This is a genomic window from Streptomyces sp. AA1529 (genome assembly GCF_000280905.1).
GTDB lineage: Bacteria > Actinomycetota > Actinomycetes > Streptomycetales > Streptomycetaceae > Streptomyces.
Genome location: NZ_ALAP01000030.1, coordinates 173,014 through 229,924 on the forward strand (window position 1 = coordinate 173,014; position 56,911 = coordinate 229,924).

Below are 56,911 nucleotides of genomic sequence, written 5' to 3' on the forward strand. Positions count from 1 at the left end.
GCGGGCCACCGAGCTGGCCGTGCACCGCTCGGCTCCGCTCGGCGCACTGGTCGAGCGGATGCTCACCCACAGCGACAACGACCTCGCCGAGGCCCTCGCGCGCCAGACGGCCCTCGCCGCGGGCGAGCCCGCCGGCTTCCGCGGCGCGGGCCGCGCCGTACGGCACACCCTCGACCGGCTCGGCCTGCCCCTGAAGGGCGCCCGCTTCGCGGACGGCAGCGGCCTCGACCGCGCGGACCGGGTCTCCCCGGAGCTGCTCACCCGGCTGCTCACCCTGGCGGCCGACCCGGACCGGCCCGAGCTGCGCACCGTGCTCACCGGACTGCCCGTCGCCCGGTTCACCGGCACCCTCGGCAGCCGGTACGGCGGCGAGCGCGGCGAGCCCGGCGCGGGGCTGGTGCGGGCCAAGACCGGCACCCTGACCGGAGTGAACACGCTGGCCGGCACGGTCGTCGACGCGGACGGCCGGATGCTGGCCTTCGCGTTCCTGACGACGGGGGCGACCGCGCGGGACGCGGCCCAGCAGTCCCTGGACCGGCTCGCCTCGGCCCTGGCCAACTGCGGCTGCCGGGATTCGCCCTCCGCGGGCTGATCCCGGGCGGGCGGCCCGGTACTCGCGCTCTCCTCCCGCCCCGCGCGCACTGCACGTACGGTGAAAGAATGACGAGCCTCGGTGGTGTGCAGATGGTCGACTGGAATCTCGCGGTCACGACCGCGACCCGGCTCGGACGGCCGGGGCCGGAAGTCAGCAGGGAGGAGGCCCGCGGCATCGTCGCCGAGCTGCGGCGGCACGCGAAGGTCTCCGAGGAGCATGTACGCGCCTTCACCCGGCTGGCCCCCGCCGACGCCGAGGCGGGGGACACGCCCGTCCTGGTGGTGGACCGGCCCGGCTGGGTGCGGGCCAACGTCGCCGGATTCCGGGAGCTGCTCTCCCCGCTGCTGGGCAAGGTGGCCGAGCGCCGTGCCGGGGTCCCCGGCGGGGCCGTGCTCGGCGCGGTCGGCGGCAAGGTCACCGGGGTCGAGGTCGGCATGCTGCTGTCCTTCCTCTCCTCGCGGGTGCTGGGCCAGTACGAGACGTTCGCGCCGGCCGGCCGCGACCTGCCGGGAGGTGCCGACGGCGGCGGCCGGCTGCTGCTGGTGGCGCCGAACATCGTGCACGTGGAGCGCGAGCTGGAGGTCGATCCGCACGACTTCCGGCTGTGGGTGTGCCTGCACGAGGAGACGCACCGCACCCAGTTCACGGCGGTGCCCTGGCTGCGCGACCACCTGCGGATGGAGATCCAGTCCTTCCTGGAGCAGACCGACATCGACCCCTCGACGCTGGTGGAGCGGCTGCGGGAGGCCGTCCAGTCGCTGGCCGGCGGCAGGTCGGGCGAGAGCGGCGCGGCGGACGAGGCGGAGGAGCGGCCCGGTCTGGTGGAACTGGTGCAGACCCCGGCGCAGCGCGAGGTGCTGGGCCGGCTGACCGCCGTCATGTCGCTGCTGGAGGGGCACGCCGACTACGTGATGGACGGGGTGGGCCCGCAGGTCGTCCCGACCGTCACCGAGATCCGGGAGAAGTTCCAGAAGCGCCGGGCCGCCGGTGCCGGACGGCTCGACCTGGCGCTGCGCAAGCTGCTGGGCCTGGACGCGAAGCTGCGGCAGTACCGGGACGGGGAGCGGTTCGTGCGCACCGTGGTGGACGAGGTGGGCATGGAGGGTTTCAACCGTGTGTGGACGTCACCGAACACCCTTCCGACGAAGGCGGAGATCGCCGACCCCGCCGAGTGGATCGCGAGGGTGCACCGCAAGGCCGATTGAGGCGAGCGGAAGCCTCCCCAATCACCCTTCCGAGGGACCGTGCGGGCGGGGTACGCGTGCGATGCTCGGGGAACACAGTCCGTCTCTGTCACCATCGACCCACACAGCGTGACAGCAGTTGCCGACTTCGACACCCCCACCCGGATCCGCGGAAGCCTCCTTCCGCGGTCCGCGCAGCTCCTGACGAGGAAGTGAATCGGACATGGGTCCCCACCCCGCGGTCGCCGCAATACGCCTGGCGGTCCGCCGCACACTCCACGACGTGCTCAGCGCGCACGACCTCAGCGCCCACGACGCGACCGCGCGCGGCGCGCGCGGCGCACAGCTCGCGGCGACCCCCCAGCCCGCCGGCCCCCTCCCCGCCGATCTCCCCGCCGACCTCACCACCGACCTCCCCGCCGATCTCCCCACCGAGCCGCCGCCAACGCTCGTCCTCGTCGCCTGCTCCGGCGGCGCCGACTCGATGGCCCTCGCCTCCGCGCTCGCGTTCGAGGCCCCCCGCCTCGGCCTGCGCGCCGGCGGCGTCACGGTCGACCACGGCCTGCAACCCGGCTCCGCCGAGCGGGCCCAGGACGTGGCCGACCGGCTCGCCGGACTCGGCCTGACGCCGGTCGAGTCGGTCGCCATCCAGGTGGGACGGACCAGCACCGGCCCCGAAGCCGCCGCGCGCGAGGGCCGGTACGCCGCGCTGGACGCGATCGCGGAGCGGTACGGCGCGGCCGCCGTGCTGCTCGGCCACACCCGCGACGACCAGGCGGAGACGGTGCTGCTCGGGCTGGCCCGCGGCTCCGGCACCCGCTCGCTGTCCGGCATGGCGGCGGTCTCCGGCCCCGGCGGCCGCTACCGCCGCCCGTTCCTGGCCGTCGACCGGCAGACCACCCGCAAGGCGTGCATGGTCCAGTCGCTCCCCGTCTGGGACGACCCGCACAACGCCGACCCCGCCTACACCCGCTCCCGGGTCCGCCACGAGGCGCTGCCCGCGCTGGAGAAGGCGCTCGGCAAGGGCGTCATCGAGGCACTCGCCCGTACGGCGCAGCTCTCCCGGGACGACGCGGACGCGCTCGACGCGTGGACCGACGACGCCGAGCGCGCCGTCGTGCGCACCCCCGGCAGCGGCCCGGAGGACGCCGGGGTGCCGGACCAGGCGGACGGCTCGGCACCCTCCGACCGGGCCGTCGCCCGGACGGAGGGCGTGCCCGGCGCCGACGGAGCGGTGGAGCTCGATGTGGTCCGGCTGTACGCGCTGCCGCCCGCCGTGCGGCGCCGGGTGCTGCGCCGGGCGGCGATCGAGGCCGGCTCCCCGGCCGGGTCGCTGTTCGCCCGGCACGTCGAGGAGATGGACCGCCTCATCACCGCGTGGCGCGGCCAGCGGGCCCTCAACCTGCCCGGGCGTGTGGAGGTCGCGCGCCAGGGTGGCAGACTGGTCATCCGGCACGGCTCACCGAGCTGACCGGCGTCCCGGCACTCACCGGGTCGTCCGGAGGCTGCGGCGGGCCGGGGCGACCGGACCGCGACGAGCGAGAGCAGCACGGGTGGACGAGAAAGACATGGGCACCGACCTGCAGTCGGTGCTGGTCGGCAAGGAAGAGATCGACGCGAAGCTGGCCGAGCTGGCGGAGCGGATCGACGCGGAGTACGCGGGCGAGGAGCTGCTGCTGGTCGGGGTGCTCAAGGGAGCCGTCATGGTGATGGCGGACCTGGCGCGCGCCCTGTCCACCCCGGCGACGATGGACTGGATGGCGGTGTCCTCCTACGGCGCCGGGACCCAGTCCTCGGGCGTGGTCCGGATCCTCAAGGACCTGGACACCGACATCAAGGGGAAGCACGTCCTGATCGTCGAGGACATCATCGACTCGGGGCTGACGCTCTCCTGGCTGCTGTCCAACCTGGGGTCCCGCGAGCCCGCCTCCCTCAACGTGTGCACCCTGCTGCGCAAGCCGGACGCCGCCAAGGTGGCGATCGACGTGAAGTGGGTGGGATTCGACATCCCGAACGAGTTCGTCGTCGGCTACGGGCTCGACTACGCCGAGCGGTACCGCAATCTGCCGTTCGTCGGCACGCTTGCCCCGCACGTGTACGGCGGCTGACATCCGTCGCGCACGCACGTGCGGGCCGGGAACACAGGGCCGGTGTCCCTCGTTGCACCGTCGGAGGGCGGTGCGGTTGACCGTCCTCGGCGGCGCCGGGTGACAATGCTGGGGTACCGTCCGAAGGTCAGGCTTTTCAACTCACTGTGGCAGGAGGGACGGGGCCCACGCGCTCCGTATGGATGGACGTGAAGCGATACTTCCGCGGGCCGGTCATGTGGATCGTGCTGGCCGTCCTTGCCGTGGTCGTGTTGATGCAGGTCGTCGGCTCGTCCGGCGGCTTCAAGACGGTGGACACCGGCCAGGTCGTACAGGCGATCCGACAGGACAAGGTGAAGTCCGCAGAGCTCACCACGGGCGACGAGCAGATCGTCAAGCTCGAGCTCAAGGACGGCGCCAAGGTCGAGGACAGCGACAAGATCAAGGCGAGCTACATCGACTCCCAGGGTGTCGACATCGCCAAGGAACTCCAGAGCAAGTACGACCAGAAGGAGATCCCGAAGGGATACACGGTCGCGCCGCAGAAGCAGAACCCGTTCGTCGGGATGCTGATCTCGCTGCTGCCGTTCGTGCTGATCATCGTCATCTTCCTGTTCCTGATGAACCAGATGCAGGGCGGCGGCTCCCGGGTCATGAACTTCGGGAAGTCCAAGGCCAAGCTCATCACCAAGGACACCCCGAAGACGACCTTCACCGATGTGGCCGGCTCCGACGAGGCCGTCGAGGAGCTCCACGAGATCAAGGACTTTCTGCAGGAACCCGCCAAGTTCCAGGCCGTCGGTGCCAAGATCCCGAAGGGCGTGCTGCTCTACGGCCCGCCCGGCACCGGTAAGACGCTGCTCGCCCGTGCGGTCGCGGGTGAGGCGGGCGTGCCGTTCTACTCGATCTCCGGTTCGGACTTCGTGGAGATGTTCGTCGGTGTCGGCGCCTCCCGGGTGCGCGACCTGTTCGAGCAGGCCAAGGCGAACGCCCCGGCCATCGTCTTCGTCGACGAGATCGACGCGGTCGGCCGGCACCGCGGCGCCGGTATGGGCGGCGGCCACGACGAGCGGGAGCAGACACTCAACCAGCTCCTGGTCGAGATGGACGGCTTCGACGTCAAGGGCGGCGTCATCCTGATCGCCGCCACCAACCGGCCGGACATCCTGGACCCGGCGCTGCTGCGTCCGGGCCGGTTCGACCGGCAGATCGCCGTCGACCGCCCCGACATGCAGGGCCGCCTGGAGATCCTCCAGGTCCACCAGAAGGGCAAGCCGATGGCGCCCGACGTGGACCTGAGTGCGGTCGCCCGGCGCACCCCGGGCTTCACCGGTGCCGACCTGAGCAACGTGCTGAACGAGGCCGCGCTGCTCACCGCGCGCAGCGACCAGAAGCTGATCGACAACAAGTATCTGGACGAGGCGATCGACCGCGTCGTGGCCGGACCGCAGAAGCGGACCCGGATCATGAGCGACAAGGAGAAGAAGATCACCGCGTACCACGAGGGCGGACACGCCCTGGTCGCGGCGGCCTCACCGAACTCCGATCCGGTCCACAAGATCACCATCCTCTCCAGAGGCCGCGCGCTCGGGTACACCATGGTCCTCCCCGACGAGGACAAGTACTCGACCACGCGGAACGAGATGCTCGACCAGCTCGCCTACATGATGGGCGGCCGGGCGGCCGAGGAACTGGTCTTCCACGACCCGACCACGGGCGCGGCCAACGACATCGAGAAGGCGACGGCGACCGCGCGTGCGATGGTCACCCAGTACGGCATGACCGAGCGGCTGGGCGCCATCAAGTTCGGCTCCGACCAGTCCGAGCCCTTCCTGGGCAAGGAGATGTCCCACCAGCGGGACTACTCCGAGGAGGTCGCCGGACTGGTGGACGAGGAGGTCAAGAAGCTGATCGAGACGGCGCACAACGAAGCCTGGGAAATCCTGGTGGAGAACCGCGACGTGCTCGACAACCTCGTCCTGGCCCTGCTGGAGAAGGAGACGCTGAACAAGGAGGAGATCGCCGAGGTCTTCAACCCTGTCGTCAAGCGTCCGGCCCGTCCCGCCTGGACGGGTTCCTCGCGGCGCACCCCCTCCACCCGGCCCCCGGTGTCGGCTCCGCCCGCGGCGCTGACCAACGGGAACTCCGGCCCGAATCTGGGCAAGGAGATCGGCCCCCGGGACTCGGACGCCATCGTCGAGCCCGTGGATCCGGACAACGGATAACCGCAGGTGGGCGGGGTGAGAACCGCGCCACGGAATGTCAGCCGCGCCCCTCGGGTTAGTGTCGAGGGGCGCGGCTTTTCGCTGTGCACGCGACAGCCCAGACCGGTCACGCACGGTGGCGGTTCGCAGGTTGTGGAAGTCGAGGAACGAGGGACCAGATGACCGACCCGGTGACCCTGGACGGGGAGAGCTCGAACAGCGCGTTCGACGAGAAGCGTGCCGAGAACGCGATACGCGAACTCCTGATCGCCGTGGGCGAGGACCCCGACCGGGAGGGACTCCTGGAGACCCCGGCGCGGGTGGCCCGCGCCTACCGGGAGATGTTCGCGGGCCTGAACCAGCGCCCCGAGGACGTGCTGACGACGACGTTCGACCTGGGCCACGACGAGATGGTCCTGGTCAAGGACATCGAGGTGGTCAGCCAGTGCGAGCACCACCTGCTGCCGTTCCACGGCATGGCGCACGTCGGCTACATCCCGTCCGCCAGCGGCAAGATCACCGGGCTGTCCAAGCTGGCCCGGCTGGTCGACGTCTTCGCCCGCCGGCCCCAGGTCCAGGAGCGGCTGACGACCCAGATCGCCGACTCGCTGATGCGGATCCTGGAGCCCCGCGGAGTCATCGTGGTCATCGAGTGCGAGCACATGTGCATGTCGGTGCGGGGCGTCCGGAAGCCCGGCGCCAAGACGACGACCTCAGCGGTCCGCGGACAGCTCCGCGACGCGACCACCCGGGCCGAGGCGATGAGCCTGATACTGGCCCGCTGAGCCTGAGCCTGAGCCTGAGCCTGAGCCTGAGCCTGAGCCTGAGCCTGAGCCTGAGCCTGAGCCTGAGCCTGAGCCTGAGCCTGAGCCCGAGCGCCCGGGCCACGCGTCCCGTCGCCGCCGATCCGGGCCGGTCCGCCGACCCGCCGGGCCTGGGCCGCGGCGGACCCAGGTCCCGCCGGGCTCAGGCCGCGGCGGTCGGGGGGTTGTTCTCGTCCTCGTCCTCGGGCAGTCGGCAGATGCGCTCCAGCAGCACGGCCGCCGCTATCACCGCGATGCCCGCCACCACGGAGAGGCCCGCATAGAGCGCCTGCTGGGCGCGGGCCGGAACCTCGGCGCGCTCGGTGATCAGGAACAGCCCGGTGCCGCCGTACACCCCCGAGACCAGCCCGGCCACCAGGGCGCTCGCCTGACCGAAGAGGACGGCACGGGCCGCCATCATCGGATCCACACCCTTGGCACCCGGCTCCCGCTCCCGCTGGGCCTTCAGCCGGGAGCGCAGCGAGAGCGCCGTGGCCAGCAGCACGGCCGCGATGGCGCCGAGCACGATGGGCGCCGCGAACGGCACTCCCGGCAGCGTGCCCAGCGCGTCCCACAGCCGCGCTCCGCCCCACGAGAGCACTCCCGCGACGACGAAGAGCGCCGCGAGGGTGCGGATACGGAGTTGGTTCATCGAGCTTCCACCTCGCGGGTGCGGTCCGGACGGTGCGGGCGTCGGCCGGGGGACGCCGGGCAGGAACGGCAACGGGTTGCGGCAGGAACGGGGAACGGGGTACGCGCGGCCAACGCTCAGGCGTGCACGATGAGTTCCAGGTCCGGACGGGCGGTGACGCCCTCCGTGCCGAGTGTCCGCAGCAGCTCCTCGACGCTGCCGCGGCCCGGGACCTCGGCCGCGGGGTCCACGTCGTGCCACGGCACGAGGACGAAGGCCCGCTCGTGCGCCCTGGGGTGGGGGAGGGTGAGCTGCGGGTCGTCGGAGACGACGCCCTGGTAGGCCACGATGTCCACGTCGATCGGACGCGGCTCCCAGCGCTCCTCGCGCACCCGCTCCAGCGCCTCCTCGATGGCGTGGCCGCGCTCCAGGAGCGAGCCGGGCGGCAGGGTGGTGCGGACCACGACGACCGCGTTGAAGTAGGCGGGCTGGCTGCCCGGCTCGACGCCCCACGGCTCGGTCTCGTAGACCGGCGAGACGGCCGTCACCTTCATCCCCGGGGTGTCCGCGAGCGCGTCGACGGCGCTCTGCAGCGACTCCAGCCGGTTGCCCAGGTTGCTGCCGATCGACAGCACGGCGGTCTGCGGGTTGTGCAACGTCGTGTCGGCGGCGTCCACCTGCTGCACCACGGAGGCGGGCACCGGCTGTACGGTCGGGTCACTGTTCGGCGTCATGCGCGGCTCCGCTTGATAGTGATGGTCACGTCCTCGAACGGCACGGCGATCGGGGCGTCGGGCTTGTGCACGACCACCTCCACCTCGCGTACGGCCTCGTGCCGCAGGCAGGTGTCGGCGATCCGCTGGGCGAGCGTCTCGATCAGGTCGACCGGTTCCCCCTCGACGACCGCGACGACCTCTTCGGCGACGACTCCGTAATGGACCGTACGGGACAGGTCGTCGCTCTCGGCGGCCGACCGCGTGTCGAGTCCCATGTCGAGGTCCACGACGAAGGTCTGCCCCTGCTCGCGTTCCCTCTCGAACACGCCGTGATGCCCACGCGCCGCGAGGCCGCGCAGTGCGACGCGATCCACTTCACCACTCCCGTCGGTCGTGCGAACGTATACCGGCCCCGGGGCAGCGAACGGCCCCTCGCGGCACCGGATCGAATCTACCCGTGAGCGTGACGGCTCGCGCCGCCCCCTACCCCACAGCGTCCGCGCCCACGCGCGCATTCCCGGTCGGGTGCCGGATCGGGTGGTCCGCGCGCAACCGGTTGCCGGCAGGCGCCCGGTGCGGCCGGACGGGGCGGGTCCGGACAGGAACCCGCCGACGCCCCGGCCGGGGCGCCGGCGCGCTCGCGGGGGCTGTGCCCACCGCGCCTAGAGCTCGATGTCGCCCTGGCCCAGGTCCCCTTCTCCCTCGCCGTCCTCGTCCTCGTCGTCCTGCTCGACCAGCACCGGCGATCCGTGGTGCGACCACAGCCTCCACTCGCCCTGCTCGGTGCGGCGGAAGACGTTGGTGGCCACCACGAGCCCGCCGACCAGCGGTCCCGCGGAGCCGTCCGCCTCGGCCGGGCCGCCGCTGAGGATGTTCTCGGTGCAGCTGACCAGCGCGGTGTCGCCCAGCACCGAGATCTCCACATCGGTGAGGAAGAACTGGACGTACTCGGTGTTGGCCATGATCAGTGCGTAGGAGCGCAGCACCTCGCCGCGCCCGGTCAGCACCGGCCAGCCGGGGTGGACGACCCGGACCCCGTGCTCGCCCTCACCGCCCTCGGGGTCGTCCGGATCGACCGCCTCCTCACCCAGCCACATCCGGGAGAGGGCCTCGATGTCGCCCCGCTCGACCGCCTCGTACAGGGCGGTGTTGGCGGCCTCGACCGCCTCGCTGTCGGTTCGTGCGTCGCTCATGTCGCCGCCTCCGGGTTCGTCGTCCCGGGGGTGACCGGAACCCGGGGTGCGTCGGGAAGAGCCGCGGCGGCCGCGTCCACGGCCCGGACGACGCGGACGGCGTCCGCGCTGGCCCGCACCTCGTGGACCCGTACCGCCCAGGCGCCCTCGCGGGCCGCCAGCGCGGTGACGGCGGCCGTCGCCGCGTCGCGTTCGCGGGCGGGCGGCGGGGCCGCGCCCTGTTCGTCCGTCAGCACCCGGCCCAGGAACCGCTTCCGGGAGGCGGCCACCAGCATCGGGTGGGGCAGCCCGGCCCGCAGTCCGGCGAGCGCCGCGACGAGGGCGAGATCGTGTTCGGCGCGCTTGGCGAAGCCCAGCCCGGGGTCGACCACGATCCGGGCGGGGTCGATCCCGCCCGCCACGGCCTGCTCCACCGCCGTGCGCAGCTCGTCGAGCACCTCGCCGACGACATCGGTGTAGACGGCGCGGTTGTTCATGTCGATGCTCTGGCCGCGCCAGTGCATCACCACGAACGGCACGCCGGCGTCGGCGACGGCGGGCACCATCTCCGGATCGGCGCGGCCGCCGCTGACGTCGTTGACCAGGACCGCACCGGCAGCCACCGCCTGCGCCGCCACGGAGGCCCGCATGGTGTCGACGCTGACCACCAGGCCCTCGCCGGTCAGCCCGCGCACCACCGGCAGCACCCGGCGCAGCTCCTCGTCCTCGCCGACCCGGGCGGCGCCGGGCCGGGTCGACTCGCCGCCGACGTCCACCAGGTCGGCGCCCTGCGCCACCAGGTCGAGCCCGTGCTTGATCGCTGCTTCGGTGTCGAACCACCGCCCCCCGTCCGAGAACGAGTCGGGGGTCACGTTGACCACACCCATTACTGCGCAGCGGTCCCATTCGGGGAGGCCGTCCACGCGGCCACGCGTTCTCGCACCCATGTGCCCAGGGTAGGCGCCCGCCTTCCCCGGGGCGGGACCGCCACCGTGCGGCCGCGGGACGGCCCGCGCCGCCGCTCCGGCCGGGCCGCGCCCGGGTGCCTCAGTCGGCGGCGGCCTGCGGCGCCGTCAGCCAGCGCTCCGGGAGCGCGGAGCGGCGTCCGGTGCGCGAACGGTCGGCCTGGGCGCGCAGCAGGGCCAGGGCCTCGTCCTGGTCCCGCAGCCGTGCCCGTGCGGTGCCCCCGGCGCCGAGGTCGACGCACACATCGGCCAGCCGGTGGCGGCGCTCCCACGGCCCCTGGGCGAACCGCACGCTCTGCACCTTCGCGTGCGGCACCAGGGTGGTGCGGCGAGTCAGCAGCCCCTGGCGGGCGACGAAGACGCCGGGGGTGACCCCGTGCCCGTAGCCGCGGCGGACCACCGGTGCGCACCAGCGGGCCCGGCGGGGCACGGGCCCCGCCGCGGCCAGGGCGGCGTCCGGGTCCACGCCGGGCAGCACCCGCGCGAGCACGGCTGCGGCCTGCCGCCAGTCGGCCACCGGTACGAGCACTCCGTCCCCGGTACCGCTGCCGGTGCCCGCGACCTCCATCTCGACCCGCACCCAGTCCCGCCGCCGCCACAGCAGCGGCTGCGTGATCCGGACGGCCTGCACTCTTCCGGGCGGCACCGTGGCGTGCTGCCGGTCCAGCAGGCCCGCGTCCAGGCGCAGCCCGTCGGGGGATTCCGCCACGGTCCAGTCGAACTCCCGGACGACCCGCCCGCCGCTCGCCGCCCAGCTGCCGCCCGCGAGCGGCAGCGCCGTCGCCAGGACCGTCCACACGCTCCCCGTCGCCAGCCACAGCAGGGTCGGTACGAGGAGCAGCGCGGCCAGCGTCCCCCAGACCGAGCCCCGCAGCAGCACGCTGACCACCAGGGTGCGCGGCGGCACCCGGAGCAGCTCCCTGGCGGGCGCCTCGCCCGCCTCGGGGGCGGCGTCCGGGGCGATGCCGGCGGCGCGGGCGAGCAGTTCGGCGCGGAGCGCGACGGCCTGCCGCTCGCCCAGGTACGCCAGCTCGTCCTTGTCCTCGGTGCCGACGACGTCCAGCTTCAGTTTGGCCACCCCGGCGATCCGGGCCGGCAGCGGCCGGGAGATGTCGACGGCCTGGACGCGGTCCAGCCGGATGTGGGCGGTGCGGCGGAAGAACAGACCGGTACGGATGCGCAGCTCGGTGTCGGTGACCAGGTAGCTGGTGCACCACCAGGACAGGAATCCGTATCCGGCGGCCACCGGCAGCAGCACCGCCAGTCCCAGCGCCGTCCAGGCCGCGGTGAGCTGCTCGGACCACTCGCGGGCCCGGTCGAGGTCGTGCGCGGCGAATGCCAGCAGCCCGGCGAGCGGCGCCCAGGCCCGCCGCCACGGGGTGACCGGATGCAGCCGGTTGCCCTCGGGGCGGCGCGGCAGGAAGCGCGGACCGCGGGCGGCGGGGGCGGTGCTCTCCGCGGGGGCTGCCGGGGTGTCGGTGCCGGTTGTCGCGGTGCCGGTGCCGGTGTTGTCGGCGCGGGGTCCGGGCGCCGGAGTGTCGGTGCGGGTCGCCGAGGTGCCGGTTTCCGGGGTGCCGGTGCCGGTCCGGTCCGGCCCGTCGGCTTCGGGGTCGCCGGTCACGGGCCCGCCGGTCACAGGCCCGCCGATCGGGCTTCGCCCAGCTCGGTGAGCCGGTCGCGCAGCCGTTCGGCCTCCGCGGGGGTCAGTCCCGGGATGCTCGCGTCGGTGGTCGCGGCGGCCGTGTGCAGCTGCAGCGAGGCCAGTCCGAAGCGCCGCTCCAGCGGCCCCGAGGTCACCTCCACGAGCTGCATCCGCCCGTAGGGCACCACCGTCGTCTCGCGCCACAGCACACCGCGCGAGACGAGCAGGTCGTCGGCCCGCTCCCGGTAGCGCCACGAGCGCCAGTTGCGTGCCAGTGCTCCCCAGCCCCACCCGGCCGCCGCGAGCGGCGGCAGCGCGCACAGCGCCCACACCGGTCCCGCTGCCAGCGCCGGCACCACCCCCGCCGCCGCGGCCGGCGGCAGCAGCCAGCCGAGCAGCACGCACCGGCGCAGCGGCAGCAGCCCCCGCTCCACACCGCGCCACGCGGGGTCGGTCTCCGTCCGCTCCGGGCCGGCGCCGGGCTCCTGGGGTCCGGTCCGCTCGGGACCGGCTCCGGGCTCGGCCGGGCCGGTTCCGTCCGGGCTGTCGCCGGGCTGTCCGGAGCCCGGTGGGGCGGGCGGTGCCGGGGTGGGGTCGGTCATCCGTTCAGCGTACGTGCGGGCGACCGGAGCCCGTGTCCGTCCGCAGGAGGAAGCTGACAGGATGAGCGTCATGACTCAGACGGAGACGACCGTCGGTATCGGCGGTGCCGCGGAGAGCACCGACATGGTGCTCAACATCGGCCCGCAGCACCCCTCCACGCACGGAGTGCTGCGGCTGCGGCTGGTCCTGGACGGCGAGCGGATCGAGCGGGCCGAGCCGGTGGTCGGCTATATGCACCGGGGCGCCGAAAAGCTCTTCGAGGCCCGCGACTACCGCCAGATCATCGTGCTGGCCAACCGCCACGACTGGCTGTCGGCGTTCTCCAACGAGCTGGGCGTGGTGCTCGGCGTCGAGCGGATGCTCGGCATGGAGGTCCCGGCGCGCGCGGTGTGGACCCGCACCCTGCTGGCCGAGCTGAACCGGGTGCTCAACCACCTGATGTTCCTGGGCTCCTACCCGCTGGAGCTGGGCGGGATCACGCCGGTCTTCCACTCCTTCCGGGAGCGCGAGGTGCTCCAGAACGTGATGGAGGAGCTCTCGGGCGGCCGGATGCACTACATGTTCAACCGGGTCGGCGGGCTCAAGGACGACCTCCCGGCGGGCTGGCGGGACCGGGCGCGGCAGGCGGTGGCCGCCGTACGCGGCCGGATGGACACCTTCGACAAGCTGGTGCTCGGCAACGAGATCTTCCGGGGCCGCACCCGGGGCGTCGGCGTGCTCAGCCCGGAGCTGGTGCACGCCTACGGGGTCAGCGGTCCGATCGCCCGCGCCTCCGGGGTCGACTTCGACCTGCGCCGCGACGAGCCGTACCTGGCCTACGGCGAGCTGGCCGACGTGCTGCGGGTGGCCACCCGTTCGGAGGGCGACTGCCTGGCCCGCTTCGAGCTGCTGCTCGACCAGACGCACAACTCCCTGGACCTGGCCGACGCCTGCCTGGACCGGCTCGCCGAGCTGCCCGCGGGCCCGGTCAACCAGCGGCTGCCCAAGGTGCTCAAGGCCCCGGAGGGCGCCACCTACACCTGGACCGAGAACCCGCTGGGTCTGAACGGCTACTACCTGGTCTCCAAGGGCGAGAAGACCCCGCACCGGCTCAAGCTCCGCTCCGCTTCGTTCAACAACATCCAGGCGCTCACCGAGCTGCTGCCCGGGACGCTGGTGGCGGACATGGTCGCGATCCTGGGGTCGTTCTTCTTCGTGGTGGGCGACATCGACAAGTGACGCCGCACCGCGCCATGTGACGCCGCGCAGCGCCATGTGGCTTCCGGGGGCGTGCTCCCGGGCTCGCCGCGCCCCCGGGATCGGCAGTCCGGCCCCGGTGCCGCGCGTCAGGAAGACGGCGAGTGCGTCCGGCGCCTGCTTCGCCCGAAGAAGTCGAAGCCGCCCGTGCCGCCGTCGCGGCCGTCCGGCTCGGGCGCCGCGTCCTCGGTCTTCCCGGCCGCCCCGGCCGGACCCGAACCGGTCTCCGGACCTTCCGCGTCCTCCGGCTCCCGGGACCCGCCCGGTCCGGTTGCCGACCCGTCCCGCGCCGCGGGCCCGGACGTGCGCCGCGCGGCGGTACGCGGGCCCACCGGCCGGGAGCGCGGCGGGGCCTGCGGGGGCACCACGGTGGCCGCCCGGCTGTTCGACAGCCGGGCGGCGGCCCGTTGCCGGACCGCGTTGCGGGCGAGCGCGTCCAGCGCTTCGGCCGCCTGCCGGTAGGTCAGCGGGGTGGGCGCCCCGGAGCTGTGCCGGTGGTCGGTCGCCGAGGTGGTGAGGGCCTTGGCGGACGCCGTCGTGCCCGCCTCCAGCTCCAGCACCCTGCGCCCCTCCAGCGCACTCGCCCGCTCCGTCTGGGCGTTGGCGTAGCGGCGCAGCAGGGCGGCGTGCTCGGAGCGGAGTCCGGTCAGCTCGGCGCGCTTCTCGCGCAGCCTGCCGTCCAGCTTGGTGCGGAGCTCGCGCAGCTCCTCGACCTCGCCCTCCAGGTCCGCCTGCTTCTCCTCGGCCCGCCAGGCCGAGCTGGCGAGCTGTGCCTTGAGGTCGCCGACCTGCTTGCCCGCCGCGCGGTCCCAGCCGCGCAGCAGCACGGCTCCGGTGACGGCGGCGGCCGCCGCTGCCGCGGTGAGCGCGCGCAGCGCCACCGTCTCCAGGTCGGCGACGCCCGGCTCACCGATCAGCCAGGCCCCGCCGGCGCAGGCCAGTGCGGCCACCGCCACGGACACCGGGGGCAGCCGTCGGTGCAGCGGCGGGGAATGGCGATGACGTCCACGTGGCATGCCTGGGAATTTACCGTGTTCCGCCGGGGGGACGACACCGGACGAACCGTCTCACGCCAGTCCCTTGCTCTTCAGGTACTCGTCGGCGACGTCCGCGGGCTTCTCCCGGTCCTGGTCGACCTTGCGGTTGAGCTCGGTCAGGTCCTTGGTGGTGAGGGTGCTGGTGAGCTTGCCGAGCGCGTCCGCCACCTTCTTGTCACCGGCGTCCTTGGCGTTGACGACCGGCACGATGTTGTCCGCGTTCTGCAGCTTCTTGTCGTCCTCCAGCAGCACCAGGCCGAACTGGTCGAGGGTGGCGTCGGTGGTGGTGGTCAGCACGAGCTGGTCCTTGCCGTCCTTGACGGCCTGCTTGGACTGGCTGGTGCCGACGCCCTTGGGGTCTATGCCCTTGACGTCGATCCCGTAGGTCTTCTCCAGGCCGGGGCGGCAGAACGGCCGGGTCTCGCACTCGTCGCCCGCCGCGATGGTGACGCGCTCATCGGAGCGGCCCAGATCGCTGAGGGTCTCGAGGTCGTGCTTCTTCGCGTAGTCCGCGGAGACGGCGAACGCGTTCTGGTCCACCGCGTCGCCCGCCTCCAGCACCTTCAGACCGCGCGGCTCGGCCAGGTCGCGGAGCGCCTCGACGGTCTTGTCCGCGTCGTTGGAGGCGACCGGCTCGGCCTTGGCGCCGTTCTTCTTGGCGTTGAGGAACTCGGCCATCGTCGCCGCGTACTCCGGTACGACGTCGATGCGGCCCTTCTCCAGCTCGGGCGCGTACAGCTCGCGGTTCTTGACCTTCTTGACGGTGGTCTTCCAACCGGCCTCGGACAGCACTCCGGAGTAGAGCTCGGAGAGGATCTCCGACTCGGTGAAGCCTGCCGAGCCGATGACGAGACTTCCCTTGCCGCCGCCCGAGCCGGAGTCCTTCTCCTCCAGGTCGCTGCCGCCGCAGGCGGCCAGTGTCAGGGCCAGCGCGGAGGCCGTGCCGACGGCGGCGAGACCGCGCCGGGCCGCCGTTCTGCGCCGGGGTGCGGTGGGGCCGGGGGTGGTGCGGGAGCGAGCCATCATGCGTCCATTCGTCCGGTGTCGTTCTTGGTGGGGCCGTCAGACGGGCGTCGTGCGGCGGGCCGGCTGCCGCCGCATCGGGTCCAGGAGCCGCTCGGTGAGGGTGAGGACGCGCTCGACCAGCAGCGCCAGCGCGGCCACGAGCAGGGCGCCCGCGACCACCTGCGGTGTGTCGTAGTTGCCGAATCCGGCGGTGATCAGCCGGCCGAGGCCGCCGCCGCCCGGCAGTGCGGCGAGCGTCGCCGTGGCGACGAGCTGCACGGCGGCGGTCTGCACCCCGGTCATGATCAGGGGGAGGGCGAGTGGCAGTTCGACCTGGCGCAGCAGTTGCCCGCCCGTCATGCCCATGCCGCGGGCGGCCTCGACGACCTCCCGGTCCGCCTCGCGCACGCCGGTGTACGCGTTGGTCAGCAGCGGCGGCAGCGCGAACAGCACCAGCGCCACGATCGTCGCCCAGTCGCCGTACCGGCCCAGCGGGCCCATCGACAGCAGCACCAGCACGGCGAAGGTGGGCACGGCCCGGCCCGCGTTGGAGAGGTTGACCGCCAGCGCGCCGCCCCGCCCCACATGGCCGAGCCACAGCGCGAGCGGCAGCGCCAGCGCGCAGGAGAGCAGCAGGCAGACGCCCGTCAGATAGATGTGCTCCCCGAGCCGCTGGAGCACACCGCCGGTCCCGGTCCAGTGGGAGCCGGTCGTCAGCCAGGTCCATACGTCGGTGAGGATGCCCATGTGCTCAGTCCGCCTTCCCCACGAGGTCCTGCGCCGGGGCCGCGGCGGGTGCGGCCGGCGCGCGCACGGCCCGCTTGCGGGCGCCCGCCCGGGTCCAGGGGGTCAGCACCCGCTGGAGCCACAGCAGCAGCAGGTCCGCGACGACCGCCAGGACGACGCAGATGGCCGAGGCGGTCAGCACCTGCGCCTTGAAGTAGCTCTCCATGCCGTCGTAGATGAGGTTGCCCAGCCCGCCGTAGCCGACGATGGCGCCGACCGTGGTGAGCGAGACCGCGGTGACGGTGGCGATGCGCACCCCCGCCAGCAGCGCGGGCAGCGCCAGCGGCAGCTCCACCTCCAGCAGCAGCCTGCCCGGCCCGTACCCCATCCCCTCGGCGGCCTGCCGGGCCTCGCCCGGCACCGCGTCCAGCCCCGCCAGGATGTTGCGCACCAGGACCGTGAGGGAGTACAGCACCAGGCCCGTCACCACCACGGCGGCCGACAGCCCGAAGACGGGCAGCAGCAGCGCGAACATCGCCAGCGACGGGATCGTGTAGAGGAGCGTCGTCACGCCGAGCGCCGGGGCGCGCGCCGCGCGCCAGCGCCGGGCCGCCACCGCCAGCGGCAGGGCGACGGCCAGGGCGATCGCGACGGAGAGCGCGGTGATCCAGACGTGCTCCACCGTCGCGTCGAGCAGTTCGCTCTGCCGGGTGCGCACATACGTCCAGCACAGCCAGTCGTTCTGCGCGAGGCAGCCCTGCGGGCCGCCTGCTGCGACGCTGCTCATCTGTCACCTCCCCGCGCTGTGCGGTGCTCGGACTGGTTGTTCGGACGACGTGGTCCGGACGGCGGGTGCCCGGACGACGGTGTCCGGACGGTTGCCGTTCGGACCATGCCGTTCGGACGACGTTGTGAAGTGTCATGCCACGATGACGGCCGACCCTATCCCGGCGGACTGACAATCAGTCCGGAGTGCCGTACCCCGGAACCGTTCGGTTCATCCGCTGTCCGCGGGATCAGCACGGCTGCCGGGAGGATTGTCGGTGGGCTGTGTTTCGCTGTCCGCATACGACCGCAGCGGCCGGGGCAACAGCCGGGAACGGGCCGGAGACGAGGATGGGCAGATGATTCGCTTCGAGAACGTGGCCAAGCGCTACCCCGACGGGACCGTCGCGGTCGAGGGGCTCTCCTTCGAGGTGGCCGACGGGGAACTGGTCACCCTCGTCGGGCCCTCGGGCTGCGGCAAGACCACCACCATGAAGATGGTCAACCGGCTGATCGAACCGACCGAGGGGCGCATCCTGGTCGACGGCGCCGACATCGCCCGCGTCGAACCGGTCGAGCTGCGCCGCCGGATGGGCTACGTCATCCAGCAGACCGGGCTCTTCCCGCACCGCACGGTGCTGGACAACACCGCCACCGTTCCGCACCTGCTGGGCTGGTCCAAGGCGCGCAGGCGGGAGCGCGCCCGCGAACTGCTGGACCTGGTGGGCCTGGACCCGCACGTGTTCGGCGACCGCTACCCCGAGCAGCTCAGCGGAGGCCAGCGGCAGCGGGTCGGGGTGGCCCGGGCGCTGGCCGCCGATCCGCCGGTGCTGCTGATGGACGAGCCCTTCGGCGCCGTGGACCCGGTGGTGCGCGAGCATCTGCAGAACGAGTTCCTGCGGCTCCAGTCGCGCCTGCACAAGACGGTGCTGTTCGTCACGCACGACATCGAGGAGGCCGTCCGCCTCGGCGACCGGATCGCCGTCTACGGGGAGGGCCGGATCGAGCAGTTCGACACCCCCGCCACCGTGCTGGGCGCGCCCGCCTCCGGGTACGTGGCCGACTTCGTCGGCGCCGACCGCGGCCTCAAGCGGCTGTCCGTCACCCCGATAGAGCCCGGCGACCTGGAGCAGCCGCCGACCCTCCACCTGAGCGACGGGCTCGCCGAGGCCGCCGCCCGGATGGCGACCGACGGCGCCCGCTGGGCCGTGGTCCTGGACGGCGCCGAGGAACTGCACGGCTGGGTCTCGGCCGCCGCCCTGGTCGAGGCGTCGGTCCGGGGCGGGGACGGCTCGGGGACGGTCGGCGACCACGCGCAGCGGATGGAGGCGTGGCTGCCGCTGGGCTCCACCCTCAAGCAGGCGTTCAGCACCATGCTCCAGCACGACGCCGGATGGATCGCCGTGCTGGACGCCGCGGACCGGTTCGTCGGCGTGCTCACCCCGGCCAGGCTGCACGAGGCGCTGCGCCGCTCGGTCGACGCCGACGCCCGCGCCGTGGCCCGCCAGGAGGTCGAACTGGAGACGATCGAGAGCTCCTGAGCGGGCGGGCCCCGCCACACGGCCGTCACCCGTGCCGACGGACGGCCCGCGGGGCGGTCAGTCAGCGGTGAGGTCGCCGAGCGCTTCCAGGACGCTGCGGTGGAAGGTGGGGAAGGCGAACATCATGTCGCGCAGCGTCGCCGTGGGCACGGCCGCGCGGACGGCCACGGCGAGTCCGTAGAGCACCTCACCGCCCATCGGCCCGGCGGCCGTCGCGCCCACCAGGACGCCCCGCTCGGCGTCCTCCACCAGTTTGACCAGACCGTCGTTGCCCGCCTTGTGGATCCAGCCGCGGATCCCGTCCGGCACCCGGGCCGTCCCGGTGCGGACCGTCAGTCCCCGTTCGCGCGCCGCGGCCTCGGTCAGCCCCACGGAACCGATCTCCGGGTCGGTGAAGGTGACATGGGGCACCGCGCGGTAGTCGGCGCCGGGGCCCGCTTCGCCCCGGCCCGCCGCGGCCAGCACGGCGCGTACCGCCACGTCCGCCTGGTACATCGCCACGTGGGTGAAGGCGCCCTCGCCGACCAGGTCCCCCAGGGCCCAGACGCCGGGTGCCGCGCGCAGGTGCGCGTCCACCTCCACCCGGCGGGCCTCCGCGTCCAGGCCCAGCGCCGCGCGGTCCAGCGCGTCCAGCCGCGGTCGCCGTCCCGTCGCCACCAGCAGCTTCTCCGCGGACACCTCCTCGCCGCCGTCCAGGGTGAGGACGAAGGCGCCGTCCGCGTACCGTGCCGCCCGGGCGCGCGCCCCGGTCAGCACCGTCAGCCCCTCCCGCCGCAGGACCTCCAGCAGCAGGTCGCCGGCTTCCGGTTCCTCCGCGGAGACCACCCGCTCGGACGCCTCGACCAGGGTCACCCGGGTGCCGAAGCGGGCGTAGGACTGGGCCAGTTCCACTCCCACCGCGCCGCCGCCGAGCACCAGCAGCGACTCCGGGGCCTCCAGCGCGGACACCGCCTCCCGGTTCGTCCAGTACGGCACCTGGTCGAGGCCGGGCACCGGCGGCGCCGCGGGGGCGCTGCCGGTCGCCAGGACGACGCCGACCCGCGCGGCGAACGTCTCCGCTCCGCCGGCGGCATCGACCTCGACCCGGCCCTGTCCGGTGAACCTGCCGCGGCCGCGCACGAAGCGGCCGCCCTTGGCGGTGAACCGCTCGACGGCCGCCGCGTCGTCCCAGTCGGCCGTCGCCTCGTCCCGGATCCGGGCATGGACGGGGGTGAAGTCCGGCTCCACCCGCGCCGTGCCCGCCATCCCGGGCACCCGCCGCGCCTCGGCGAGCAGATCGCCGGCCCGCACCATCATCTTGCTGGGCACACACGCCCAGTACGGGCACTCGCCGCCCAGCAGCTCCGCCTCCACGCCCACCACGTCGAGACCGGCCTCGGCCAGCCGCCCCGCGACCTCCTCGCCGCCCGGTCCCATCCCCAGCACGACGACATCGCATTCCCGCGCCATACCCCGGACTCCTCCGCTCGTCGGCCCGGCCGGGCGCCGCTGCCCGCCGCCCGGCCGGTGCCGGGCCTCCGGCGAGCATAAGAGCCCAGGCGCCGGCGGGCACCCCGGGCGCGGTCCCGCACCGGAGGCCGGCCCGCCTTCGGACGCGCCCACTCCCGGGCCTCGCCTCCCGCGCGGTCCGTGCCTCCCGCGCGGTCCAGGTCTCCCGCGTGGTCCGGTCCACTCCGGGGGTGCGGTTCACTCCCAGGGGCCGGCGGAGCACTCCACCTCGCACACCAGCCAGCCGAATCCGCCCAGACCACCGGGATCCAGCAGCTCCGCGGCCGCACCGGCCGCACCCAGCTCCCGCACATAGGCCGCGGGGTCGCCGGAGGCCAGGGACAGCGGCGGGCGCCGCCCGGTCACTCCCAGCGCCCGCAGCGCCGCCCGCTGGGTCAGCAGCGTGCTGCTGCCCGGCGCGGCGGCCGCCACCGCGTCCAGGGCCACGTGGGAGGTCAGATCGCAGGACCCGTCCGGCACCGGCCGGCAGTCGTGGCCGGCGCGGAAGCCGGTCAGCGTGCCGAAGGGCGGCCGGTCGGCGCGCCGGTGCGCGTAGTCGACGGCGACGGCGGCACCCCGGCGCAGTGCGCTCGCCGCGCGCGCCCACGCGGTGTCCCGCGGATGCCCGATCTCGGCCCGCGCGCCGTCCGCACCGTCCTCCGCGGGCGGCCACCAGCGGGCCAGCCAGTCCGCGTCCGCGCCGGACACCGGGGGACCGGGCCGCTCGGTACCGTCCGGCTCCACCAGCACCAGCCGCGCGGTGCCCGCCGCGTCGTACTCGGCGACGTCCACGGGGACGTTGTCCAGCCACTCGTTGGCGAACAGCAGCCCCGTGCACGTCCCCGGCTCCGGGAGCTCCTGCTGCCAGCCGATCGCCGGGTCCAGTCGCGTGGGCCGGGCCCGCCGCTCGACGGCGACCGGGCGCAGCCGGGCCGCCACCTCCCCGCCGGCCGCCTCCCGGGTCCGCAGCGCCGCCAGCACCCCGGTCAGCAGTTCGCCCTCGCCCGCCCCGACGTCCACCAGATCCAGCGGCTCGGGGTGCCCCAGCGCCTCGTCCACCCGCAGCAGGAGGCGAGCCACGGCGTCCGCGAACAGCGGCGAGGCGTGCACCGAGGTGCGGAAGTGCGCCGCCGGGACCTGGCGGGTGTAGAAGCCGTCCGGCCCGTAGAGCGCGTGTTCGGTGGCCGTGCGCCACCCGGGCGGCTCGTTGTGCACGGCCTCACCCTAGGGCCGCAGCGGAGGTCGTGCCGCCGCGTGGCTCCGGGTACCGGCACGCACCGGACCCCGGCGGCGGCCGATGACCGGCAGCCGGTGACCGGGGGCGCGGACGACGGACCCGGGCCGGTCTCACCGCTGGTGCGGACCCCGGCCCTCCACCTTGCGGAGTAGGCGGGCTGCCAGGGATCGGCCGTCCGGTTGACCTCCGCACGTGCCTGCCCTGCATACGCTTAGTTATGTGAATCGGCTCTACGACTTCATCCGCAGGCACCCCACCTGGGTGGACAGCCTCTGGGCTGTGTTCCTGCTGATGCTGTCGTCGCTGTGGATCGTCGCGAGCGTGTCCACACCCCCGGGCCCGGACGCCGCCGACCCGCTGCCCCGGGGGACCGGACAGCTGATCGCCATCGTCCCGATCTCGCTCGCGCTGAGCCTGGTGGTGGCGCTGCGGCGGCGCGCGCCGGAGAAGATGCTGCTGCTGGCGACCGGCGCCGGAGTCGCGCAGGTGATCGCCGACGTGGGCCCGTTCCCCGGCAACTTCGCCTTCCTCGTCATCCTCTTCACCGTCGCCTCCCGGCACACCCGCTGGGCCTCCCGCTGGGCACTGGCCGGGGCGCTGCTGGCCCCCACCATCGACACGCTGCGCTGGCCCAGCTCGCCGCACAATCCGACCGCCGACGTCTTCGGCACCCTCTTCATGACCCTGGCGTTCGTGCTGGCCTGGGTGCTCGGCGACTCGCTGCGCACCCGCCGCGCCTACTACCTGGAGCTGGAGCAGCGCGCCAAGCGGCTGGAGAAGGAGCGCGAGGCTCAGGCCAAGGTGGCCGTCGCGGCGGAGCGCGCCCGGATAGCCCGCGAACTGCACGACGTGGTGGCGCACAACGTCTCGGTGATGGTGGTCCAGGCCGACGGCGCCTCCTATGTGCTGGACGCCTCGCCCGATCAGACGCGGATGGCGCTGGAGACCATCTCCGGGACCGGCCGTCAGGCCCTCGCCGAGATGCGCCGGCTGCTGGGCGTGCTGCGCAGCGGCGACACCGCGAAGCGGGACGGGGACGCGTATGTGCCGCAGCCCGGGGTCGAGCAGATCGCCGACCTCGTCGAGCAGGTGCGCGGCGCCGGTCTGACGGTCGACTTCAGGGTGGAGGGCGACCCGCATCCGCTGCCCAGCAGCGTCGAGCTGACCGCGTACCGCATCGTGCAGGAGGCGCTGACCAACACCCGCAAGCACGGCGGTCCGCACGTGGGCGCTACCGTGCAGCTCTGCTACCGGGACGACGAGCTGTCCGTGCTCGCCGAGGACGACGGCCGCGGCGCCCAGCGTGAGCTGTACCAGGACGGCGGCACCGACGGTCTCGGACACGGGCTGATCGGGATGCGCGAACGTGTCGGCATGGTGGGCGGCGCGCTGGAGGCCGGGCCGCGTTCCGGGGGCGGGTTCCGCATCCGCGCCGCCCTTCCCCTCAAGGGCGCGGACTGAGGCCGCCCCGACGCCCCGCCGTTCCCCGCCGTCCCCGCAGCCCCGCCGAATCCGCCGTCCCCGTCCTCCTTGCCGAACCCGCCGTCCCCGCCGAACCCACCAGCCGCTGCCCGAGCCGAGAAGAACCCGAGGACCTGCCATGACCATCCGCGTGATGCTCGTCGACGACCAGGCGCTGCTGCGCACCGGATTCCGCATGGTGCTGACCGCGCAGCAGGACATGGAGGTCGTGGCGGAGGCGAGCGACGGCGCCGAGGCGCTGGCCGTGCTGCGGGACCAGCCGGTGGACGTGGTGCTGATGGACGTGCGGATGCCCGGCGTCGACGGCGTGGAGGCCACCCGCCGGATCTGCGAGGGCGGCGAGGGCGGGCCGGGCGACCCCAAGGTGCTGATACTCACCACCTTCGACTTGGACGAGTACGCCTTCTCCGCGCTCAAGGCCGGGGCGAGCGGCTTCATGCTCAAGGACGTGCCGCCCGGCGACCTGCTGGCCGCGATCCGGGCCGTGCGCAGCGGGGACGCGGTCGTCGCCCCCAGCACCACCCGGCGGCTGATCGACCGCTTCTCCTCCGTGCTGCCGGCCTCGTCCTCGGAGCCGGTCGCCAAGGAGCTGCGCCGCATCACCGACCGCGAGCGCGAGGTCCTGACCCTGATCGCGCAGGGCCTGTCCAACGGCGAGATCGCCGCCCGGCTGGTGCTGTCCGAGGCCACGGTCAAGACGCACGTGGGCCGCATCCTGGCCAAGCTGGAGCTGCGGGACCGGGTGCAGGCGGTGGTGCTGGCGTACGAGACGGGCCTGGTGCGCGCCGGGAGCCAGTGAGGCGCCCGGCGGGGTGCCGCGGACGGCTGCCGGGCGGTGCGCCGGCACCGCAGCGGGTCAGCGCAGCACCGTCTCCAGGAAGTCGCTGCCCAGCCGTCCCACCACTTTCAGGTCCAGTTGGTACTGGACGTACCGCCCGCGCCGCTGCGCGGTGATCAGGCCGGCCTTCTTCAGCACGGTCAGGTGCCGGGAGATCTCCGGGGAGCTGACCGAGTGGTGGTCGGCCAGCTCGCCGGTGGTGTAGGGGCCGCGCGCCAGGCTCCGGCACAGCTGCATCCGCATGGGGTGCGCCAGCGCTTCCATCCGCAGTTTGAACTGCTCGACCGACAGCGGCCCGGACAGCTCCCGCGACGCCAGCGGATAGTGCACGACGGGCCGCCAGCCGTGCCGGTACAGCACCATCAGATGCGGCCACTGGTGGACGGACGGGACGAAGGTCACCCCGGGGCCCACCGCCGGGTCGACGGCCGTGGTGCGCCCGCTGACGAGCTTGTCCACGGCGATGACCGAACCCCGCTCGTCGGTCGACAGCGCCGCGGAGACGGCCTCCAGGGTCGCCGCCAGCCCCCGGCGGCGCAGCAGCTCCGTCTTCTGCCGCGCGTCGGCCGCGAGCTGGCCGCGCACCCGGTTCCAGGTGTCGGCGAAGAACGCCCGCTCGCAGTCCTCGAACAGGCGCCGCACCCAGGCCCGCACGGCGGGCGGGTCCTCCAGCAGCCGCTCGGTGAACCGGCGCTGCTGCGGCCCCCGTGCGGCGGCCAGCTCCACCGCCCGGGTGCGCAGTGCCGTGTCCGACAGCGGCGAGAGCCCGGCGGCGGCCGCGTACTCGGTGCCGCAGGTGAACTCCAGGGCGGTGGTGACGAACTGCTCGTCGTCCAGCTTGTCCACCACGTCCAGGTCCTCGGCGAGCGTCGCGCCGGGCCGGACCGCGGCGTCGCCCAGCCCGGCGAAGCTCATCAGCAGGTCGGAGAACGTCGTACGCCACAGGAAGTCCGCCTCGCACAGCCGGTCGGCGAGCTCCGGCGGGAGGGCGGCGTTCACGGCGGTCGCCCAGTTGTGCGCCCGGGGATGGTGCCCGGGCTCGGCGAGGGTGTGCAGCGCGGCGCCCAGCTCCGCCAGCGGGGAGGGTGCGAAGACGATGCGCTCCAGCGGCAGCCCGGCGATGTCGATGGTGACGCTCATGTCCCCCATGGTGCCTTCCCGGCCGGACACCGCCCCCTGCCGGAACCCGGCTTTCCGCTGCGGCTTCTTCCCCGATTGACCAGGGTCGTCAATCCACGCCGGGTCGATTGACGGCCCCCGTCAACCCGCGTGCTCCGGTACCGGAAGCGCCGCACCGTGGGGCGCATGGCACTCATGGATCAGTACGCGTTGGACATCTGGCGGCTCGGCTCGCACGGTCAGGCACCGCCCCCGGCACCCGGCAGCCACGAGGCGAGGCTCCTGCGGGCCTGGTGGGTGGCCCGCCGGGAGGCCAGGCAGGAGTTCGGGTCCGGCGGCGGCGCCGCGGACCGGCCCGCGGCGCCCTCCGCGGGCCCGCGCGCGGTCCGGGACGGGGCCTCCCGGACCGCACCCCGGCCGCTCCGGCGCCGGACGCGGAGGGCTTAGCATGGCGTGGTCTCGTCCGGTACCGGCCACTGAGCGGACCGGAACGCATACGGAAGGCCGCTTTCGTGAACGCACACCACTCCCCGCCCCCGGACGGCACCGGGGACGCCTCCCGGCCCGGCGCCGGGGGCAGGCCCGAGCCCGCCGCCCCGGCCCGCGCCGAGGACCGCCCGGCGCGGCTGTCCGTGGGCGTCGTCGGCGCCGGACGGGTCGGCCCGGCACTGGCCGCGGCGCTCCGGCTGGCCGGGCACCGCCCGGTCGCGGCCTCCGGGGTCTCGGACGCGTCCCGCGGCCGGGCGGCCGAGCTGCTGCCCGGCGTGCCGCTGGTGGACCCGGCCGAGGTGCTGGCCCGCTCCGAGCTGGTCCTGCTGACCGTGCCCGACGACGCGCTGCCGGACCTGGTGTCCGGCCTGGCGCGGACCGGCGCCGTGCGCCCCGGCCAACTGGTGGCGCACACCTCCGGCCGGTTCGGCATCTCGGTGCTGGAGCCCGCGCTGCGGGCCGGGGCGCTGCCCCTCGCGCTGCACCCGGTGATGACGTTCACCGGCACGGCCGTGGACGTGCAGCGGCTGGCCGGGTGCGCGTTCGGGGTGACCGCACCGCAGGAACTGCGGCTGGCGGCCGAGGCCCTCGTCATCGAGATGGGCGGCGAGCCGGAGTGGATCGCCGAAGCGGCCCGTCCGCTGTACCACGCGGCCCTCGCCATCGGCGCCAACCACCTGGTCACGCTGGTCAACCAGTCGATGGACCTGCTGCGCGCCACCGGGGTGCAGGCCCCCGACAGGATGCTGGGCCCGCTGCTGGGAGCGGCCCTGGACAACGCGCTGCGCTCCGGTGACGCCGCGCTGACCGGCCCGGTGGCCCGCGGTGACGCGGGCACCGTCGCGGCGCACGTCGAGGAGCTGCGTCGCAGCGCACCGGGGACGGTGGCCGGATATCTGGCGATGGCCCGCGCGACCGCCGACCGGGCCCTGGCGCACGGTCTGCTGCGGCCCGGGCCCGCCGAGGCGCTGCTGGACGTGCTGGCGGCGGCGGGCGCGCCCGGCAACCCCCCGGACGACGGCTCGTCCGGCGGTGCGGGACCGGCCGGCGGCACCCCGCGGACGCCGGGCGACGACCCGGACGACGGCCGGGGCGACCGGGGCGACGACGGGGGAGCGGACCGCGGAGACGGCCGGGACGGGGAGGCGGGCGCATGACGCCGCGCGTCATCGGTACGGCTGCCGAACTGCGCGCCCTGGCGCGCGCGGGCGACCGGGCCGTCGTCATGACCATGGGTGCACTGCACGAGGGCCACGCCGCGCTGGTGCGCGCGGCCCGGGACCGGGTGGGTCCGCTGGGCCAGGTCGTCGTGACGGTCTTCGTCAACCCGCTCCAGTTCGGCGCCGGTGAGGACCTGGAGCGCTACCCGCGCACCCTGGAGGCCGATCTGGAGGTCGCCGGGAAGGAAGGCGCGGACGTGGTCTTCGCCCCGTCCGCGGCCGAGGTCTACCCGGGCGGCGAGCCACAGGTGCGGATCTCCGCGGGGCCGATGGGCGACGTGCTGGAGGGCGCCTTCCGGCCCGGGCACTTCGACGGGATGCTCACCGTCGTCGCCAAGCTGCTCCACCTGACGGCACCCGATGCGGCCTTCTTCGGGCAGAAGGACGCGCAGCAGCTCGCCCTCGTCCGCCGGATGGTGCGGGATCTGAACTTCCCGGTGGAGATCGTCGCGGTCCCCACGGTCCGCGAGCACGACGGTCTCGCCCTCTCCAGCCGCAACCGGTTCCTGAACGACGCGGAGCGCGCCAGCGGCCTCGCCCTCTCCCGCGCCCTGCGCGCCGGTGCGCAGGCCGCGCCGCAGGGCCCGGCAGCTGCGCTGCGCGCCGCCCGGCAGGTGCTGGAGCCGGCCGCCGAGCAGGGCCTGGACGTGGACTACGTCGCGCTGATCGACCCCGAGGGATTCGCCGAGATCACCGACGAGGCGCGGCAGGGCGACGCCGTGCTCGCGGTCGCCGCCCGCGTGGGCACCACCCGGCTGATCGACAACGCCCCCCTGCACTTCGGCCAGTCGAACCCAGGCCGCTCGAACCCAGGCCGCTCGAACCTCGGCCGCTCGAACCTCGGAGAAGCCCGATGACCGTCCACAGCCGGCACCCCGAAGCCGTCGGACCCGGCATAGCCGGCACCGCGCTGCCCGCGCCCGCCCCGGGCTGGACCCTCGACGCCGATGTGGTCGTCGTCGGTTCCGGGGTCGCCGGGCTGACGGCCGCGCTGCGCTGCGCGGCGGGCGGCGCCCGTACCGTCATCGTCACCAAGGCCCGGCTGAACGCCGGATCGACCCGCTGGGCCCAGGGCGGCGTCGCCGCCGCGCTGGGCGAGGGCGACAGCCCGGAGCAGCACCTGGACGACACCCTGGAGGCAGGTGCCGGACTGTGCGACGAGAACGCGGTGCGCACCCTGGTCACCGAGGGTCCCGCGGCCGTGCGGCGGCTCATCGCGGCGGGCGCCGATTTCGACCTCTCCTCCGACACCGGTGAGATCGCGCTGACCCGCGAGGGCGGCCACCACCGCAACCGCATCGCGCACGCGGGCGGCGACGCGACGGGGGCCGAGATCTCCCGCGCGCTGGTCGAGGCCGTACGCGAACAGGGCATCCGCACCGTCGAGAACGCCCTCGTCCTCGACCTGCTCAAAGACGCAGACGGGCACACCGCGGGCGTCACCCTGCACGTGATGGGCGAGGGGCAGCACGACGGCGTCGGCGCCGTGCGCGCTCCCGCCGTCGTACTGGCCACCGGCGGCATGGGCCAGGTCTTCGCCGCGACCACCAACCCGGCCGTCTCCACCGGCGACGGCGTCGCCCTCGCACTGCGCGCCGACGCGGAGGTCTCCGACCTGGAGTTCGTGCAGTTCCACCCGACGGTGCTCTACCTCGGTCCGGACGCCGAGGGGCAGCAGCCGCTCATCTCCGAGGCCGTGCGCGGCGAGGGCGCCCGCCTGGTGGACGCCGACGGGCTCCGCTTCATGCAGGGCGCCCATCCCCTCGCCGAGCTGGCGCCGCGCGACATCGTCGCCAAGGGCATCATGCGGCACGCCGCGCGGCAGGGCACCGACCACATGTATCTGGACGCCCGGCACTTCGGCGCCGCCATGTGGGAGACCCGCTTCCCCACCATCCTGGCCGCCTGCCGGGCGCACGGCATCGACCCGGTGACGCAGCCCGTGCCGGTCGCTCCCGCGGCCCACTACGCCAGCGGCGGCATCCGCACCGACCTGCACGGCCGTACCACCGTGCCGGGCCTCTACGCCTGCGGCGAGGCGGCCTGCACCGGGGTGCACGGCGCCAACCGGCTGGCCTCCAACAGCCTGCTGGAGGGCCTGGTGTTCGCGGAGCGGATCGCCGAGGCCGTGCTCGACCCGGCCGCGGCTCCGGACGCCGGTTCCGCGGCGCCCGCGGCGCCCGCGGACGGCGCCGGTTCGGCGCGGGCGGCGTTGCTTCCCGCCTCCGCGCGGACCCGCGTCCAGCGCGTCATGAGCGAGGGCGCCGGAGTGCTCCGGTCCGCCGCCTCCCTGGCGCGGGCCGCGGAGCAGCTCGCGGCCCTCTCCGGTGCGGCCGCCGGGAAGCATCCCGAGCCGGGCGTGGACACCTGGGAGACGGCCAACCTCCACCTGGTCGCACAGGTCCTGGTGGCAGCGGCCCTCCGCCGCGAGGAGACCCGGGGCTGCCACTGGCGCGAGGACTTCCCGGACCGCGACGACGAGACGTGGTCCCGCCACCTCGTCGTGCGCCTCGGCACCGGCCCCGGAGGCGCGGCTCAGCCCGACAGTCCCGGAGGCGCGGCCCGGCCCGACGCCCGCTTCACTCTCCGTACCACCCGGACGACCGCCTTCCCGCCGGTTGTCGCCCTGCCCAAGGAGCAACAGTGACCGACGACCTCCCCCTCCTCCAGATCGGCCGGGGCCCCTCGGCGCCGTCCGAAGGCGGTGGCTGCGGCGACGGCTGCGGCTGCTCGGCCGAGCCGGACCCGGACGGTCTCGACCCGCTGGAGTGCGGCCTGGACCCCGATCTGGCGCAGCTGCTGAGCGACTCCGGTCTGGATCCCGTGCAGGTCGAGGACATCGCTCACCTGGCGGTCGAGGAGGACCTCGACCGCGGTGTGGACGTCACCAGCGTCGCCACCGTCCCGGAGGAGGCCGTCGCCACGGGCGACTTCACGGCCCGGGAGGCGGGCACCGTCGCCGGGCTCCGGGTCGCCGAGGCGGTCCTCTCGGTGGTGTGCACCGACGAGTTCGAGGTGGAGCGGCACGCGCTGGACGGGGACCGGGTGGTGGCCGGGCAGCGGCTGCTGACGGTCCGCACCCGTACCCGCGACCTGCTCACCGCGGAGCGCAGCGCCCTCAATCTGCTGTGCCGGCTCTCCGGGATCGCGACCGCGACCCGCGCGTGGGCGGACGCGTTGGAGGGCACCGGGGCGCGGGTGCGCGACACCCGCAAGACCACGCCGGGGCTGCGCGCCCTGGAGAAGTTCGCGGTGCGCTGCGGCGGCGGGGTCAACCACCGGATGTCGCTGTCCGACGCGGCGCTGATCAAGGACAACCATGTGATCGCCGCGGGCGGGGTGGCCGAGGCGTTCGCGCGGGTGCGTGCGGAGTTCCCGGACATCCCCGTCGAGGTGGAGGTCGACAGCCTCGACCAGATCCCGTCGGTGCTCGACCAGGGGGCCGATCTGCTGCTGCTGGACAACTTCACCCCGGGGACGACCGCCGAGGCGGTCACCCTGGTGGCGGGCCGGGCGCGGCTGGAGTCCTCCGGGGGGCTGACGCTCGCCAACGCCGCCGAGTACGCGGCCACCGGCGTCGACTACCTCGCGGTGGGGGCGCTCACCCACTCCGCGCCGGTGCTCGACATCGGCCTGGACCTGCGGGAGGAACAGCGCTGATGCTGCTCACCATCGACGTGGGCAACACCCACACCGTGCTGGGCCTGTTCGACGGCGAGGAGATCGTCGAGCACTGGCGGATCTCGACGGAGGCGCGCCGCACGGCGGACGAGCTGGCCGTGCTGCTGAACGGGCTGATGGGGATGCACCCGCTGCTCGGCGAGGAGCTGGGCGACAACATCGAGGGCATCGCCATCTGCTCGACCGTGCCCTCCGTGCTGCACGAACTGCGCGAGGTGACCCGGCGCTACTACGGGGACATCCCGGCGGTGCTGGTGGAGCCCGGGGTGAAGACCGGCGTGCCGATCCTGATGGACAACCCGAAGGAGGTCGGGGCCGACCGGATCATCAACGCGCTGGGGGCGGTCGAGCTGTACGGCGGTCCGTGCGTGGTGGTCGACTTCGGCACGGCCACCACGTTCGACGCGGTCTCGGCGCGGGGCGAGTACGTCGGCGGGGTCATCGCACCCGGTATCGAGATCTCGGTGGACGCGCTGGGCATGCGGGGCGCGCAGCTCCGCAAGATCGAGATCGCCCGGCCGCGCAGCGTGATCGGCAAGAACACCGTGGAGGCGATGCAGGCGGGCATCGTCTACGGCTTCGCGGGCCAGGTGGACGGGGTCGTCAACCGGATGGCGGCGGAGCTGGCGGACGATCCGCAGGACGTCACCGTCATCGCGACCGGCGGGCTCGCCCCGATGGTGCTGGGCGAGTCGACGGTGATCGACGAGCACGAGCCCTGGCTGACGCTGATCGGCCTCCGGCTGGTGTACGAGCGGAACGTCGAACGGGGCTGAACGCGGGGCCGTGCGTCGGGCGGACGGCGCCCGCGGGGTCCGCACGGGGGTGGGCTCGCAGCCCGCGGGGGCCGCGTGGCGGGCGGCCCGGGGCGCCACGCCGTAAATCAGGCAATACGTACATTTGGCCCGCATGCCTTCTATCGTCGCCGCATGCCCACGCCATACGGTTCCCGAGGCGGCGTGGCGTTCGGCCCGCACGAGCTGCGTGTGCTCGGCGGCGCTCTCGCCATCGCCCTCCAGTCCGACCCCGCGCCCGAGCGGGTCCAGGAGTATCTGCGGCTCGTCCGGGCCGTGGACGAGGCGATCGGTGAGGGTGCCCGGCTGCGCTCCTTCGTGCGTGCCGACCTCGCCCGCCACCGCGCGGCGCTGCCGGGCGCCGCGGCCGGCTATCTGGAGCAGTTCGAGGACGCCCTCGCCGCCGGGTACCTCCCCGCTCCCGCCGACCTCGCCGCGCTCCGCGAGCTGTGCGCCGAGCCCGTCGGCCCGCGCGAGGCCATCCGCCGCACGGGCCTGCTGCGGCGCGCCGAGGAGGCCCGGGTGCCCCGGCTGCCCCGGCCCCAGGGCGGCCGTCAGGCACCCCGTGTGCCCGCTGTGCGGGCCGGCGAGCAGGAGGACGGCGACGGGCCGGAACCGGCGCCGCGGCGCCCCGGGAAGCCCTCGCCCGGCCCGGCCGAGCCCGCTCCCGCCGAGCGTCCCGCCACCCCCTCGCGGCCCGTGCCCACCCCCGCCGAGGTCTTTCCGCCCCGGCGCCGCCGGACCCCGCCCGAGCCCCCGGAGGAGCAGCCCGCGGAGCCGGACGCGGAGCCGGGCACCGAGCAGCGGGCCGCCGGGGGCCGCCCGTCCCCGGCCCTTCTGCCGCCGCGTGCCGTCCCCGTGTGACGCGGCACGCGCTTCGGCACTCACCCGCCGCCGGGGTGTGTGACCGCGTCCGGGCCCCGCGCCCGTGCCGGTCCGCCGGTCCGCCCCGCCGGTCCGCCCTGCCGGTCCGGCCGCGGGGGGCGGCGTTACCCTGGGGGCTCCGTTCACCGAGGAGGCCCTGGCATGGACTACGTCGCCGCACTGACCCCGCCGCTCGTGATGGCGGTGGCCTTCACGGCGCTCATCGTGACGATCGTCAGGACCCAGGGCGGTGCGAACAAGGCCAAGGAGGACGGCATCGTGGACGCCGCCGCCGCGCGCGCCGACGGCGCCGGTCAGCAGCGCCGGAGCTGAGCCCGGGGCAGCCCTCGCGCCGGACTCCGCACTCCGGTGCACCCCGCCCAGTGTCCGGGTAATTCCCTCGATTCGGACATTTTCCACTATTGTTCTTCTGTGCCGAGGCCATTGGGAGAGCTGGAAGACGCCGTGATGACCCGGGTGTGGCGCTGGAACCGCCCGGTCACCGTGCGGGAAGTCCTCGAAGATCTCCAGAAGGAACGCACCGTCGCGTACACGACGGTGATGACCGTAATGGACAACCTGCGCCAGAAGGGCTGGCTGCGCAGGGATCAAGAAGGCCGCGCCTATCGTTATGCAGCCGTCTCCACCCGGGCCGCATACTCGGCCGCTCTCATGCATGAGGCGTGGTCGGCGAGTGACAACCCCGCCGCCGCTCTCGTCGACTTCTTCGGCATGATGTCCCCGGAACAGGCCGAGGTGTTGCGGACCGCCTTGCGAGTCGCACATCTGAACGGTGTCCATCTCGATCCCCCCGCTGCGGGCGGCGAGACCGCGGGTCGATAGCGTCCGTTCATGACAGAACGCGCACCGCTATCCGAGATCACCATCCGCAGGGCCCGCACGGCCGATGTCCCGGCGGTGCGCCAGCTGCTCGACGCCTACTCGCGCGACCGCATCCTGCTCGACAAAGCCACCGTGACCCTTTACGAGGACATCCAGGAGTTCTGGGTTGCGGAACGGGACGCGGACGCGGAAGTCGTGGGCTGCGGCGCGCTGCACGTCATGTGGGAAGACCTCGCGGAGGTCCGGACCCTGGCCGTGGACCGTTCCCGGCGCGGAACCGGCGTCGGGCATCTGCTGCTGGAGAAGCTCCTGCGCACCGCCCGCTGGATCGGGGTGCGCCGCATTTTCTGCCTCACCTTCGAAGTCGAGTTCTTCGCCAAGCACGGCTTCACGGAGATCGGCGAGACCCCGGTGGACGGGGATGTCTACAGCGAGCTGCTGCGTTCCCCCGACGAGGGAGTGGCCGAGTTCCTCGGTCTCGAACGGGTGAAGCCCAACACCCTTGGCAACAGCCGGATGCTGCTGCATCTGTGATCCGGGGGCGAAGGCCCGGCACTATGTCCGAAAGATCCCGCCAATCCCAGCGGAGCCGGCGGTCAAACTCGGCACAGGGTTTGTGTTTCCCAGAGAAAAGCGGTTTGCTTTCCACGTCGGTATCTGTAATCCGTTATCCAGGACGAATGGGAGTAGCAGGTGGCACAGAAGGTTCAGGTTCTTCTTGTCGACGACCTCGAGGGCGGCGAGGCGGACGAGACGGTGACGTTCGCGCTGGACGGTAAGTCCTACGAGATCGACCTCACGACCGCTAATGCGGACAAGCTCCGATCCGCTCTGGAGCCCTATCTGAAGGGCGGCCGGCGTACCGGTGGCCGTTCCTCGCGCGGAAAGGGGAGCCGCTCGGGATCGGGTTCCAGCAGCAGCCAGGACACCGCGAAGATCCGCGCGTGGGCCAAGGAGCAGGGTTACGAGGTCAATGACCGCGGGCGGGTTCCGGCCAGCATTCGCGAGGCGTACGAGAAGGCCAACGGCTGAGGCGTTCCGGCTCACGGGCCGACCCTGACCCCGATGGCCGTCCCGGTTCGGGAGGCCCCCTCGCGGCGGCCTCCCCAGGGGCCGGCCGGCCCCCGGCCGGCGGGTTCCGCCGCGCACCGGTCCCGTCACGCGCTGCTGTGCCGCGTCACCCGGTGTGCCCGCTCCTGCGGTGTCCACGGAAAGGGCACCCGTCTGTTCGCCCTCAGCGGATGCGGGGTGCCGTATCCCGCGGAAGCCGCATGGATTGTCACACCGAGCGGGTAAGAAGGCTCTGACAGTCAGGAAGCCCCAGGTGGCGGCGGCGGATCGGGGGTGCTGAGTGACAGGTGCCACCGCACGGTCAGGGGGCCGGTGCGGAGGTGTTCGCCTTCGGCGTAGTGGATCCAGGTGAATACGCCTGGCCTGCGGGAACATCGTCTCGCACCATCGGGTTGGAACTGGTGTCGGCTGTCCGGGCAGGAGGCGCATGATCGACCGGGTCGACCGGGCCGCAGTCGGCAGTTGGAATGAGCGGTCCCCCGTTGCGGGACTAAGCTGCGGAAGGACAGCGAGGGGAGCGTCCCCTCACTGCCTGACCGCTCTGAGGAGCGATTAACGATGTTCGAGAGGTTCACCGACCGCGCGCGGCGGGTTGTCGTCCTGGCTCAGGAAGAAGCCCGGATGCTCAACCACAACTACATCGGCACCGAGCACATCCTTCTGGGCCTGATCCACGAGGGTGAGGGTGTCGCCGCTAAGGCACTGGAGAGCCTCGGGATCTCGCTTGAGGCTGTCCGCCAGCAGGTGGAGGAGATCATCGGGCAGGGACAGCAGGCGCCGTCCGGCCACATCCCCTTCACCCCTCGTGCCAAGAAGGTGCTGGAGCTGTCGCTCCGCGAAGCCCTTCAGCTCGGCCACAACTACATCGGTACCGAGCACATCCTGCTGGGGCTGATCCGCGAGGGCGAGGGCGTCGCCGCCCAGGTCCTCGTCAAGCTGGGCGCCGACCTGAACAGGGTGCGCCAGCAGGTGATCCAGCTCCTGTCCGGTTACTCCGGTGGCAAGGAAGCCGCCACGGCCGGCGGACCCGCCGAGGGCACGCCGTCCACCTCGCTGGTGCTGGACCAGTTCGGCCGCAATCTCACGCAGGCCGCCCGCGAGTCCAAGCTCGACCCGGTCATCGGGCGCGAGACGGAGATCGAGCGGGTCATGCAGGTCCTGTCCCGCCGTACGAAGAACAACCCCGTGCTCATCGGTGAGCCCGGCGTCGGCAAGACCGCCGTCGTCGAGGGGCTGGCGCAGGCCATCGTCAAGGGTGAGGTGCCCGAGACCCTCAAGGACAAGCACCTCTACACCCTCGACCTGGGCGCGCTGGTCGCCGGCTCCCGCTACCGGGGCGACTTCGAGGAGCGCCTGAAGAAGGTGCTCAAGGAGATCCGTACGCGCGGCGACATCATCCTGTTCATCGACGAGCTGCACACCCTGGTCGGCGCGGGCGCCGCCGAGGGCGCCATCGACGCGGCGAGCATCCTCAAGCCGATGCTGGCCCGCGGCGAGCTGCAGACCATCGGTGCCACCACGCTGGACGAGTACCGCAAGTATCTGGAGAAGGACGCGGCCCTGGAGCGCCGCTTCCAGCCCATCCAGGTCGCGGAGCCGTCGCTGCCGCACACCATCGAGATCCTCAAGGGCCTGCGCGACCGGTACGAGGCGCACCACCGCGTCTCGATCACCGACGCAGCCCTGGTCGGCGCGGCCACCCTCGCCGACCGGTACATCTCGGACCGCTACCTGCCGGACAAGGCGATCGACCTGATCGACGAGGCGGGCTCCCGGATGCGCATCCGCCGGATGACCGCTCCGCCGGACCTGCGCGAGTTCGACGAGAAGATCGCGAATGTGCGCCGGGACAAGGAGTCCGCGATCGACTCGCAGGACTTCGAGAAGGCCGCCTCCCTCCGCGACACGGAGAAGCAGCTGCTGGCCGAGAAGGCCAAGCGGGAGAAGGAATGGAAGGCCGGCGACATGGACGTCGTCGCCGAGGTGGACGAGGAGCTGATCGCCGAGGTCCTGGCCACGGCCACCGGCATCCCGGTCTTCAAGCTCACCGAGGAGGAGTCCAGCCGGCTCCTGCGCATGGAGGACGAGCTGCACAAGCGCGTCATCGGCCAGGAGGACGCCATCAAGGCGCTCTCCCAGGCGATCCGGCGCACCCGTGCGGGTCTGAAGGACCCCAAGCGCCCCGGTGGCTCGTTCATCTTCGCCGGCCCCTCCGGTGTGGGTAAGACGGAGCTGTCCAAGACGCTGGCCGAGTTCCTGTTCGGGGACGAGGAGGCGCTGATCTCCCTCGACATGTCGGAGTTCGGCGAGAAGCACACCGTCTCGCGGCTCTTCGGCTCCCCGCCCGGCTACGTCGGCTACGAGGAGGGCGGCCAGCTCACCGAGAAGGTGCGCCGCAAGCCGTTCTCCGTGGTCCTCTTCGACGAGGTCGAGAAGGCCCACCCGGACATCTTCAACTCGCTGCTGCAGATCCTGGAGGACGGTCGGCTGACCGACTCCCAGGGCCGGGTCGTGGACTTCAAGAACACGGTCATCATCATGACGACCAACCTCGGCACCCGGGACATCTCCAAGGGCTTCAACCTCGGCTTCACCGCCCAGGGCGACGTCCGCGCGGGATACGAGCGGATGAAGGCGAAGGTCAACGACGAGCTCAAGCAGCACTTCCGGCCGGAGTTCCTCAACCGTGTCGACGACACGGTCGTCTTCCACCAGCTCACGCAGGACGACATCATCCGCATCGTCGACCTGATGATCTCGCAGGTGGACGAGCGGCTGAAGGACCGCGACATGGGCATCGAGCTGAGCACCGAGGCCAAGGAGCTGCTCGCCGAGAAGGGCTACGACCCGGTGATGGGCGCCCGGCCGCTGCGCCGGACGATCCAGCGCCAGATCGAGGACGTGCTGTCGGAGAAGATCCTCTTCGGCGAGCTGCGGCCCGGTCACATCGTGGTCGTGGACACCGAGGGCGAGGGCGAGGGCAAGACCTTCACCTTCCGTGGCGAGGAGAAGTCCGCACTGCCGGACGCTCCGCCGGTGGAGTCCGCCGCGGGCGGCGGACCCAACCTCAGCAAGGAGGCGTGACGGCCGCAGGGCTCGTACGCCGGATCATCCGAGTGGGGACCGACCCGTCCAGGGTCGGTCCCCACCGGTGTTTCCGGCCCGGCCCGGGCCGGTAAGTCCGGGCCGTCCGCCGACGGGGCGCTCGGGACCGCTGAGGTCCGCCAAGGCCCCGGGACTCCCAGGACCCAGGACCCCAGGGCGCTCAGGACAGGATGCGGATCCCGTCGGGCACCCCGCTGACCCGGGGCAGCCGCGGATTGACGCGGAGGGTCATCAGGTGCGGGAAGGCCGCGAGCCACCCCATCGGCACGCCCAGGTCGTAGGCGAGCCACAGATGGGTGAGCTGCTCGTGGGCGAGCCCCTCCAGCAGCTCGTCGGGGGTGAACGGCCCGACGATCTGCACCCGCGCCCGCCCGCCCAGCTTCCGCAGCGCCGCCAGCTCGAAGCGGTCGGAGACCGGGAAGTACAACCCCTCCGGGTCGAGGTGCGCGATGATCTCCTCGGCGTACCGGTCGGTGTCGAAGTTCCGCCAGCCGCGTGCCAGCTCGGCGCGCAGCTCCAGCGAAGCGCGGTTCCGCAGCTGGGCGAGATAGTGGATGGCCGCGTCGTCGTTGATCCGGGTGGTGGTCACGGCGAGCCGGTGCGCCTCCCGGTCGGGAACCGTGCCGGGGTCCGGCAGCATCTCCAGCACGATGGGCCCCACCCACCCCAGGCTGCGGGCGCCCTCCAGGGTGGTGGGCCGCACCATGTTGCGGGTCTCGCGGCGGATACGGGCATGGGTCTCCGGGTCCAGCTCCGTCACATGCTCCAGGCAGGCGGCCGCCAGCAGCCGCCGCCGGTTGCGCTGCATGCCCTTGCGGCCGGGCGCCAGCAGCCCGCCCAGCAGCCGTGCGCACTCGGCGGGGCGGGAGTGCGCGACGGCCATCCGGATGACCTCCTCCCACTCGGTCTCGTGGGCGTGGTCGAGCAGCATGTCGAAGGCGCCCTGCTCGACGGACTCCTTGGCGGCGAGATAGTCCTGCACGGTGCGGTGCACGAACTCGACCGAGTGGTCGGACTGTTCGCGCAGCAGCCCGGTGCGCAGCAGCAGATGGTTGAAGATGTCCTCGGGCTGCCCCTGGCCGGAGGTGGAGGGGATGGCGGGGAGCTGCCGGGCGATCTCCTCCAGCGCCTCCGCCATGGTCAGTTCGGCCCGCCGGGCGACCAGCATCCGGTAGGCGAGCTTGCGCAGCAGCCGCTCGCGGGCGCCGCGCCGGAGCTTCACGGCGTCGGCGTACAGGACGCGGCGCTCGGGGTCGCGGCGTTGCAGGAGCATCTCCATCGCGGCCTCGTACAGCTCCTTGCGCCCCTGCGGCAGTGAGCCGGAGCGGTCCCGGTTGAGGGCGCAGATCAGCCCGCACATCAGCGGGTTGGTCGCCAGGCCGCGCAGTTCGCGGTAGAGCGGGATGGAGGAGAGGAGCTGGTCGCGGTAGTCGGCCAGCCGCTGGTGGTCCTTGCCCTCGTCGTCGGCGGCCGCCGTGTGCCAGGCGGTGATGAAGGCGGCCACCTGGTCGCGGCTCATGGGCGCCAGTGCCAGCTCGTCGAAGCCCTCGTCGGCCAGCCAGTTCGCCTCCACGGCCGAGGGGCGGGCGGTGACCAGGCAGAAGTTTCCCGAGTAGATCCGCATCAGGCGGCGCAGCTGATGCCGCAGCGCTGCCCGCTCGGACTCGGGCACCTCGTCGATGCCGTCGACCAGCAGCAGCCCCCGCTCCTCGGTGAGGACCCGGGCCACCCAGCCGTCGGGCGCCTCGTCGGCCAGCGGATGACGCACGGCCCGCAGGAAGTCCTCCGGGGAGGGGAATCCCTCGCGGGCGAACCGGCGCACCGGCAGCACCAGCGGGATCCGGCCGCGCAGCGAGGCCAGTTCGGGCGGCAGCACATCGCGGGCCGCGGAGACGGCCAGCCACTGCACGAGCGTCGTCTTGCCCGATCCGGCCACACCGCGCAGCAGCACCCGCTCGTGGCCGCCCAGCGCCCGGTCGGCGGGGAGCACCGGCTCGCCGCTGCCCCCGTCCTCCTCGCTCCGGTCCGGGTTGTCGAACTCGGCGCTGAGGCTGAGGTAGGTGGCGTCCAGCGACCAGTTGTCCGGGGTGTTGGGGTTGGGCAGATCGATGCCGTAGATGGTCACCCGGTTGTACTGCTCGGCAATGGAACGGGCGTAGCGGGTCTCGAACTCGGCGTCCACGGCGGAGGGCTCCGGTCGGCCCCGTACGGCCTCCACATCGTTCAGGTCGATCAACTGGCGGATGCGGTGGGCGCGTTCCGGCATGCGGTCGGAGAGGACGGGGGAGCGGCGGATGAGGTGGTGCAGCAGATGCAGGCAGACGGTGACCAGGAGCCGGTCGTGGAACCAGGCCGCGTCCGTGGACAGTTCGCGGTCGGCGCCCGGGAGCGCGGAGCGCAGTTTGCGGGCGAAGTCCTGCGGCCCCAGCCGTACCGCCTGCTCGTCGGTGGTGTCGAGCTCCCCGATGATCCACAGGGTGCGGGCGAGTATCGCGGCGACGGGTCCCTCGTCCAGGTGCGGCAGCCGATGGGCGGGTGCGGCGAGGCCCACCAGTTCCCGGGCGAGCGAGAGCAGCGATTCGTAGGACAGCGGCGGGTTCTCGCCGCGGAAGGAGACGAGCCGCGCCAGCAGCTCCCCCTCGGACTGGGCCTGGTCGGGTGTGGCCTCCACGGGGAGCAGGAGCTGGCTGACATGCGGATCGGCGACGGTCGAGGCGAGTCGGACGGCGGGGTCCATACGTCGGGGACTCCCTGTCGAGGGCGACGACGGTGGGCTGCGGGTGGTCGGCGGTGAGATCGGTGTGCGAGGTCGGTGGTCGGAGGGCGGCCGGCGGTTCGTCGGCTGGTCGGTGACCAGCGTAGGCCGTCCGTGTGGCTCCGGTCACCCTGCGTCCCGGTCAGCCTCGGCGAGGAAGCGGCAGGATGCTGACCTCGATGTGTGAGGGGAGGCGGTGGGCGATCGCCGGGCTCTCGGGGCGGACCAGCGTCACCTCTTCGAGCTGGGAGAGCTCTGCCAGCGGTGCGAGGTCGAGGGACGCACGCGCCTGTGTCAGCTGGAGCGTGCGGAGGCTGGGGAAACACTCGGGAAGTACGCCCAGTTCGAACGGGACGTTGCCGAGCACCTGCATCTGTGTCACGTGCGGCAGCGGAGTCCGGCCCCAACTGATGTTGTCCAGGTGGTGCGGCTCGCAGGTGAGCTCCTCGAATTCCGGCAGTTCGGCGAGTTCGGACCAGTCCTCGGGCGGCAGTGGATGCGCGGTCATGACAACGTTCAGCGACTTGAGACCGCGGAGGCGGGATATCCCGGTGAAGGTCTCCGCGTCCTCCGGGAGGAGCAGCGTGGTCAGCTCGGAGAGATGAGCGATGTGGGAGACGCCCGGCCAAGGGGTGCTCTCCCGCAGACACAGCCGGCGGAGGCCGGTGAGTGCCCCGATCCCCTCCAGCCGCGCAAGCGACTGCACGTCCCACAGGTACAGGAATTCCAGGGGCAGCGCGGCCAGCGGAGCGAGGTCCGTCACCGGGCATTCACGGAGGTCGAGCGTGCGCAGGTGCGGGAAGGACCGGACGAACTCCAGTCGGCTCAGTGCGGGGTTGCGTGCGAGGCTGAGCTCGACCAGTTCCGTGCCCGAGCCATGGGCCCGGATGATGTCGTCGGCGGAGAACTCGCCACGGATCCGTGAGGTCGTCCGCTCGCCCAGCCTGCGCAGCCACGCCAGATGCTGTGGTGTGCTCGCCGTGACCTGTACCTGGGGTCGGTTGGGGAGGTGGGCGATGATCTGCCGCGCGTAGGTGTCCGTGTCGAAACGGTCCCAGTGGCCGGCCAGTTGGTGCAGCACGGCGGGGGACGGGTGGTCACGGAACCGGGTCAGGAGTGCGAGCGCGGCGTCGGTGCCGAGTTGGGCCGCGGTGTGGGCCACGGCCAGGGCTTCGTGCGCCTCCAGACTCTCCGGTCCCGGCAGCAACTCGACCACCACCGGGCCGACCTCGGCGAGCTTCTTCGCCTCGTCGACGCTCTGCGGCGGAATCAGCTCCCTGGCGCGCTCTTCCACCTCGCCCCGCACGGCCGGATCCAGCTTCGTGGCGTGCTCCAAGCACGCCGTCGCCAGCAGGTGCAACCGGGTTCGCCACTGCGGTTCCGTGTCTCCCCGCTCCACCAGACCACGCAACAGGCGGGCCCGCTCGTCGGGCCGGGCGTGGGCGACGGCCATCCGCAGCACGTCCTCCCACTGGTCCAGGTGCGCATTCTGCACCAGGACGCCGAAGTCGCGCTCCTCCACGGCGGCCTTGGCCCCCAGGTAGTCCTGGAAGGTGCGGTGGACGAAGTCCACGGCCCCGGGCCCCGGCTCGCGCAGCAGGCCGGAGCGCACCAGCAGAAAGCGGAAGATCGCCGTCGCCGAGCCTTGGTCGGCGACGTACGGCATGGCCGGCAGCATCCGCTCAACCAGGCCGACCGCGTCGCTCTGCGCCATCTCGGAGCGGCCGTTGCGAATCAGCCAGTAGGCGAGCTTCTGCAGAATCTCCACCTGGGACGCCTCGTCCAGTTCGACGCCGGCCGGATGTGCGGCGTAGACGGCGCGCTCCCGGTCCCGCCGCTCCAGCAGCATTGCCAGCGCGGCGTCGTAGAGGGCCTTGCGGCCCCGGGGCAGGAAGCCGTGCCGTTCCCGGTGGAGGGCACAGATCAGACCGCACATCAGGGGGTTGGTGGCCAGCAGGGACAGGTCGGAGCGGGTGCGTACGACCGCACGCAACGAGGCCGCCAGTTCCTCCTCCGCCTCCGCCGCCGCGTGCCAGCGGCCGATGAACAGGTCGACGTCGGCGGGGCGCATGGGGGACAGGGAGAGCTCGGTGAAATCCTCCCGGCTCAGCCAGTCCTCCCGTACGGCGGACGGGCGCGAGGTCACCAGGACGAGGTTGTCCGGGTAGGCGGCCGTCAGATCGCACAGCCAGGCGTGGGCGCGGGCACGCTCCTGTTCCGGAACCTCGTCGATGCCGTCGATCAGCAACACCCCGCGCCCGGCCGCGAGTACGCGGTCCGCCCAGCCGGCGGGCTGGGCTCCGGAGAGCGGGCAGCTGACCGCGGACAGGAAGTCGGCCGGCACCGGCAGCGTGCCGCTCGCGCGGGTGAGGGTGCGCAGCGGCAGCACGAAGGGCACCCGGCCGATCAGGTGCGCGAGCCGCCCGGTCAACTCGGACTGGCGTGCCGTCGTCACGGCCAGCCACTGCACCAGTGTGGTCTTCCCGGAGCCCGCCACACCGCGCAGCAGCACCCGCCGGTGTCCGGCAAGCGCCTGGTCGGCGGGGAGCGCCTTGACAGCGGCGGAGGCGGCCGCCATGCCCTCCGGGTCGTCGAGCGGGTCGGTGTCCGGCCCGTCGGCCGTCGCTTCCAGGCTCAGATAGGCGGTGTCCAGCGGCCACTCGCCGGCCTGCTGGACGTCGATGCCGTAGATGGTGAGCGTGCGGTGCCGGTTGGCGATGTAGCGGGCGTACTGCTGCTCGAACCCCGCGTCCTGCGCGGACTGGGAGGGGACGCGTTCGATCAGGACGTCCACGAGGGTGATCAGCTCGCCCAGTCTGCGGCTCTGCTCGACCAGGGTGCGGGCCACGAAGGTGGAGCGCTGGGTGAGGAAGTGCAGGATGTGCAGGCACGCCGTCTCCAGCACCCGCTGGTGGAGCGCCTCCTCCGCGGGGCCGGCGTCCCGGTGCGGGTCGTGCATGGCGGCCTGTGCCCGGAGGGCGCGGGCGAAGTCGGTGTGGCCGAGGCTGACCGCCTCCACGTCGCTCAGGCCGATGTCCCCGAGCGCGTGCAGGGTGTCGGCGAGCCGCTCCGCTGCCCGCTCCGCCTCGCCGGGTGAGGGGGCCTCGTGCGGTCCGATGCCCTCTACCGCCCGGTCGACCAGCTCCCGGGCGAGCTTCTCCAGCTGCCGACGGCCCAGCTCACGGCGTTCGCCGGTGAAGGAGACCAGCCGTGCGACGCGCACCGGCCGATCCACCAGCCCGGCGCCCGCGCTCTCCGCGATGAACAGCCGCTTGACCAGCGGTGCCAGCACGCTGGAGGCGATGCGCAGCCCGGCGACCCCCGCGTCCATCCCCGACCCCCCCGTTCGGTGCTCGACTCCCCGCAGTACGGGGCCGCGTACGGCGAGCAAGCGTAGAGGGGCCGGTGCGCCGCGTCGATGACGGCCCCCTCGTCCCTCCGGGGCCTGCCGAGTGAGCGGGGCCATATGAGCCGGGTCACGCCCGGCTCGGGTCCGCCGTGAGGTGCGGCACAGGGGCCGGCGGGGCTACGAGGCCCGATAGGAGATCGGGAGCCGCCGCGCGGGCCCGGCCTCCCGGGCGGGACCCGGTGCGGCGGCGCGGAGTGACCTGGGTCTCTCGTCCAGCTACGGAGCTGTTTCGTAGGAGGGGTCCTTGATGCCCCTTTTCGGGCGGGTTACCAAGGGGGCGCGTCCGCTTCGAGGCGCACTCCACGAACCCCCTTCCGGAGGTAGCACCCCTATGGCGATGTCGAGGACCACCCACCGCGCCCGGACCTACACGACGGTGCTGGCCGTCGGAATGGGCGCGTCGATGGCCCTGGGGGCCGGCACGGCGCTGGCGGCCGCGAAGGCCGAGGCGAACACGGCCCAGCACGACATCTTCGCGACCGGCACGGCGAGCAGCCTCGCGAAGTCCACGCAGCAGCAGGCCGACGCGCACCGCAAGGCCGTCGCGGCAGCCGAGAAGGCGGAGAAGCGCGCCGCCGAGGCGAAGAAGCGCGCTGCCGAGAAGGCCGCCCGGGACGCCAAGCGGCTGCAGGCGTCCTGGATCAAGCCGGTCGGCGGCAAGTACGAGCTGAGCGCCTCCTACGGCAAGGCGGGCGGCCGCTGGGCGCACAACCACTCCGGCCAGGACTTCGCCGTGGGCGTCGGCACCCCGGTCAAGGCCGTGCACAAGGGCACCGTCGTCAAGGCGGGGCCGAACGGTGCCGGTGACGGCCCGGCGTACGGCAACGCCATCGTGATCCGGCACGACAACGGTGCGTACTCGCAGTACGCGCACCTGTCGCAGATCGACGTCAAGCCCGGTCAGCAGATCAAGACCGGACAGAACATAGCCAAGTCCGGCAACACCGGTAACTCCTCCGGGCCGCATCTGCACTTCGAGGTCCGCAAGGGCCCGAACTACGGCACGGCGGTCGACCCGGTGCCGGCCATGCGGGCGGTCGGCGTCACCTTCTGACCCGCCCCCGCGGTGCGGCCCGCCGCGGCGCCGACCCCGGTCGGCGCCGAGCGGCCAGCGCCCACCACAGGACACTCCGGCCCAGGGGACGTGCCGGAGTCGGCAGCAGCGCCCGTCATCCGTGACGGGCGCTGCTCGTCTCCGCACCGGGCCGCGGCGCCGGGCCGTGGTGGGCCGAGGTGACCAGCTCCCGGGCGACCTCCAGGGCGGCCCGGCGCTTCTCCTCGATGCCCGCGCCGGAACTCTCCAGCGCGAAGAGCGACGAGTGCATGGTGAACAGGGCCGAGCTGCAGCGCACCTGGTCGGACAGGGCGGCGTCCTCGTCCTTGATCAGCTCCAGCAGGGTGAACATCCGTGCCTTCATCTGCTCGCCCACGGACAGCTCGCGCAGCGCGGCCTGGTTCTCGTGCATGAACCGGACGAGCGGTGTGGCCTTGCTGATGCACGCGCTGTAGCGGTTGAGGATCTCCAGCTTCGTCTCCAGGGTGGTGGGCTGCCGCGCCTCGGCCCAGACGATCACCTCGTCGGCCGGGCCCAGCACCAGATCCTCGAAGAGGCTGGTGACCAGATCCTCCTTGGTCCTGAAGTGGTAGTAGAGCGCGGCCTTGGTGACACCGAGCTGTTCGGCGATCTCCCTGAGCGAGGTCTTCTCGTAACCGCGTTCAGCGAACAGCTCCAGGGCGATGTCCTGGATGCGCTGACGGGTGTTTCCCCTGCTCATGACGGCCCCTTCGGAACTTACTTGACGCCCGGCTAGTGGCGCCCTACTTTGTCCATCGTACTGAACTAGCCGTGCGGCAAGTAAGTGGCGAGCAGAGGGAGTGGCCGCGCATGAGTGCGAGCAGCGCGACAAACGGGGCAGAACAGGAAACGGAGGATCTCCGCGTCGAGGAAGGGCCGAGTCCGGGCCGAGGAATCCCCAAGGCGGCCGAGGACGCGTCCGGGACGGTCCCCGACGCGGCCGAGGCCGCTCCGGGACGCGTGGCCGCCCCCGGAGCCGAGGCCGCGCCACTCGCGGCAGCGGCCACCGAAGCGGAGGGCGGCGACGGCGCCGCCGGATCCGCCTCCGGCGCGGGGGCCGGAGGACGCAAGCCGCGCAGCGTGCGCCTGGTCCTGCTCTCCCTGATGATCGCCGTGCTGCTCGCCATGCTGGACAACATGATCGTGGGCACGGCCATGCCCACCATCGTCGGCGAGCTCGGCGGCCTCGAACACCTCTCCTGGGTCGTCACCGCCTACACCCTCACCACCGCGGCCTCGACCCCGCTGTGGGGCAAGCTCGGCGACATGTTCGGGCGCAAGGGCGTCTTCCTCACCTCGATCGTGCTCTTCCTCATCGGTTCGATGACCTCGGGCGCGGCCCAGACGATGGGCCAGCTCATCGGCTTCCGCGCCGTGCAGGGCCTGGGTGCCGGCGGGCTCATGGTCGGCGCCATGGCGATCATGGGCGATCTGATCCCGCCCCGGGAGCGCGGCAAGTACATGGGCCTGATGGCCGGGGTGATGTCCCTCGCCATGATCGGCGGCCCGCTCGTCGGGGGGACGCTCACCGACCACCTCGGATGGCGCTGGGCCTTCTACATCAACCTGCCGCTGGGCGCCGTCGCGCTCGCCATGGTCGGCACCGTCCTGCACCTGCCGAAGAAGCCGGCCAAGGGACGGATCGACTACCTCGGCGCCGGGCTGCTGACCGCCGGCATCACCTCGGCCGTGCTCGTCACGAGCTGGGGCGGCACCGAGTACGACTGGGGCTCGGCCACCATCGTCGGGCTCGCACTGGTCGCGGTGGTCGCGCTGGCCGCCTTCCCCCTCGTCGAGCGCCGGGTCGCCGAGCCGATCCTCCCGCTGCGGGTCTTCCACAGCAGGAACTTCTCGCTGATGGCCTTCATCGGCTTCGTGCTCGGCTTCGTGATGTTCGGCTCGATGACCTTCCTGCCGCTCTTCCAGCAGAGCGTCCAGGGCGCTTCGGCCACCAACTCCGGGCTGCTGCTGCTCCCCGTGCTGCTGCCGATGATGGTCGTCTCGGTGGTCACCGGCCGGGCCACCACCCGGACGGGCAAGTACCGGATGTACCCCATCATGGGCGGTGCGCTGATCCCCGTCGGCCTCTTCCTGCTGGCGCAGATGGACGTCGGCACCAGCAGGCTCACCTCCGGCCTCTACATGGCGGTGCTCGGCGCGGGCATGGGCTTCCTGATGCAGCTCACCATGCTCATCGCGCAGAACAGCGTCGAGCTCAAGGACATGGGTGTCGCCTCCTCGACGACGACGCTCTTCCGCACCATCGGAGGCTCCTTCGGCGTGGCCCTGATGGGCACCGTCTTCGCCCGGCGGGTCGAGGACTCCATGCGGGAGAGCGCCGCGGCCTCCGGAGGGTCCGGCGGCGGGAAGCAGCTCGCCGACACCGGCCCGCAGCTCGACGCCGCCTCGCTGGAGAAGCTGCCCGCCCAGGTGCGGGAGGCGTACGAGCACGCGGTGGCCGGGGGCACCCACGGGGTCTTCCTGCTGGCCACCGGAGTCGCCCTGCTCACCTTCGTGGCCGCGTGGTTCATCAAGGAGGTCCCGCTCAAGGACGCGGAGGCCCAGAAGTAGCAGCCGGCGCGCGGCGCCCTCGCCGCCGCCCCCGCGCAGGAAGCCCGACCCGCGGGGGCGGCGGCGGGACGGCGTCCGCGCACGCGGGCCGGGTGGCGCCCGGAGGCGGCCTCGGGCCGACGCGGCCCGGCCTCGTCGGCCCGGCCGGGGCCGGCACCGGACAAGCCGGGCCGCAAGACGTGACAGGGCGTGACAGGCCCTCACAGGCCGGGCCAGGCCAGGTCAGGCCGGGCCGGGCCGGGTCAGGTGAGCGGCAGCCGGTAGCGCTTCCCGTCCAGCGGCTCGACCAGCCCGTCGGCCACCAGCCCGTCCAGCGCCCGGGCGCGCTGGACCGGCTCGTGCCAGATGCGGTCGAGATCCGACTGCGGCACCGGCTCCTTGGCGGCCCGCAGCACCGCCAGCAGCCGTCCGCGCACCTGCCGGTCGGTCCCGGCGTACGCCTGGGTGCGCCGGGCGGGCCCCTGGTGGGCGGGGGCGCCCGCGCGCTGCCAGGCGCACTGTGCGGCGATCGGGCAGCGGCCGCATTCCGGGCTGCGTGCCGTGCACACCAGCGCGCCCAGCTCCATCGTGGCCGCCGCCCAGCGCGAGGCGGTCTCGTCGTCCTCGGGCAACAGCGCCCGGGCGAGCTTCCGTTCGGCAGCGGTCGTCGCGTTGGGCGGGTACTGGCGGCCGCTGACGGCGCGCGCGAAGACCCGGCGCACATTGGTGTCGAGCACCGCGTGCCGCTTGCCGTACGCGAACGACACCACGGCGGCCGCCGTGTACTCGCCCACGCCCGGCAGCGCCAGCAACTGGGCATGCTCGACGGGGACCTCTCCGTCGTGCCGTTCCGCTATGGCCTTGGCGGCTCCGTGCAGCCGCAGCGCGCGGCGCGGGTAGCCGAGCCGGCCCCAGGCGCGTACGGCTTCGCCGGGCGCCTCGGCGGCCAGGTCGGCGGGGCGCGGCCAGCGCTTCATCCACTCCTCGTACACCGGCAGTACGCGGTTGACGGGGGTCTGCTGGAGCATGAACTCGCTGACCATGACGCCCCACGCGCCCGCTTCCGGGCGGCGCCAGGGGAGGTCGCGGGCGTGTGTGGCGAACCAGTCGACGACGGGGGCATGGAGGGCGCGCGCCGTCTCGCGCAGGGCGGGGTCGACGGCTTCGGGTTCCGCGGCGCGCGCTGACGGGGCGCCGGCCGAAGCGGCTTGGGAAGTCTCGGTGGTCGCAGTCATGGCACGACCGATCCTGGCACGGCGTCCCTCATCCGAAAAACGCACACGCGGTACGAAAGCCTGTCCGCTGCTCCCGTCCGCGTGTCCGGCGGGTTTCGGGCACGGTGCCGCAAACATCGGAGAAGCCGTACAAGTCCCATTAGAGCGTTTAATCCCAACAATGGGAAAAGAAGTAGCAAAGCAGTGTGAAGCGGTGCGGATCGCCATCCGGGCGCCCGTCCGCTGCCGCTCATCACAACAATTGATACTCCTAGCGGTGGGTGTGGTCCTGTGGTGTGGCTGATGTCTCGTAAGGTTTCCGCGTGGGATCTCTGCGCAATCCGATCGGGCCGCTTCCCTCCTCCATCTACTGGCGCCGGAGGGCAGTTGCCTTTGCCGTCCTCGCGCTGCTGGTCCTGATCGTCGTCTGGGCGGTGACCTCGTTCGGCGGCGACCCGTCCCGGAACGAGGGCAAGGGCGACGGCAAGGACAACGGCCCCGCGAGCACCATCACTCCGGGCCCCACCGACTCCGGCCCGGCGATCAGCGAGCGCCCGGGCGGCAGGGACGAGGAGGACGGCGGCTCCGAAGGGGCGGGCGGTTCCGGAGGCTCCGACGAGGAGGACCGGTCCTCGGCGGGCGGCACCGGCTGGGGCGCGGGAGACGGCTCGGGCGGCGCTGCCGGCTCGGACAAGGACGGTTCGGGCTCCGGTGGTTCGGGTTCGGGTGGCGCCGACGGCGGGGGAGCGGCGGGGGTGCCGGCTCCGCCGGACCTGGCGGCTTGCCGGCCCGGCGCGGTGACCGTGGCGCTGCGCAGCGTCAAGAAGAAGTACGGCCCGGACGAGAAGCCCCGGTTCGAACTGACGGTCACCAACAAGCGGGACAGCGACTGCCGGATCGACCTCGGCCGCACCGCGACGGTCGTGACGATCAACAACCCGGAGGACGCCAAGTTCTGGGCCTCCGACGACTGCCCTCCGACCAGGAAGCCGCTGCCGCGGCTGGTGCCGGGCGACGGCAGCTCGACGCACACCCTCACCTGGTTCCGCAAGGCCAGCGCCGCCAACTGCGGCACCCCCACCTTCGAGGCGCCCAAGCCGGGCACCTACGAGGTCGAGGTGAAGGTCAAGGGGCTGAAGAAGACGGTCCGCACGTCCTTCACCCTGGTGAAGTAGCCGGCCCCCGGACCGGCGGCGGGACGTCCCGCAACCGGCGGCGGGACCCTCCGCGCACCGGCGGCCGCACCTCCGCCGTGCCGCCGTGCCGCGGCCGGCCGCGTCCGGGCCCCGGACCGGGGGACGACAGGACGCACGTGCCGCGCCGGCGCCGTTCGCCGGTCCGGTGCGGGAACCGTCAGACGTACCGTTCGAGGATCGAGGACTCGGCCAGCCGCGAGAGGCCCTCGCGGACCGAGCGGGCGCGCGCCTCCCCGACCCCGTCCACCGCCTGGAGGTCGTCCACGCTCGCCGCGAGCAGCTTCTGCAGCCCGCCGAAGTGGTCCACCAGCCGGTCGATGACGGTGCCCGGCAGCCGCGGCACCTTGGCCAGCAGCCGGAAGCCGCGGGGCGAGACGGCCGAGTCGAGGGTCTCCGGGGCGCCGCTGTAGCCCAGCGCCCGGGCCACGGTGGCCAGTTCGAGCAGCTCGGTGTGGGTGAGCCGGTCCAGGTCGTTGAGCGCGTCGGGTACCGAGCGCACCCGGCGGCCCGCGCCCACCGTCTGCGGCGCGTAGTCCCGGACCACCAGCTCGCGCTCCGGCTCCACCCCCGCGATCAGCTCGTCCAACTGGAGCGAGAGCAGCCGTCCGTCGGTGCCCAGCTCGACGACGTACTGCTCGATCTCCGTCGCGATCCGGCGCACCATCTCCAGCCGCTGCGCCACGGCCGTGACGTCCCGCACCGTGACCAGGTCCTCGATCTCCAGCGCGGAGAGCGTCCCGGCGACCTCGTCCAGCCGCAGCTTGTAGCGCTCCAGGGTGGCCAGGGCCTGGTTGGCGCGGGAGAGGATCGCCGCCGAGTCCTCCAGCACCCGCCGCTGCCCGTCGACGTAGAGGGCGATCAGCCGCATGGACTGGCTGACCGAGACGACCGGGTAGCCCGTCTGGATGGAGACCCGCTGCGCGGTGCGGTGCCGGGTGCCGGTCTCCTCCGTCTCGATGGACGCGTCGGGGACCAGCTGCACCCCCGCGCGGACGATCTTGGAGATGTCCTTGTCGAGGATGAGCGCGCCGTCCAGCTTGCACAGCTCGCGCAGCCGGGTCGCGCTGAAGTCCACATCCAGGACGAAGCCGCCGGTGCACAGGTGCTCGACGCTCCGGTCCATGCCGAGGACGATCAGCCCGCCGGTGTTGCCGCGCAGGACGCGCTCCAGCCCGTCGCGCAGCGCCGTTCCGGGCGCGACCGCGCTCAGTGAGGCGCGCATCAGGCCGGACGCCCCCTCGGCCCTGCCGGGGACCGCTGCCCGGTCGTTGGCTGCCACTGCACTCCTTCGGTCGTGCGGGTGCCTGTCGGCATTCTCTCGACCGCCGGACCCACCGCACCCGGGTGCGGGCCGTACCCGCCCCCTCGTGGTGCCGCGCACAGCCCCCGTGGTGCTCGTGGTCGGTCGAGACCGGGGCAAAGTCTACCGGCGCGCCGAGCGGACCCCTCGCCGCGTGCGCTCCCCGCCGGGCCCGGGCCTCAGCCGGTGCGGGCGGGCCGGGCCGGGAGCACACGCAGTGCCTCCCCGATGTCGGCGACCTCCAGCACCCGCATACCGTCCGGGACGCGGCCCGGGTCGCCCGGCACCAGCGCGTGGGTGAAGCCCAGCCGGGCGGCTTCCGACAGCCGCCGCTGGATCCCGGTCACCCGGCGGACCTCCCCGGCGAGGCCGACCTCGCCGATCGCCACCAGGTTCTTCGGCAGCGGGGTGTCGCCGGCCGCGCTGGCCAGCGCGAGCGCCACGGCGAGGTCGGCGGCGGGCTCGGAGAGCCGCACCCCGCCGACCGTCGCGCTGTAGATGTCCCGTTTGCCCAGGGCGTTGATCCGGCCGCGCTGCTCCAGCACCGCGAGCATCATCGAGACCCGCGAGTTCTCCAGTCCCGAGGTGGTCCTGCGGGGCGAGGGGATCTGACTGTCGACGGTGAGCGCCTGCACCTCCGCGACCAGCGGGCGGCGGCCCTCCAGTGTCACCGTCAGACAGGTGCCGGGGACGGCTTCGGCGCGCCGGGTCAGGAACAGCCCGGAGGGATCGGCCAGGCCCGTGATCCCCTCGTCGTGCAGCTCGAAGCAGCCGACCTCGTCCGTCGTGCCGTACCGGTTCTTGACGCCGCGCACCAGGCGAAGCCGCGCGTGCCGGTCGCCCTCGAAGTGCAGCACCACGTCGACCAGGTGCTCCAGCAGCCGCGGACCGGCGATGGCGCCGTCCTTGGTGACGTGGCCGACCAGCAGTGTGGACATGCCCCGCTCCTTGGAGGCCCGGATCAGCGCCCCTGCCACCTCCCGCACCTGGGCGACGCCGCCGGGTGCTCCGTCGATCTCGGGGGAGGCCACCGTCTGCACCGAGTCCAGCACCAGCAGCGAGGGCTTGACCTCGTCCAGGTGGCCCAGCACCGCGGACAGGTCGGTCTCGGCGGTCAGATACAGGTCGTCGTCGATCGCGTCGATGCGGTCGGCCCGCAGGCGCACCTGGCCCGCGGACTCCTCTCCGGTCACATAGAGGGTGCGGTGCTCGCCGGAGGCGGCCTTGGCGGCGACGTCCAGCAGCAGCGTCGACTTGCCGACGCCGGGCTCACCGGCCAGCAGCACCACGGCACCGGGGACCAGCCCGCCGCCCAGCACCCGGTCCAGTTCGGGTACGCCGGTCGGGCGCGCGGTGGCCTGCTTGCCGTCCACCTCGCCGATGGGCAGTGCCGAGGCCGAGACCCGGCCGGGCGCGGTGGTCCGCACGGCCGGGGCGCCGCCCGTCTCCTCGACGGTGCCCCACGCGTGGCACTCGGGGCAGCGGCCGAGCCACTTGGCGGTCTGCCAGCCGCATTCGGTGCAGCGGTAGGTGGGGCGGTCCTTGGCGGACGACTTACGGGCAGCCATGGCCACACCGTATAGGGGGCCACCGACACCGAAGCCGAGACTCAGGTGCCGGTGGTCGTGGCTCTGCCGCTGACCGACGTCCGGCCGGTCCGCGACGGCGGTGCCGCCCGGTCCGCGACGGCGGTTGCGCGCTGCCGGCTCACCGGTGGCACCCCGCACGTTCCGGAACGCGCGCCGGGCCGCCCTCCGGAACGTGCGCGGTCGGCTGGGCGCAGGATGTGCGCCTGTCATGCGCCCCTTTGTGCCTTTGGTGTCGCCAAACCCACCGAACGTGTTTTGTTTTGACGACGCCCTTCACTCAAAGGAAGGAATCAACTGTCGCGGCCCTCAGCAAAGCGCCATCATCCGCCTACCGTCGCCGGGGTGATGACCAGCAGGCGCGAGCACCCGACGAACGCCCCCGGCGCACCCCCAGCGCACCGGGCGGGCAGGACGACGCACCACCACGTCGCGCACACCGTGGCGGAGTGCGACGACGCGGACCTGAACGGCCTGTTCACCTACTGCCTCGCCGCACTGAGCGAACACGAATCCGCCCTCGCGGCACTGGGTGAGGCGCTCGCCCTCGCGGACCGCCAACGCGCCCGCGGACGCGCCCCCGAGGGCGAGCATGCCCTCCGGCCCTGGCTCTATGCACTGGCCCGCTGGGTCTGTGCCCGGTGGCTCGCCGACCAGCGGGCCGGGGAACGCGCAGGGCGCCCAGCGTCCGTCGCGCGCGAGTGCGCCGCTGGTCCCGCTGCCGCGCGGCGGGGGGCAGGCACCCGGGCGGCCGTCCGGCCCCCGGCCCCCGCCGCGTCTCCGCTCCGCCCGCCCGCCTCGCCCACCGCCGAGCGGGCCGCACCGTTCGGCGACGGCGGCCCCGGCCCGGCCGGGCACCTCCCCTCCCGCGTCCGGCGCCGGCGCGAACTGGCCGCACTGGCCTGGCCGGAGGCCGCAGGCACCTCCCCCGTGCAGCGCGAGGCCCTCGAACTGTCCGTCCGCCACGGGCTGTCCGCCGCCCAGATCGCGGCGATCCTCTCGCTGCCGCCCGCCGCGGCCGAGGACCTGCTGCTGCACGCCGCCTGCGAGGTCGAGCGGACCAGGGCGGCGCTGCACGTCGTCGAGTCCGGCGGCTGCGCCGTGGTCGCCCGGCTCGCGGGGGACGAGCGGCTGCTGTTGGGCACCGCACTGCGCCGGGAGCTGCTGGAGCACGTGGACGAGTGCCCGCAGTGCCGCCGGGCCGCCGAGCGCGCCATGGCCGGCGTCTCCTGGCCGGGTACCGCGCCCGCCTCCGCCGAACTGGCCGTGGTCGCGGTGCCGCGGCCCGCCGTCGAGGCGGCGGTCGCGCTGGCGCGCCGGGCGAGGGCCCAGCGCACCCCGCGCTTCGACCGTGCGGGCTACCCGCAGCGCGAGCAGCCGCGTCCGGCCCGCCGGGACAGGCTGCGCAGCCGCGCACTGACCTCGACGGTCGTCGCCGCGGTGCTGGCGGCGCCGGTGGTCGCGCTGTGGGCCGCCTACCGGGGGGCTCCCGCGACGGGCGAGCCGCAGGCCGACCGGTCGGCCACCGCGCCGGACACCGCGGAGGACGGCTGGAGCGGCGGTGCGACCCGGCCGGGCACCCTGGCTCCCCCGGCCGGCCCCCACGCAGGCCAGGCGGCACCGGACGGTGCGGCAGCGGGCCCGGTGGGCCGGGGGGCGCCGTCCCGCTCGGACGTCCGGGAGCCGTCCGGGCGCGGGACCGGTTCGCCGTCCGTGCCGACGGTGCGGCGGCCCGCGTCGAAACCGGCGGCGGCCCCGCACCGTTCGGTGCCGGTGTCGCGGCCCGCGGTGGCCGCGCCGAGCCTCGCGGCGGCCTCCCCGTCCGGCGGCGGTCCGCCTGCCGACAGCGGTCCGCCCTCCGGGAGCAGCTCCGCGGCGTCGACCGCCACCCCGTCCGCGGCGGAGCCGCCACCCGCGACGAGTCGGCCCGCGTTCGCCGACGTCGCGCCCTCCGGGCCGCCCCGGGCGCCGAGCCGGTCCCCGTCCTGAACGGAGGCGGGATCCCGCACCGCCCGGCCCGTCCGCCGCCGAGACCGCCGGAGCCTCCGGAGGCTCCGGCGGTCTCGGCGCGGGCCGTACGGCGAGGCCGTCACACCCCGGGCGACTCCGTGCGTCCCCGGTCGGCCCCGGCGCCGTGCGGGCCGGTCGCGTCCGGGCCGGCCTCGGCAGGATCGGGCCCGTCCGGGCCGTCCGGGCCGTCCGGCTCGCGGGCGGCGGCGGCACGGTCGGCCGCGGCGCGCGCCGTGGCCGGATGCTCGGCCAGCAGTGGAAGCTGACCGGCCAGCCGCTCGGCGCACAGCTCGGCCAGCCGGTCGTAGCCGGGCTTGCCCATCAGTTCGGTCAGCTCGGCGCGGTAGGACTCGTAGACCGGCTGCCCGGCGCCGTGTGCCGACGGCGCCGAGGTGCACCACCAGTGCAGGTCGTGTCCGCCCGACCCCCAGCCGCGCCGGTCGTACTCGCCGACGGTGACGTACAGCACCTCCTCGCCGTCCGGCAGCTCCACCCACTCGTAGCTGCGCCGGATCGGCACCTGCCAGCAGACGTCCGGCTTGGTCTCCAGCGGCTCGCGGTCCTCGCGCAGCGCGAGGGTGTGCAGCGCGCACCCGGCGCCGCCCTCGAACCCGGCCCGGTTGTTGAAGATGCAGGCGCCCTGCCAGCGGCGGGTCTGCCGCTCGCCCTCGTCGTTGACCTCGGCCCAGCCCAGGGCACCGGTGCCCACGTCGTGGAACTGCCAGGTCTCGGGCGTCAGCCGGGCCACGTGCCCGGCGACACGCTGCTCGTCCTCCTCGTCGGAGAAGTGGGCGCCCAGCGTGCAGCAGCCGTCGGCGGCGCGGCCGGGCGTGATGCCCTGGCAGCCGTTGCCGAACAGACAGTTCCAGCGGGACGTCAGCCACGTCAGGTCGCAGCGGAAGACCTGCTCGTCGTCGGCCGGGTCGGGGAACTCCACCCAGGCGCGGGTGACGTCGAGACCGACCTCCTCGTCGCGTGCCCGGGGCGCAGGCAGCGGCCGTGCGCCGTCCTGCTTCTTGTGCTTCGCCGCTTTCGTCTTACCCACACCGCCCAGCGTACGGGCCGCGGGCCGCGGTGCCCGGACGCCGCTCCCCGGTGTGCTGCGGCGCGGCCCGGACGGGGTGCGGCACACCGCGCGGCGCGGCGTGCCGCGGCGGGCTGCCGCGGCCGGGGGAACTCCCGTACCGTCGGCCGGGAGATGCCCCGGGGCCCGACCTGGAGGTACCCGCAGCGGCGGACCGGTGAGGAGGCTAGCGTGCTGGGTATGAGACTCGGTGTCCTCGATGTGGGATCCAACACGGTCCATCTGCTCGTGGTGGACGCGCACCCCGGAGCCCGGCCGCTGCCGGCCTACTCCCACAAGACGGCGCTGCGGCTGGCCGAACTCCTGGAGGCGGACGGGTCGATCAGCGAGGAGGGCATCGACCGGATCTGCGCCACGCTCACCGAGGCGCTGCAGATATCCGAGGACAAGGGGGTCGAGGCGCTGCTGCCGTTCGCGACCTCCGCGGTGCGCGAGGCGGCCAACGCGGAGCGGGTGCTGGACCGCATCGCCGCGGAGACCGGCGTCAAGCTGGAGGTGCTCTCCGGCGCCGACGAGGCGCGGCTGACGTTCCTCGCGGTGCGGCGCTGGTTCGGCTGGTCGGCGGGGCGGTTGCTGGTGCTGGACATCGGCGGCGGTTCGCTGGAGATCGCCTACGGGCTGGACGAGGACCCGGACGCCGCGGTGTCGCTGCCGTTGGGCGCCGGGCGGCTCACCTCCGGCTGGCTGCCGGGCGACCCGCCCGCCCCGGAGGACGTGCGGGCCCTGCGGCGGCATGTGCGCGCGGAGATCGCCCGCACGGTGGGGGAGTTCAACCGGTTCAGCCCGCCCGACCACGTGGTGGCCACCTCCAAGACCTTCAAGCAGCTCGCCCGGATGGCGGGAGCGCCGCGCAGTGCGGAGGGTCTCTACGCCCGCCGGGTGCTGGGCCGGGGGGCGCTGGAGGAGTGGGTGCCGAAGCTCGCGGTGATGCCCGCGCAGGAGCGCGCGGCCCTGCCCGGGGTCTCGGAGGGGCGGGCCCGCCAGCTGCTGGCGGGCGCGCTGGTGGCGGAGGCGGCCCTGGATCTGTTCGCCGTCTCCGAGGTCGAGATCTGCCCGTGGGCGCTCCGCGAGGGCATCATCCTGCGCCGTCTGGACCGTCTCCGCACGGTGTGAGCCCCGCTCGCGGCGGCCGCCGGCGTGCCGGGCCCGGCGGCCGGGCGGCGGGGGCCGGTCCCTCACGGGTGGCGAACCGCGCTTAGGGTGGCTGGGTGGGCATCGAAAGCGTGCGGGTCCCCCAGGCGAAGATCGCACTGTCGACGGCCTCGGTGTACCCGGAGTCGACGGCTGCGGCCTTCGAGATCGCCGCGCGCCTCGGCTACGACGGCGTCGAGGTCATGGTGTGGACCGACCCGGTCAGCCAGGACGTCGAGGCGCTGCGGCGGCTGTCCGACTTCCACGGGGTGCCGATCCTGGCCGTGCACGCGCCGTGCCTGCTCATCACGCAGCGCGTCTGGTCCACCGATCCGTGGGCGAAGCTGGTCCGGGCCAGGGCGGCGGCCGAGACGCTCGGTGCGTCCACCGTCGTGGTGCATCCGCCGTTCCGCTGGCAGCGCTCCTACGCGCGGGAGTTCGAGCGCGGGGTGTGGCGG

The 56,911-nt window shown here is 73.5% G+C and carries 49 protein-coding genes (2 of these 49 running past the window's edge); 28 read left to right on the forward strand and 21 right to left on the reverse strand.

What is annotated here, in order from left to right:
* The 6 genes from dacB to folE all read left to right on the forward strand — a co-directional run.
* Positions 1-592, forward strand: partial view of a D-alanyl-D-alanine carboxypeptidase/D-alanyl-D-alanine endopeptidase gene (dacB, locus tag A949_RS0108785; RefSeq protein WP_237735775.1) — the final stretch only. The gene continues 1,121 nt to the left of window position 1, outside the view; 592 of the gene's 1,713 nt are visible here — the last part of the coding sequence; its start codon lies off the left edge, out of view; the stop codon is at positions 590-592.
* A gap of 68 nt (positions 593-660) precedes the next feature.
* A complete protein-coding gene (locus A949_RS0108790; RefSeq protein WP_026004470.1) occupies positions 661-1,800 on the forward strand; it encodes a zinc-dependent metalloprotease in 1,140 nt (379 codons plus the stop codon).
* A 202-nt stretch (positions 1,801-2,002) separates the two neighbouring features.
* Positions 2,003-3,250, forward strand: coding sequence for a tRNA lysidine(34) synthetase TilS (gene tilS, locus A949_RS0108795; protein ID WP_019355636.1), 1,248 nt, complete (start codon positions 2,003-2,005; stop codon positions 3,248-3,250).
* 97 nt (positions 3,251-3,347) lie between these two features.
* The gene (gene hpt, locus A949_RS0108800; protein WP_019355637.1) at positions 3,348-3,887 is read left to right on the forward strand and encodes a hypoxanthine phosphoribosyltransferase; all 540 of its coding nucleotides are present in this window, start codon (positions 3,348-3,350) and stop codon (positions 3,885-3,887) included.
* Between the two features lie 182 nt (positions 3,888-4,069).
* Positions 4,070-6,091, forward strand: a complete 2,022-nt coding sequence (gene ftsH / locus A949_RS0108805) for an ATP-dependent zinc metalloprotease FtsH (protein WP_020699826.1) — start codon at positions 4,070-4,072, stop codon at positions 6,089-6,091.
* Positions 6,092-6,249: 158 nt separating this feature from the next.
* Positions 6,250-6,855, forward strand: coding sequence for a GTP cyclohydrolase I FolE (gene folE, locus A949_RS0108810; protein WP_019355641.1), 606 nt, complete (start codon positions 6,250-6,252; stop codon positions 6,853-6,855).
* Between the two features lie 181 nt (positions 6,856-7,036).
* On the opposite strand, the gene A949_RS0108815 is transcribed toward folE, so the two are convergent.
* The 7 genes from A949_RS0108815 to A949_RS32915 form a co-directional block, all read right to left on the reverse strand.
* Positions 7,037-7,525, reverse strand: a complete 489-nt coding sequence (locus A949_RS0108815; RefSeq protein ID WP_019355642.1) for a DUF3180 domain-containing protein — start codon at positions 7,523-7,525, stop codon at positions 7,037-7,039.
* A 116-nt stretch (positions 7,526-7,641) separates the two neighbouring features.
* Positions 7,642-8,238, reverse strand: a complete 597-nt coding sequence (gene folK, locus A949_RS0108820) for a 2-amino-4-hydroxy-6-hydroxymethyldihydropteridine diphosphokinase (RefSeq protein WP_019355643.1) — start codon at positions 8,236-8,238, stop codon at positions 7,642-7,644.
* Positions 8,235-8,594: a dihydroneopterin aldolase gene (gene folB, locus A949_RS0108825; protein WP_019355644.1), complete on the reverse strand. Its 360-nt coding sequence runs from the start codon at positions 8,592-8,594 to the stop codon at positions 8,235-8,237. The genes folK and folB overlap by 4 nt, the downstream gene beginning before the upstream one ends.
* 288 nt (positions 8,595-8,882) lie before the next feature.
* On the reverse strand, positions 8,883-9,413 hold the full coding sequence (locus tag A949_RS0108830) for a nuclear transport factor 2 family protein (protein WP_019355645.1): 531 nt from the start codon (positions 9,411-9,413) through the stop codon (positions 8,883-8,885).
* Complete coding sequence (folP, locus tag A949_RS32910) at positions 9,410-10,339, reverse strand: dihydropteroate synthase (RefSeq protein ID WP_078534663.1); 930 nt, start codon at positions 10,337-10,339, stop codon at positions 9,410-9,412. The genes A949_RS0108830 and folP overlap by 4 nt, the downstream gene beginning before the upstream one ends.
* 100 nt (positions 10,340-10,439) lie before the next feature.
* The gene (locus A949_RS0108840) at positions 10,440-11,978 is read right to left on the reverse strand and encodes a PH domain-containing protein (protein ID WP_443332987.1); all 1,539 of its coding nucleotides are present in this window, start codon (positions 11,976-11,978) and stop codon (positions 10,440-10,442) included.
* A gap of 11 nt (positions 11,979-11,989) precedes the next feature.
* On the reverse strand, positions 11,990-12,601 hold the full coding sequence (locus A949_RS32915) for a PH domain-containing protein (protein WP_019355648.1): 612 nt from the start codon (positions 12,599-12,601) through the stop codon (positions 11,990-11,992).
* Positions 12,602-12,671: 70 nt separating this feature from the next.
* Here A949_RS32915 and A949_RS0108850 point away from each other — a divergent pair, with 70 nt between their 5' ends.
* Positions 12,672-13,820: an NADH-quinone oxidoreductase subunit D gene (locus A949_RS0108850; RefSeq protein ID WP_026004472.1), complete on the forward strand. Its 1,149-nt coding sequence runs from the start codon at positions 12,672-12,674 to the stop codon at positions 13,818-13,820.
* Between the two features lie 107 nt (positions 13,821-13,927).
* Here the strand turns inward: A949_RS0108850 and A949_RS35495 are convergent, their stop codons facing one another.
* From A949_RS35495 to A949_RS0108870, 4 genes are read right to left on the reverse strand one after another with little or no spacing between them, the layout of a single operon-like run.
* Positions 13,928-14,854, reverse strand: coding sequence for a coiled-coil domain-containing protein (locus tag A949_RS35495; protein WP_158687563.1), 927 nt, complete (start codon positions 14,852-14,854; stop codon positions 13,928-13,930).
* 51 nt (positions 14,855-14,905) lie between these two features.
* Entirely contained in the window at positions 14,906-15,901 is a 996-nt protein-coding gene (locus A949_RS0108860) for an ABC transporter substrate-binding protein (RefSeq protein ID WP_019355651.1), read from the reverse strand.
* A 36-nt stretch (positions 15,902-15,937) separates the two neighbouring features.
* On the reverse strand, positions 15,938-16,627 hold the full coding sequence (locus A949_RS0108865) for an ABC transporter permease (protein ID WP_019355652.1): 690 nt from the start codon (positions 16,625-16,627) through the stop codon (positions 15,938-15,940).
* A gap of 4 nt (positions 16,628-16,631) precedes the next feature.
* Positions 16,632-17,393 carry an ABC transporter permease gene (locus A949_RS0108870; RefSeq protein ID WP_019355653.1) on the reverse strand — a complete coding sequence of 254 codons (762 nt, stop codon included), beginning with the start codon at positions 17,391-17,393 and terminating at the stop codon, positions 16,632-16,634.
* A 337-nt stretch (positions 17,394-17,730) separates the two neighbouring features.
* Between A949_RS0108870 and A949_RS0108875 the strand changes: the two genes are divergently transcribed.
* Positions 17,731-18,912, forward strand: a complete 1,182-nt coding sequence (locus A949_RS0108875; RefSeq protein WP_019355654.1) for an ABC transporter ATP-binding protein — start codon at positions 17,731-17,733, stop codon at positions 18,910-18,912.
* A 57-nt stretch (positions 18,913-18,969) separates the two neighbouring features.
* Here the strand turns inward: A949_RS0108875 and A949_RS0108880 are convergent, their stop codons facing one another.
* On the reverse strand, positions 18,970-20,361 hold the full coding sequence (locus tag A949_RS0108880) for a dihydrolipoyl dehydrogenase family protein (RefSeq protein WP_019355655.1): 1,392 nt from the start codon (positions 20,359-20,361) through the stop codon (positions 18,970-18,972).
* A gap of 237 nt (positions 20,362-20,598) precedes the next feature.
* A complete protein-coding gene (locus tag A949_RS0108885) occupies positions 20,599-21,615 on the reverse strand; it encodes an SAM-dependent methyltransferase (RefSeq protein ID WP_019355656.1) in 1,017 nt (338 codons plus the stop codon).
* A gap of 241 nt (positions 21,616-21,856) precedes the next feature.
* Here A949_RS0108885 and A949_RS0108895 point away from each other — a divergent pair, with 241 nt between their 5' ends.
* Positions 21,857-23,098 carry a sensor histidine kinase gene (locus A949_RS0108895; protein ID WP_019355658.1) on the forward strand — a complete coding sequence of 414 codons (1,242 nt, stop codon included), beginning with the start codon at positions 21,857-21,859 and terminating at the stop codon, positions 23,096-23,098.
* 139 nt (positions 23,099-23,237) lie between these two features.
* Positions 23,238-23,918, forward strand: a complete 681-nt coding sequence (locus A949_RS0108900; protein WP_019355659.1) for a response regulator — start codon at positions 23,238-23,240, stop codon at positions 23,916-23,918.
* Between the two features lie 57 nt (positions 23,919-23,975).
* Here A949_RS0108900 and A949_RS0108905 read toward each other — a convergent pair whose 3' ends face one another.
* Positions 23,976-25,097, reverse strand: a complete 1,122-nt coding sequence (locus tag A949_RS0108905) for a DUF5937 family protein (RefSeq protein WP_026004473.1) — start codon at positions 25,095-25,097, stop codon at positions 23,976-23,978.
* Positions 25,098-25,262: 165 nt separating this feature from the next.
* Between A949_RS0108905 and A949_RS0108910 the strand changes: the two genes are divergently transcribed.
* The 12 genes from A949_RS0108910 to A949_RS0108965 all read left to right on the forward strand — a co-directional run bounded on the left by A949_RS0108910 (position 25,263) and on the right by A949_RS0108965 (position 37,122).
* Positions 25,263-25,523, forward strand: coding sequence for a hypothetical protein (locus tag A949_RS0108910; protein WP_019355661.1), 261 nt, complete (start codon positions 25,263-25,265; stop codon positions 25,521-25,523).
* A gap of 179 nt (positions 25,524-25,702) precedes the next feature.
* Entirely contained in the window at positions 25,703-26,722 is a 1,020-nt protein-coding gene (locus A949_RS0108915; RefSeq protein ID WP_051019438.1) for a DUF2520 domain-containing protein, read from the forward strand.
* Positions 26,719-27,642, forward strand: a complete 924-nt coding sequence (gene panC / locus A949_RS0108920; protein ID WP_019355663.1) for a pantoate--beta-alanine ligase — start codon at positions 26,719-26,721, stop codon at positions 27,640-27,642. The genes A949_RS0108915 and panC overlap by 4 nt, the downstream gene beginning before the upstream one ends.
* Positions 27,639-29,432: an L-aspartate oxidase gene (locus A949_RS0108925; RefSeq protein ID WP_019355664.1), complete on the forward strand. Its 1,794-nt coding sequence runs from the start codon at positions 27,639-27,641 to the stop codon at positions 29,430-29,432. Before panC ends, A949_RS0108925 begins: the two co-directional genes overlap by 4 nt.
* Positions 29,429-30,445, forward strand: a complete 1,017-nt coding sequence (gene nadC / locus A949_RS0108930; protein WP_019355665.1) for a carboxylating nicotinate-nucleotide diphosphorylase — start codon at positions 29,429-29,431, stop codon at positions 30,443-30,445. Before A949_RS0108925 ends, nadC begins: the two co-directional genes overlap by 4 nt.
* Complete coding sequence (locus A949_RS0108935; protein ID WP_019355666.1) at positions 30,445-31,242, forward strand: type III pantothenate kinase; 798 nt, start codon at positions 30,445-30,447, stop codon at positions 31,240-31,242. Before nadC ends, A949_RS0108935 begins: the two co-directional genes overlap by 1 nt.
* Positions 31,243-31,395: 153 nt before the next feature.
* Positions 31,396-32,124 carry a hypothetical protein gene (locus tag A949_RS32925; RefSeq protein WP_237735776.1) on the forward strand — a complete coding sequence of 243 codons (729 nt, stop codon included), beginning with the start codon at positions 31,396-31,398 and terminating at the stop codon, positions 32,122-32,124.
* Between the two features lie 162 nt (positions 32,125-32,286).
* Complete coding sequence (locus A949_RS38480; protein WP_019355668.1) at positions 32,287-32,457, forward strand: hypothetical protein; 171 nt, start codon at positions 32,287-32,289, stop codon at positions 32,455-32,457.
* Between the two features lie 99 nt (positions 32,458-32,556).
* Positions 32,557-32,967, forward strand: a complete 411-nt coding sequence (locus A949_RS0108950) for a BlaI/MecI/CopY family transcriptional regulator (RefSeq protein ID WP_078534665.1) — start codon at positions 32,557-32,559, stop codon at positions 32,965-32,967.
* A 9-nt stretch (positions 32,968-32,976) separates the two neighbouring features.
* Positions 32,977-33,501 (forward strand): amino-acid N-acetyltransferase, encoded by a 525-nt coding sequence (locus A949_RS0108955; protein ID WP_027761346.1) that lies wholly within the window; start codon positions 32,977-32,979, stop codon positions 33,499-33,501.
* Between the two features lie 159 nt (positions 33,502-33,660).
* A complete protein-coding gene (locus A949_RS0108960) occupies positions 33,661-33,999 on the forward strand; it encodes a histone-like nucleoid-structuring protein Lsr2 (protein WP_019355671.1) in 339 nt (112 codons plus the stop codon).
* Between the two features lie 597 nt (positions 34,000-34,596).
* Entirely contained in the window at positions 34,597-37,122 is a 2,526-nt protein-coding gene (locus tag A949_RS0108965) for an ATP-dependent Clp protease ATP-binding subunit (protein ID WP_019355672.1), read from the forward strand.
* A gap of 181 nt (positions 37,123-37,303) precedes the next feature.
* Here A949_RS0108965 and A949_RS0108970 read toward each other — a convergent pair whose 3' ends face one another.
* A complete protein-coding gene (locus A949_RS0108970; RefSeq protein ID WP_019355673.1) occupies positions 37,304-39,880 on the reverse strand; it encodes an NACHT domain-containing protein in 2,577 nt (858 codons plus the stop codon).
* 160 nt (positions 39,881-40,040) lie between these two features.
* Positions 40,041-43,229, reverse strand: a complete 3,189-nt coding sequence (locus A949_RS0108975) for an NACHT domain-containing protein (protein WP_019355674.1) — start codon at positions 43,227-43,229, stop codon at positions 40,041-40,043.
* 409 nt (positions 43,230-43,638) lie between these two features.
* On the opposite strand from A949_RS0108975, the gene A949_RS0108980 reads away from it, so the two are divergent.
* Positions 43,639-44,361, forward strand: a complete 723-nt coding sequence (locus A949_RS0108980) for a M23 family metallopeptidase (RefSeq protein ID WP_019355675.1) — start codon at positions 43,639-43,641, stop codon at positions 44,359-44,361.
* Positions 44,362-44,476: 115 nt separating this feature from the next.
* On the opposite strand, the gene A949_RS0108985 is transcribed toward A949_RS0108980, so the two are convergent.
* A complete protein-coding gene (locus tag A949_RS0108985) occupies positions 44,477-45,082 on the reverse strand; it encodes a TetR/AcrR family transcriptional regulator (protein WP_019355676.1) in 606 nt (201 codons plus the stop codon).
* 110 nt (positions 45,083-45,192) lie between these two features.
* Here A949_RS0108985 and A949_RS0108990 point away from each other — a divergent pair, with 110 nt between their 5' ends.
* Complete coding sequence (locus A949_RS0108990; RefSeq protein WP_019355677.1) at positions 45,193-46,953, forward strand: MDR family MFS transporter; 1,761 nt, start codon at positions 45,193-45,195, stop codon at positions 46,951-46,953.
* 242 nt (positions 46,954-47,195) lie between these two features.
* Here the strand turns inward: A949_RS0108990 and A949_RS0108995 are convergent, their stop codons facing one another.
* Positions 47,196-48,167, reverse strand: coding sequence for an A/G-specific adenine glycosylase (locus tag A949_RS0108995; protein WP_019355678.1), 972 nt, complete (start codon positions 48,165-48,167; stop codon positions 47,196-47,198).
* Positions 48,168-48,469: 302 nt separating this feature from the next.
* On the opposite strand from A949_RS0108995, the gene A949_RS0109000 reads away from it, so the two are divergent.
* A complete protein-coding gene (locus A949_RS0109000; RefSeq protein ID WP_019355679.1) occupies positions 48,470-49,321 on the forward strand; it encodes a hypothetical protein in 852 nt (283 codons plus the stop codon).
* Between the two features lie 178 nt (positions 49,322-49,499).
* Here the strand turns inward: A949_RS0109000 and disA are convergent, their stop codons facing one another.
* Entirely contained in the window at positions 49,500-50,621 is a 1,122-nt protein-coding gene (disA, locus tag A949_RS0109005) for a DNA integrity scanning diadenylate cyclase DisA (protein WP_019355680.1), read from the reverse strand.
* Positions 50,622-50,821: 200 nt separating this feature from the next.
* Positions 50,822-52,210, reverse strand: coding sequence for a DNA repair protein RadA (radA, locus tag A949_RS0109010; RefSeq protein WP_026004477.1), 1,389 nt, complete (start codon positions 52,208-52,210; stop codon positions 50,822-50,824).
* A gap of 366 nt (positions 52,211-52,576) precedes the next feature.
* Between radA and A949_RS32930 the strand changes: the two genes are divergently transcribed.
* Positions 52,577-54,217 carry a hypothetical protein gene (locus A949_RS32930; RefSeq protein ID WP_443332989.1) on the forward strand — a complete coding sequence of 547 codons (1,641 nt, stop codon included), beginning with the start codon at positions 52,577-52,579 and terminating at the stop codon, positions 54,215-54,217.
* A gap of 100 nt (positions 54,218-54,317) precedes the next feature.
* Here the strand turns inward: A949_RS32930 and A949_RS0109020 are convergent, their stop codons facing one another.
* Positions 54,318-55,283, reverse strand: coding sequence for a hypothetical protein (locus A949_RS0109020; RefSeq protein WP_019355683.1), 966 nt, complete (start codon positions 55,281-55,283; stop codon positions 54,318-54,320).
* Positions 55,284-55,502: 219 nt separating this feature from the next.
* Here A949_RS0109020 and A949_RS0109025 point away from each other — a divergent pair, with 219 nt between their 5' ends.
* The gene (locus tag A949_RS0109025; protein WP_019355684.1) at positions 55,503-56,435 is read left to right on the forward strand and encodes a Ppx/GppA phosphatase family protein; all 933 of its coding nucleotides are present in this window, start codon (positions 55,503-55,505) and stop codon (positions 56,433-56,435) included.
* A gap of 95 nt (positions 56,436-56,530) precedes the next feature.
* A protein-coding gene (locus A949_RS0109030; protein WP_019355685.1) for a sugar phosphate isomerase/epimerase family protein crosses the window boundary here: on the forward strand, positions 56,531-56,911 show its beginning. It continues 507 nt past the right edge of the window; only the first 381 of its 888 coding nucleotides appear in the window; its start codon is at positions 56,531-56,533; its stop codon lies beyond the right edge, outside the window.

Bases quoted from the DNA above. Each gene is read 5' to 3' on its own strand.
- A949_RS0108790 (WP_026004470.1), top strand. From the start codon at position 661: ATGACGAGCCTCGGTGGTGTGCAGATGGTCGACTGGAATCTCGCGGTC.
- tilS (WP_019355636.1), top strand. From the start codon at position 2,003: ATGGGTCCCCACCCCGCGGTCGCCGCAATACGCCTGGCGGTCCGCCGC.
- hpt (WP_019355637.1), top strand. From the start codon at position 3,348: ATGGGCACCGACCTGCAGTCGGTGCTGGTCGGCAAGGAAGAGATCGAC.
- ftsH (WP_020699826.1), top strand. From the start codon at position 4,070: ATGGACGTGAAGCGATACTTCCGCGGGCCGGTCATGTGGATCGTGCTG.
- folE (WP_019355641.1), top strand. From the start codon at position 6,250: ATGACCGACCCGGTGACCCTGGACGGGGAGAGCTCGAACAGCGCGTTC.
- A949_RS0108815 (WP_019355642.1), bottom strand. From the start codon at position 7,525: ATGAACCAACTCCGTATCCGCACCCTCGCGGCGCTCTTCGTCGTCGCG.
- folK (WP_019355643.1), bottom strand. From the start codon at position 8,238: ATGACGCCGAACAGTGACCCGACCGTACAGCCGGTGCCCGCCTCCGTG.
- A949_RS0108830 (WP_019355645.1), bottom strand. From the start codon at position 9,413: ATGAGCGACGCACGAACCGACAGCGAGGCGGTCGAGGCCGCCAACACC.
- folP (WP_078534663.1), bottom strand. From the start codon at position 10,339: ATGGGTGCGAGAACGCGTGGCCGCGTGGACGGCCTCCCCGAATGGGAC.
- A949_RS32915 (WP_019355648.1), bottom strand. From the start codon at position 12,601: ATGACCGACCCCACCCCGGCACCGCCCGCCCCACCGGGCTCCGGACAG.
- A949_RS0108850 (WP_026004472.1), top strand. From the start codon at position 12,672: ATGACTCAGACGGAGACGACCGTCGGTATCGGCGGTGCCGCGGAGAGC.
- A949_RS35495 (WP_158687563.1), bottom strand. From the start codon at position 14,854: ATGCCACGTGGACGTCATCGCCATTCCCCGCCGCTGCACCGACGGCTG.
- A949_RS0108860 (WP_019355651.1), bottom strand. From the start codon at position 15,901: ATGATGGCTCGCTCCCGCACCACCCCCGGCCCCACCGCACCCCGGCGC.
- A949_RS0108865 (WP_019355652.1), bottom strand. From the start codon at position 16,627: ATGGGCATCCTCACCGACGTATGGACCTGGCTGACGACCGGCTCCCAC.
- A949_RS0108870 (WP_019355653.1), bottom strand. From the start codon at position 17,393: ATGAGCAGCGTCGCAGCAGGCGGCCCGCAGGGCTGCCTCGCGCAGAAC.
- A949_RS0108875 (WP_019355654.1), top strand. From the start codon at position 17,731: ATGATTCGCTTCGAGAACGTGGCCAAGCGCTACCCCGACGGGACCGTC.
- A949_RS0108880 (WP_019355655.1), bottom strand. From the start codon at position 20,361: ATGGCGCGGGAATGCGATGTCGTCGTGCTGGGGATGGGACCGGGCGGC.
- A949_RS0108900 (WP_019355659.1), top strand. From the start codon at position 23,238: ATGACCATCCGCGTGATGCTCGTCGACGACCAGGCGCTGCTGCGCACC.
- A949_RS0108905 (WP_026004473.1), bottom strand. From the start codon at position 25,097: ATGAGCGTCACCATCGACATCGCCGGGCTGCCGCTGGAGCGCATCGTC.
- A949_RS0108910 (WP_019355661.1), top strand. From the start codon at position 25,263: ATGGCACTCATGGATCAGTACGCGTTGGACATCTGGCGGCTCGGCTCG.
- panC (WP_019355663.1), top strand. From the start codon at position 26,719: ATGACGCCGCGCGTCATCGGTACGGCTGCCGAACTGCGCGCCCTGGCG.
- A949_RS0108925 (WP_019355664.1), top strand. From the start codon at position 27,639: ATGACCGTCCACAGCCGGCACCCCGAAGCCGTCGGACCCGGCATAGCC.
- A949_RS0108935 (WP_019355666.1), top strand. From the start codon at position 30,445: ATGCTGCTCACCATCGACGTGGGCAACACCCACACCGTGCTGGGCCTG.
- A949_RS32925 (WP_237735776.1), top strand. From the start codon at position 31,396: ATGCCCACGCCATACGGTTCCCGAGGCGGCGTGGCGTTCGGCCCGCAC.
- A949_RS38480 (WP_019355668.1), top strand. From the start codon at position 32,287: ATGGACTACGTCGCCGCACTGACCCCGCCGCTCGTGATGGCGGTGGCC.
- A949_RS0108955 (WP_027761346.1), top strand. From the start codon at position 32,977: ATGACAGAACGCGCACCGCTATCCGAGATCACCATCCGCAGGGCCCGC.
- A949_RS0108965 (WP_019355672.1), top strand. From the start codon at position 34,597: ATGTTCGAGAGGTTCACCGACCGCGCGCGGCGGGTTGTCGTCCTGGCT.
- A949_RS0108970 (WP_019355673.1), bottom strand. From the start codon at position 39,880: ATGGACCCCGCCGTCCGACTCGCCTCGACCGTCGCCGATCCGCATGTC.
- A949_RS0108975 (WP_019355674.1), bottom strand. From the start codon at position 43,229: ATGGACGCGGGGGTCGCCGGGCTGCGCATCGCCTCCAGCGTGCTGGCA.
- A949_RS0108980 (WP_019355675.1), top strand. From the start codon at position 43,639: ATGGCGATGTCGAGGACCACCCACCGCGCCCGGACCTACACGACGGTG.
- A949_RS0108985 (WP_019355676.1), bottom strand. From the start codon at position 45,082: ATGAGCAGGGGAAACACCCGTCAGCGCATCCAGGACATCGCCCTGGAG.
- A949_RS0108990 (WP_019355677.1), top strand. From the start codon at position 45,193: ATGAGTGCGAGCAGCGCGACAAACGGGGCAGAACAGGAAACGGAGGAT.
- A949_RS0108995 (WP_019355678.1), bottom strand. From the start codon at position 48,167: ATGACTGCGACCACCGAGACTTCCCAAGCCGCTTCGGCCGGCGCCCCG.
- radA (WP_026004477.1), bottom strand. From the start codon at position 52,210: ATGGCTGCCCGTAAGTCGTCCGCCAAGGACCGCCCCACCTACCGCTGC.
- A949_RS32930 (WP_443332989.1), top strand. From the start codon at position 52,577: ATGACCAGCAGGCGCGAGCACCCGACGAACGCCCCCGGCGCACCCCCA.
- A949_RS0109025 (WP_019355684.1), top strand. From the start codon at position 55,503: ATGAGACTCGGTGTCCTCGATGTGGGATCCAACACGGTCCATCTGCTC.